The following is a 56,875-nucleotide window of genomic DNA, read 5'->3' as shown; positions in this document are numbered from 1 at the left end:
GCGCTCATCACATCTTCGAAGTACGACTTCGGCACCGAGGGATACCAGACCCGGTCGGCCATATGCATGAAGTCGTGAAAGCCAGTGAAGAACTGGTTGTAATGGCTAATGCTATGGACTTGCGTTTGCGCATGACGCAGTTCGTCCATTGCCTGCATCTGAGCACGCTGTTTCTCGACGAGATTGGCGTCTGGCGCCTTCGATCATTGCTTGAATAAGCAGCGAAAGAACAGGAGGCCGAGGTTGACCGCGTGGCAAGGAAAGGTCAATCCCCCGCCGCCTCCGGCTCATGCGACGACAACCGCGCTTTCGCGTGCCGCATTTTTTCAAGCGTCTTCGGACCCGCCTTCAACGCGACGCCGATCGCCAGCGCATCCATGATGCACAGATGCACGAGCCGCGACACGCCTGGCGTATTCGGATCGATCGGACTCGGCACGCGCAGCAGCAGCGGAATATCGACCAACCACGCCAACCGCGAGCCGACATTAGTCAACGCAATCGTCGTCGCGCCACGCTCTTTGGCGATCTGAATGCTTTCATTCACTTCGACGCTGCGCCCGGAATGCGAGATCGCAAACGCCACATCACCCGGCTCCATGAGGCCCGCGTAAAGGCGTTGCAAATGCCCATCGGTAAACGCAGTAGCCGCGATATCCAGCCGCAAAAACCTTAAGGCCGCGTCTTGCGCGACCAGTCCTGACCCCGACCCCACGCCAAAGAAAAAAACCCGTCCCGCGCTCGACAACGCCGCAATCGCACTCTCAAACACCGCCGGATCCAACGCACCGCACGCATGCGTGATCCCATCGACAGCAGCCTCACCCACCTTGACCATCAACGTCTGCGCATCATCATCACGCGCAACCGCCGTTGACGCATACGGTACACCGCCGGCCACGCTCTGCGCCAATTGCATCTTGAAGTCGCGCAGACCATGCGCACCGATCGCGCGGCAAAAGCGCGTGACCGAAGGCTCGGACACGTCCGCGCGCTGCGCAAGTTCGGTGATGCTCGCGCGCATCGCAAAGTCGACGTCGCTTAGCACCATCTCGGCGACTTTGCGCTCGGCGGGCCGCAAATTGGCCAGTGCGCCGCGGATGTGGGGAATCAAGTTCGGTGCGGACACCCGGTGTTCCTTAAGGGTTAAATGAATCCGCGTCGCGTCGCAGCTTCAATCAGCTTGAATCAGCCTCAAGCGGCAACACGCGGTTCAGACCAGCCTGCGTCCACTCTCCGTATCGAACAGATGAATATGCTCGGCCGGCAGACGTAGCGTAACGCGCTGACCGGGCTCGACTTTCGAGCGCTGGCGAGTCGTCACGCACCACGTGCTGCCGCCTATTTTCCCGTACAAATGGGTCTCGGCGCCAGTCGGCTCGACCACTTCGACTTCGATGGTGGCGTCCGGCTTGTCAGCCATTGTTTCAATGTGCTCGGGACGTACGCCGAGCGTGACCTTTGCGCCGACAACGGCGGAAGCGGGTGTACCCTCCAGCACAATCTCGCCGCCGTCCGTGAGTTTCAACGCGAAGCCCTGTCCATCCGTACGATTCGTCAATACGCCTTCCGCGAAATTCATCGACGGCGAACCGAGAAAGCTCGCGACGAACAGATTCGCCGGACGGTCGTACAAGTCGAGCGGACGGCCGACCTGTTCGATCCGCCCCGCGTTCATCACGACAATGCGGTCGGCCATCGTCATCGCTTCGATCTGATCGTGCGTGACGTAGATCACCGTATTCTTCAGACGCTGATGCAGCGCCTTGATTTCCGTGCGCATCTGCACGCGCAGTTTGGCGTCGAGATTGGACAGCGGTTCGTCGAACAGGAACAGCGACGGCTCGCGCACCACCGCGCGGCCCATCGCCACCCGTTGGCGTTGACCACCCGACAGCGCACGCGGCAAGCGGTCCAGATACCCACCGAGGTTCAACATCTTCGCGGCGGCTTCGATCCGCGGCTTGAAACTCGCGGACGATTCCTTGCGAATCCGCGGCCCAAACGCGATGTTCTCGTAGACCGACAGATGCGGATAGAGCGCGTAGCTCTGAAACACCATCGAGATATTGCGCTGCTGCGGCGCGAGCGTATTCGCGCGTGTGCCGCCGATCATCAGATCGCCGCCGCTGATTTCTTCGAGCCCCGCCACCATGCGCATCAGCGTGCTCTTGCCGCAACCCGACGGGCCGACCAGCACGACGAACTCGCCGTCATCGATATCGAGGTCGATGCCGTGCACCACTTGCGTGTCGCCATAGCGTTTGAAGATGCCGCTCAGTTGCACTGCTGCCATGCTGTCCTCATCGTCGTGCTGTCATGCGGTCGTGTTGCCTTAGTTTCATCGAGCAAAGGACACACCGCGCTATCGGGTCGAAGCCGTTCAAACCGAATCAAATCAGTTCAAAGCGATTCCAGCGTCAGTTCTTCCGCCATCAACCGGTTGCCGGCCATCAGCCCACCGTCGACCGGCAACGCGACGCCGGTAATCACGCGCGCCATCGGCGACGCGAGGAACAGCACCGCATCGGCGATGTCGTCGGGCGTCGCGAAGTCGCGCAACGGGTACCACTTTTTCAGATCCTCGAAGACCTGCGGATTCTTGTCGACGCGCGCCTGCCACGCTTGCGTCTTCACCGTCCCCGGACAGACGATGTTTGCGCGAATACCATAGCGGCCAAGTTCGATCGCCAGCGCTTTCGTGTAGCTGATGAGCCCCGCCTTCGCCGCGCTATACGCCGGGTGCCCGAGCGCCGCCATGCCGTTCACCGAACCGATCAGCACCAGCACGCCCTTCTGCCGTTCGATCATCGACGCGCGCACCGCTTCCACCGTGTGATACGTGCCGTTCAGATTCAGATGGATATCGCGCTGCCAGCTGGCCGCGTCGGTCGTGGCGAGCGTCAAACCTTTCGCGGCACCCGCGTTGGCGACCAGCACGTCCACCGGACCGCGCGTTTTCACCGCTTCGGCCACCGCTTGCTGCACTGCGGCAGCGTCACCTAGGTCGACCGCGATCGGCGCGACATGCGCGTCGCCGAGTTGCGCAACAAGTCCGTGAAGCGCGACCGCGTCGATATCGAGCGCCAGCACGATATCGCCCTGCTCCACGAAGCGCTTGCACAACACACTGCCGATACCGCCGCAAGCGCCCGTCACTAACACCACACGATTCATGTCTGCCCTCGCTCCTCAACCCCGTTGCAGCACCGGTCTAGCGTGTAAATTTCCAACAAAACCAGCGTCGCGCAGTTGTCTAGTCATCCCGAAGATTGGGTATCCGTGACTTCGCACAATGCAGAATACCCCTGCGTTACAGCATCTTATGCACAAAACCAGCTGAGAAAAAATATGGCAGACCCTACGTGACAAGCTATTTTGCGTCATGTAGGATTTTTTCAAACAATTCAACCCAAGCGGCCGGCGACGGCAGCAGACCACCCCCCACCATCATTGGATGGGCCCGGAGTAAGTGCTGTGCATGGGACCAGAGTAACGCGCTGACGCGCTAACTCTGGTCGACAGCTAAAGCGCTAACTCCGATCGACACAGGAGAGAGAAATGTCGTTGCATGCCCGTGCTTCCCTCGCGCTCGGCAAAGTTGCCGTGGCGCTCGCGTTTGCAGGTATCGCCGTCGCGGCTCACGCCGACACGGTTCGGGTGACGGTCGCGCATTACAGCGATGCGACCGCGCCGTACTTCGAAAAAATGGCCCGGAACTTCGAGAAGGCCAATCCCGGCACGACGATCAAGATCGAAGACGTGAGTTGGGACACGCTGCAACAGAAACTGCAGACGGACATTACCGGTAACGCCAACGCCGACCTCGCGATCGTCGGCACGCGCTGGCTGCTCGACTTCGTGAAGGACGACGTCGCCGAACCGCTCGACGGTTACATGGACGCCAGCTTCAAGAGCCGCTTCATCGGCCCGTTCCTGGCGCCGGGAGAAATCAACGGCAAGGTGTACGGCCTACCGATCGCGGCTTCCGCGCGGGCGCTCTACTACAACAAGGATCTGCTCGCGAAGGTCGGTTATCCCGACGGTCCGAAGACGTGGAATGACGTGATCGACGCATCGAAGAAACTGAAGGCGCAGGGCATTGCCGGCTTCGGTCTGCAAGGCAAGGAAATCGAAACCGACGTCTACTATTACTACGCGCTGTGGACCAATGGCGGCGACGTGGTCGGCAAGGACGGCAAGGCGGCCTTCAATTCGCCGGCCGGCATCAAGGCGGCCACGCTGTACAAGACGATGATCGACCAGGGCCTGACGCAACCTGGCGTGACCGGCTATAGCCGTGAAGACGTACAGAACCTCTTCAAGCAAGGCCGCGTTGCGATGGTGATTTCGGCGCCGTTCCTGTCCAAGCAGATCAAGAAGGAAGCGCCGAATCTGAAGTACGGCATCGATCCGATCCCGATGGGCACGACGCACGCCACCTATGCAGTGACCGACTCGATCGTGATGTTCAAGAACTCGAAGGTGAAGAAGTCGGCCTGGAAGTTCCTCGACTATCTGTTCACGAAGGAACCGCGCGTCGAGTTCACGTCGACCGAAGGCTTCCTGCCGACCACCAAGGCTGAGGCGACCGATCCGGCATTCAACGATCCGGACACCAAAGCTTTCGTCGCGCTGCTGCCGACGGCTCACTTCGCCCCGACTGTGACCGGTTGGGAAGACACCGCGAAGGCCGTGACCGATGCAATGCAATCGATCTACCTGGGCAAGGCAAAGCCTGCTGATGCGTTGAATGCCGCAGCGGATCAAGCGAACAAGTCACTCGGTAAGTGAGTGCATAGTTTCGTGGTGATTTGCTGAATTCGAAACGCGCGCCGCCGTTGCGAAGGCGCTGCGCGTTTCGGTCGTAATGCACTGATGCACGTAATGCAGTATCCGGCCCATCCCGTCGCGCCCGCTTTCTTTTAACGTGGACGCGTCTTACGATCGAGCACGCATGAGCCGTTCCGCTTCTTCGCGCCGCGAGGCGCCCTGGTTGCTGATTGCGCCGAGTCTGGTGTTGGCGCTTTTTATCATCAGCTATCCGATTTTCAACATCGTGTGGCAATCGCTGCACGAGGTCTCGCGCTTCGGCGCGATCCGCGATTTCACCGGCCTGCAGAATTTCATTACGGTTTTCACCGACCCAAACTTTATTGCCGCAGCCAGACGCACGGTTATCTGGACCGTGTGCGTGGTGGGCGGCACGGTGCTGATTTCCGTGCCGGTTGCGCTGATACTGAATCAGGATTTCTATGGCCGCGGCGTGGCGCGCACGATTGTGATGCTGCCGTGGTCCGTCTCGCTGACGATGACCGCCGTGGTGTGGCGCTGGGCCTTCAACGATGACTACGGTATGGTCAACGTCACGTTGGAGCGGCTTGGGTTGATCCACGGTCAGATACATTGGCTTGCGACGCCGGAGCTCGCGTTTCCCGTGGAGATTGCCGTTGGCATTCTGGTGTCGATTCCATTTACGGTGACGATTCTGCTGGGCGGCTTGTCGTCGGTGCCGGGCGATATTTACGAAGCGGCGCGGATGGATGGCGCCAGCGCGTGGCAACAGTTTCGCAAGCTGACGATGCCGCTCTTGCGGCCGTTCATCAACATGACGATTCTGTTGAACGTGATCTACGTGTTCAATTCTTTCCCGATCATCTGGGTGATGACGCAAGGCGGCCCGGACAACGGGACGCATATTCTCGTCACGTATCTCTATGAGCTTGGTTTCAGGCTGGGACGTCCCGGCCAGGCCGCGGCAGTGTCGCTGATCATGCTCGTCATGCTGTTCGTTTTCTCGATCGCCTATCTGCGCCTGCAGCCCGCGAAAGAAGGAGAGGCGTCATGAGTCTCAGCGTCAAGATGAAGCGCTCGCTGTGGTGCTGGTTGGCACTTTCACCGCTGATTGTGGCAGTGCTGTTTCCGTTTGCTGTGATGTTGTTTACTGCGTTGAAGCCCGCGACTGAGATTTTTGTTTATCCGGCAAGGTGGTTGCCGGTGCATTGGCAATGGAGCAATTTTTCGGACATGTGGGTCGCGGCTAATTTTGGCGTGGCGCTGAGGAATAGCTGCGTGATCAGCTTCCTTTCCACCGCGTTGGCATTGGCGGTGAGCTTACCGGCGGCTTATGCATTGGCGAGGTTCCCGTTTCGCGGTAAAGGGTTCTATTCGCAGTTTCTGCTGGTGACGCAGATGTTGTCGCCGATTTTGCTGGTGGTGGGGTTGTTCCGGCTGGCAGCGATGATTCCTTATGGGGACGGGAATCTGGTTGACTCCAAGATTGGGGTCATCGTTTCTTATGCGGCTTTTAATATCGCGTTTGCGGTTTGGATGTTGTCTTCTTACTTTCAGACTGTGCCAAGGGATCTTGAAGAAGCTGCCTGGCTTGAGGGGTGTGGGAGGACCAGGGCTGTTTTTAAGGTGTTCCTGCCGTTGGCCGTGCCCGCCATTGTTGTGACGGCGATCTTTACTTTTATCAATGCGTGGAATGAATTTGCGGTTGTTTATACGTTGATTCGGTCGCCGGAGAATAAGACTTTGACCGTGCAGGTTACGGATATGGTGGCTGGCAAGTACGTCGTCGAGTGGCATCTGGTGATGGCCGCTACCCTCTGCGCGACGCTGCCGGTTTCAATTGTGTTTGCGTGGTTGCAGCGCTTCCTGGTGAAGGGGTTGGCGTTGGGGGCAGTGAAGTAGGTGTTGTGCGGCTCGTGAGTGCCGACGATACGATGGTGAATCGAGACGGATTAAAACAAGGCGCGGTACTACGTGAATTCGTATAGTTGAGCGATTATCCCGGCATACGGCCGATTTCAACCGGCATTATATCGAGAGCATCGAAATGCGACATGGTACGATTCTCAGCCTTTATCCCTGCGTCTCCGGAATCCATGCGCAACCTCGCCTATCTGCTTCTCTCGATCACGCTCGCCTCGCCGCTTTCAGCCCTGGCGCTCGGTATCGACAATCCAGACTACGATCAATGCATCCTGCAATCGCTAAGGAATAGCCAAAGCAGCATGGCGGCAGACGCGATTAGACGCTCGTGCGACGCGCTTTACAGAAACGGCGCGCTGCTCTTGCCTCGCGAAAAGTCGTATCACGTGTGTGTCCTGCAAAATACGCAGAGCGTGAGAGACGAATTTGCGGTTCAACAGATCCTGCGAGCATGCCAGCGCCAGAATCAGATGTGAGCCAGTTCGGATTGCTGATACTGCACATCGCGTCGTAGCGCGTTCTCAAGCCGAAAATCGGGGAAGCGACACGCTCATCTCGAGAAGGCGCAGGCATTAAAGGGCGGAAAACCTGCGCCCAAGCTCAAGCTTGGCTCCCCTCATGAAAGCGCCATAGGGAGCAAGCGTGAACCCATCCGGGACTCGACTAGCGGAAGCCGTAGACCAGGACCTTTTTCCCCTCAAAGCTCACTTGCACACCTAACTGGCAATTCGATGAACACGTCGTGCCGTCGGCGGTCGGCCCGGCGGACGGTACGGTCTCCGTGGCGATAAGCGCCTTGACGACCGTCCCGTCGTCAGCGACCACCATTTCCAGTGCAAGCACGACGCCGGCCGGCACTGGGCCGGCGGTGTACGTGATTTGCATGCTACCGGTGCAATCGGCGTTCACCGTGTAGGTGCCGCTCTGATTCGGATTGAATGCAGTCTGCCCACCTTTCGGAACCCCGTTCATATTCCCGAAGTCGGTCCGTGCAAAATGACCTGCGCCATCGAACGTCACAATGGCGACGTCATTCAGGATGGACGGGCTGGCGAACGAGTGCAACTGACCAGTTGCATCCAGCAATCCAAGAACCTCCCCTTGGGCGCTAAACCCATACGGTCCCTTTAGCGTTGCGTTCGAGCAAAGGCCGCCGTGGCCGTCGGCCTGCGCGGCGCCACTGAGCGAGAGAAGTGCAACGGCGGTTGCCGACAAAATGCTTAAATGCCTGATCTTCATGGTCATCTCCTTGTCACCGAATCAGGCGCTTAACATCACAGCGCGCAGGGGCCTATTGCCTGGCTGGATTAGGCGCCCAATTCAAACAAACACGATTAAAAATGGCCGCATTGATACCTGGCTGCCGCCGTTTGCGGAGCAAGCGATGAGAGAACGAGAGGCCGTCGGTGCGGCCGGCTGTTCCGGAGGGTGAGGCGAGAAAGCCTTGACGTAGGCCAAAGTAATGAAAGGCGAAACGCTTCACCAAGCAATCATTTTTCGCCCGGTGTCGGCAGACACGTGCAGAAGGGGTGCACGAAAGCCCGCGCAATGGTGACTTCGTGAGTCGGCCATGCTTTAAAGTCGCACAGCAAAAATAGTGTAATCCACGAGTTTCGCCGGTGCCAGATGAATATCGGACAAAAGGCAGGCGCATTCAGAATCGCGCGATGGGAATAATGCACTGTCGCTGGGCAGCGAATGACTGCGAAGGCCTCACAGGTCGGCCATGTCAGTCATTCGCCTGCTCCATAGCTGGGACATTCGAAAGTCGGCGCTTATGCAGGTCGCTCGCTCCCCACAAGGTTGCTCATCAGCACACGCTGAAATTGCCAATTGCGACTCAGGCACGAGGGCGACCAATTCGCTCCTTCACCTTCTCTCGCACGAACTCGATGAAGGCGCACGTGAGACGCGACGGAGGCTGCCTGTCGGATGTCAGGACACCGTATTCAAACGGAATCGCAGGCATAAAATCGTGGACGGACACCCGTTCGGTCAAATAGTCGGTGGACACCGGATCAATGATCGACACACCGGCGCCACGTGCCACAAACGATGCGATGGCTGCTGACAACTGACACTCCGCGCTCATCACACGCTCAATTTGCCGCGCGGCGAAGATATCGTCGACGATGCGGCGCGTATCGAACTCCCGCGGAAACGAAATGAACTTCTCGCCGGCCAGGTCCTCGGGGTCGATGACCCGCTTGCCGGAAAGCCGGTGTCCCTTGGGCAAAATGCATTTCATATCGGCACTGAAGAGCGTTTCAACCCGCACGCCCGGCTGCCATGTCGTGTAAGTCACGAACCCGATATCGCATTGCTCGCTCGCCACAAGTTCTCCGACCGGTCTCGTACCGTGAACGAGCAGCGACACGCTCACCCCTTCGTGCACCCGTGTGAAATCGGTAATCCACTCCGGTAGCAGGTTCAACGCCAATGCGGGTGCCGCCGCGACGTTCAGCGATCCCCTTGTGAGCGAGCGAATCTGTTGCGCCGCATGGGCAATGCGCTCGACGCCGACAAATGAGCGCTCCACTTCCTGGTAGAGCAATAACGCGTCCGAAGTGGGGAAAAGTCTGCCTTTCTCGCGTGTAAACAGGCTGAAGCCGATTTCGGTCTCCAGATCGAGAATCAGGCGTGTCACGGCTGGCTGCGTGATGTGCAGCATTTCGGCTGCCCGCGTAATCGACTGCCGCAGGATCACCGCCCGGAACGCCTCTAGCTGCCGGCTCTTCATTTCCCGCCCCATAACATTTAGGCATCTATCACTGTGAATTTCTGATTTGACGGTGCCAATTTGACGCACAAAACTGTGTACAACCCCGGGTCAATCCGGAAACACAGCAGCATAACATTCCAATATCGATGGAGACTCCAATGCGCAAACGTATCGTCCCTATCATGCTCGCCGGCGTTTTTGCTGTCGCGCAGGCCCACGCTGAAACGACGCTCTACGTCGGCGCCTTCGGCGGATCTTTCGAACAGCTTCTGCGGGAAAAGATCATTCCGCCGTTCGAGAAGGCAAACAACGTCAAGGTGGTCGTTGTTCCGGGCGACTCCACGACGACCATGGCGCGGCTTCAGGCGCAAAAAGGCAAGCAAAGCCTCGATGTCGTGTTTCTCGACGACGGTCCGATGTATCAGGCGATCCAGCTCGGTTTTTGCGACACCCTTACCGATGCGCCGGTCTACAAGAACCTGTACGACGCAGCCCGCTTCAAGAGCAACAAGGCCGTGACAATCGGGATGAACGCCACCGGCCTCGTCTACAACGAGCGCCTGTTTGCAGCGAAGGGGTGGGCGCCGCCGACCTCCTGGCGCGACCTCGCCGACCCACGCTACAAGGGCAAGGTTGAGTTCCCCACTATCAGTAACGGCTACGGCCTGCAGACGCTGATCGTGCTGGCCCATCTGAACGGCGGCAGCGAGCAAAACATCCAGCCCGGATTCGACACGGTGAAAGCATCGATCGCACCAAACGTGCTGTCGTTCGATCCGTCGCCGGGGAAGATCTCCGAGCTGTTCCAGAGCGACAGCATCGCGATTGCCGCATGGGGCGATGGTCGCACGCAGGCGTTGCATAACCAGGGCGTGCCGGTCAAGTTCGTCGCGCCAAAGGAAGGGGCGGTCGCACTGGGTCTGAGCATGTGCCCGGTCAAACACGACGCGCCGAACGATCTCGCCCAGAAGTTCGTGCAGTTCTCATTGTCGCCAGAAATCCAGGCGATGTATGCAGACGAAGAAGGCGTCGCGCCGGCCAACAAACAAACTCAGTTGCCGCCAGCGGTGGCCTCGCGTGTAGCGAGTCCCACTGCGGTCGCGAACATGCTCAAGGTTGACTGGGATGTGGTCAACGACAAGCGCGCGACGTGGACCCAGCAATGGAATCGTGAAGTAGAACGCTGACTGGCTGTAGGCACCCGTGCGCGGCGGGCGACGCCGCCGGGTGCCTTACTGTCGTCGCCAGAGGAATCGGAAGGTCTCCCAAAGTCATGACTTATTTACGGATCGAACGCTTGAACAAGCAGTACGGCGAGACTGTCGTGGTCGACAGCCTCAGCATCGACGTCGCGCGCGGGGAATTTGTCTCGCTGCTGGGGCCGTCGGGCTGCGGCAAAACGACGACCCTGCAGATGATTGCTGGCTTCGTCGAGCCTACGTCGGGCGATATCAGCCTGGAAGGCCGATCGCTGGTCGGCACGCCGCCTGCAAAGCGCGGCCTCGGCATTGTGTTCCAGAGTTATGCGTTGTTTGCGCATATGACGGTTGCAGAGAATGTTGAGTTCGGGCTGCAGATGCGGCGCGTCGACGGCGCGGCCCGTAAGCGCCGGTGTACGACCGCGCTCGACCTGGTTCAACTCGGCCGCCACGCATCGAAGTACCCGCGCGAACTGTCGGGAGGGCAGCGTCAGCGAGTCGCGCTCGCGCGTGCACTGGTCATCGAGCCGCCCTTGCTGTTGCTTGACGAGCCGCTGTCCAACCTTGATGCGAAACTGCGTCACGACATGCAGGCCGAGTTACGCGCAATCCAGCAGAAGGTCGGCACTACTACGATCATGGTCACGCATGATCAGGCCGAAGCGTTGGCAATCAGCGACCGCGTCGCGCTGCTCAACCAGGGCGCGGTGGTCCGGTTTGATACCCCGACCGGCGTCTATGACAACCCCGGCAGTTTCTTCGCGGCGGATTTCATCGGCCGCGCCAATGTGTTGAACGGGCAGGTCGCGCACGACGGTGTGAAGCGGGTGCTGCGAGTGGGCACGGCGAATCTGCCACTTGAGGAGCCGCACGCATGCGGCGCATATGCGTTCTCGCTACGTCCCGAGCGCATCGAACTGGTCGCAAGCGGAGCAGGACACGTGGACGGGCTCGTCAGGGCGCGCGCGTTTCACGGCAACTGCTGGTCGGTGAGCGTGAGCACCGATATCGGCGAACTGCAGGTGCAGCTTGCGAACTGTGGCGGCCATGTGGCGAAGGTCGGAGACGCGGTCGGCCTCGACTGGCCCGGCACCGCGTTGCGTCCGCTCGCACCGCACACTGCGGGTGCCCCACGATGAGCGCCGCCCGCCCCATGATCCGGCAGTTGCCACCGCATGCAACGCGCCGCAAGCGGCCGAACGGTCCGCTCCTCGTCGCGCCCGTCACGCTGCTCTTCGCGTTGCTGCTCGTCGTTCCGATGGCGCTCGTCGGCGTGCTAAGCCTGCGAGGCTTCGACGCAGCCGCAGGCGGCGTGCTCGACGGCTACTCCTGGCATAACTACGCGCAGATCGTCGCCGATCGCTACTATCACGAGATTTTTCTGCGCACGTTCGGGCTCGCGATCAGCGTGACCCTTGGAACGGTCGTGCTGGGTGTGCCCGATGCCTACATCATCTTCCGCATGTCGGCGCGCTGGCGGGCGTTCTTCCTGATTCTGACGCTCGGGCCGCTGTTCATCTCGGCCGTTGTACGCACACTCGGCTGGTCGATCCTACTGGACGGTCAGGGCGTCGTCGCGCAATTGCTCGTACGCCTGCATCTGGTCGACGCACCACCGCAGATGCTGTTCTCGTTTCCGGCCGTGGTCGTCGTGCTGGTGCATGCACTGGTGCCGCTGATGGTGTTGTCCGTCTGGACCTCGTTGCAAAGCGTCGATCCACAGATCGCCAACGCGGCCATCTCGCTCGGAGCCGGCCCGCTCACAGTCTGGCGCCGCATCGTCTTGCCGCAGGCCACACCGGGCATTCTGTCCGGCAGCCTGATCGTGTTCGCATTGAGCGCGAGCGCATTCGCGACACCTGCGCTGATCGGGGGCCGGCGCATCAAGGTGGTCGCAACGGCGGCCTACGACGAATTCCTGCACAGCATGAACTGGCCAATGGGCGCCGCAATTGCGGTTTGCCTGCTCGTGCTGAATATCGGCGCCATTTCGCTCTATGGCCGCTTTGTGGAGCGACGTCTCAAACGCCGTTTTGGGGAGGCTGCATCATGAATCGAAACGGTCCTGTAGCGCTCGGTTTCCACGCCGCGTTCACCGTGTTTATGATCGCGCCGCTTGCGATCGTCTGTCTCGTCGCCTTCACGCCGAGCAATCTGCTCAGCGTGCCGACCATTCATTTTTCGATGCGCTGGTTCAAAGCGATCGTTGACGATCCGGATTTCACTCAGGCATTTGCAAACAGTCTGTGGCTCGCGACGCTCTCCGCCACGCTCGCGGCGATGCTAGCTGTACCGGCCGCGCTGGGTCTCATACGCTACCGCTTTGCCGGTCGCGACGCGATCAATTCGCTGCTGCTTTCGCCGCTGATGATTCCGCCCGTTGTGCTGGGCGTCGCGCTGTTGCAACTGTTCACGCGCATTGGCGTGTCCGGATCGTTTGTCTCGCTCGTGTTGGCGCACGTGATGCTGGTGTTCCCGTATTGCCTGCGGCTCATCATGGCGTCGCTGGTCGCGACGACGCGCGATGCCGAGCACGCCGCCATCTCGCTCGGCGCAAACGCCTGGACCACCTTTCGGCGCATCACGCTGCCCGCCTTGGTGCCGGGTATTGCCGCCGGCTGGGTGCTTGGTTTCGCAAGCAGCTTCGACGAGCTGACCGCAACGATCTTCATCGCGGCGCCGACCACGATCACGCTGCCGGTGCGCATCTACATGAGCATGACTGAAACCGTCGATCCGATGGTGGCGGCGGTCGCAACCGTGATCATGGCGGTCACGCTTGGCCTGATGTTCGTACTCGACAGGCTCGTAGGGCTCGACAAGGTTCTGATGGGGAAGCATTGATGAAACAGGAATACGACTTTGCGATCGTTGGCGGCGGGCTGGTTGGGATGGCGATCGCTTACGGGCTCGCCAAGCGCGGCCAGAAGACGATCGTGCTCGATGGAGAGGATTCCAGCGTACGAGCCGCACGCGGAAACTTCGGCCTGGTCTGGGTCTCGGGGAAAGGCAGGAAACAGGTCGATTACGGGCGCTGGTCGCTCGAATCGGCGCTGCTGTGGCCAGCGTTCGCGGCAGAGCTTGAAGAAGCGTCGTCGCTCGGTATCGGCTACTCGCGCCCGGGTGGCATCAGCATCGCGATGACCGATGACGCGCTTGCTGGCAGCGTGGATGCGCTGCGCCACTTACATGCCCAGGATGCACGCCTCACGTACGACATCCTCGACCGCCAGCAACTGAGTGAACGCATTCCGGAGGTCGGCCAGAACGTGGCCGGTGCGGTCTATTCGGAAAACGACGGTCATGTGAGCCCGCTCTATACGCTGCGAGCGCTGTTCCTCGCCTTTGAGCGAGCAGGCGGCGCCTACGTGCCGGAGGCTCCGGTGCAGTCGATTGAACGCGCGAACGGTGGCTTTCGTATCGACACCGGCAAGCGCACGCTCGAAGCTGGGCGCGTCGTGCTGTGCGCGGGTCTGGGCAACCGCGAACTCGCGCCGATGGTTGGACTCACCGCGCCGGTCGTTCCGCTGCGCGGTCAGATCCTCGTGACGGAACGCGTGCGTCCGTTCCTCAAGTATCCGACGATGTCCGTGAGACAGACCGCGGAGGGGTCGGTATTGCTCGGTGAATCCGCGGAGGACGTGGGCATGGACGACGGCGTGACACCTGAGATCGTCGCGCACATCGCCCGCAAAGCTGTATCGCAGTTCCCTCTGCTGAAAAACGTGCGGGTCGTGCGCGCGTGGGGAGCCCTCCGCGTGATGACATCGGACAGCATGCCTGTCTACGAAGAATCCGTGACGCATCCCGGTGCGTTTGTCGCAACCTGCCACAGCGGCGTGACGCTCGCTGCCGCGCATTGCGAATTGCTTGTCGCCTGGTTGCTCGGCGGCCAACGTCCCTCTCTTCTCGACTACTTCTATGCAAAACGCTTCTCTGTTTAGTCAGATCGATGGCGCCTCGCCCCGCACGGTGCGGGTTGTCGTCGACGGTCGCCATGTAGACGTGCCGGAATACGCCACCGTGGCGGCGGCACTCCTGTATGCCGGAGTCACCGTCTTCCGTCACACACCTGTGGGCGCTGCGCCGCGCGCGCCGTATTGCATGATGGGCGTGTGCTTCGATTGCCTGGTCGAAATCGATGGCTTGCCGAACCAGCAGGCCTGTATGGTGCGCGTGCGCGACGGGATGGAAGTTAAAGCCATGGCTGGCGCGAGGGCACTCGTATGACCATCGAAACGGTGGACCTTGTGATCGTCGGCGCCGGCCCAGCTGGCATGGCGTGCGCGCTTGACGCGACGCGTGCTGGCCTCGACGTGCTGGTGCTCGACGAAAACCCGCTGCCGGGCGGGCAAATCTATCGCAACGCCGGGTGCTCACCGCTGCCCGACGCGGCGCTGCTCGGTGACGACTACACCTATGGCGCGGACCTCGTCACGCGCTTCGCTCGAGCCCCCCTCCGCTACTGGCCCGACACGCTCGTGTGGCAGATCACGCGCGCGCTGGAGATCAGCTTCACACGTCGCAGCGGCGCTGCGGCGAGCGGACAGATCCGGGCCAAAGCCGTGGTGATTGCCAACGGCGCCTACGAACGGCCTTGCCCGGTTCCAGGCTGGACGCTGCCTGGGGTCATGGGGGTTGGCGCCGCGCAGACGCTTTTCAAGTCGTCAGCCATGCTGCCCGATGGGCCAGTCGTGCTGGCGGGAAGCGGACCGTTAATGTATCTGTTTGCATGGCAGCTCATTCAGGCAGGCAGGCCGCCGGCGGCGATCCTCGAGACGACGCCTTCGCGCAACTACTGGCGCGCGCTCGCAGAACTGCCTGGCGCGTTGCGCACACCGGCGTATCTGCTCAAGGGCAGGCGTCTGCTGAATGCGATCCGGCAAAGTGGCATTCCACACATTCGCCATGTGACACGACTCTCGGTGGAGGGCGACGGCCGTGCGGAGTCAGTTCAATACACCGCTAAAGGCCGCGTGTCGACGCTCGCCGCGAGCATCGTCCTGCTGCATCAAGGGGTCGTGCCCAATGTGCAACTCACTCGCTCGATCGGCTGCGAGCATCGCTGGGACGAAGCCCAACTTTGCTGGCATCCGTGCACCGACGCATGGGGTGAGACCAGGGTGCCGAACCTCTTCATTGCCGGTGACGGGGGCGGTATCCACGGCGCAATCGCAGCCCAGACGGCGGGTGCGCTGACCGCTCTGACCCTGTCTCATCGGCTTGGCGCGCTGAGCCGTGATACGCGTGATGAGCAGGCCGCACCGTTGCGCCGGCAACTCGAGCGGCACCGCGCCGTGCGCCCTTTCCTCGACACGCTATACCGTCCCGCGGACGTATTTCGCCGCCCTGCCGACGACACCATCGTTTGCCGCTGCGAGGAAGTCAGCGCCGGCGAGATCAGGGCGATGGCACGTCTTGGCTGCACCGGGCCCAACCAGAGCAAGTCGTTCTCCCGTTGCGGCATGGGACCATGCCAGGGACGTCTATGCGGCCTGACGGTCGCCGAACTGCTCTCCGAGGCACATGCGAAGCCCATGGCCCAGGTCGGCTACTACCGTATCCGGCCGCCCATCAAACCGGTGAGCCTCGGCGATCTTGCCGAGTCTCACATCCCTGACCTCAACGCAGCACAACCGACAGAATTCGCACCCAAATGAATGCTTCCCCTATCGTAAGAACCGCCGGTAATGCACGCATGAGCAAGATGGTGCGTGCAGGCAACCTTCTCTTTCTCGCGGGACAAACGTCGTCTGGCGCACCGCATGCGCGCACGATCGAGGAGCAGGCCATCGAAGCGCTCGGGCGCATTGATGCTCTACTTGAGCAGGCGGGCAGCAGCAAGCAACACCTGTTGTCGGTAACGATCTACTTGAAGGATATGGCGCTTTTTGATCGTATGAACGCCGTCTGGCAAAACTGGGTCGATCCGCAGCACTTGCCCGCGCGCTGCACGGTTCAGGCGACGCTCGGATTGCCGGAGTTGCTGGTTGAGTTCAGCGTGACGGCTGCGGCTTGACGAATACCGTGCGCCCCTGCTTGCTTTCAATGGCGAGGTTGAACAGTGCGAGTTTGGGCGCGCGACAGCGTGTTGGACAGGCGACATCACGCTGGCCGCTGCTGGATCTTCGTTTACCCTATCGAAAACACGCATGCGATTAAATCTTTTGCGATTGACACTCGTCAACCCCTCCTTCATTATGCGACGCATGCGATTGCATCGCATACGATTTAATCCCGACTAACACCCGTGTTTACGAAGGAATCCATCATGAGCAAGATCGATCAAGTCCTCCACTCAGGCAACAGCCACGTCACAATCAATCGCGACCCCAATGTCCCGCGCGGCGAGTTCGGCGTCCTCGACCTCAAGCTGTCAGCGCCCGGCGCGGAAAACCTCGATTTCATCGCCACCGAACCGCATCCGAGAGCCGAGCAGTTGTTTGCGGGCGCGTGGTCGGCCTGTTACATCAGCGCGTTCGGGATTGCGGCCTCGCTGAAGAAGGTCACGCTGCCGTCCGACTACTCCGTGGACATCCAGGTAAACATTGGGCAGACCGGTGCCGCGTGGTTCCTCGGCGCCCAGTTCACCATCCGCGCGCCGAGTCTGGCGCCGGAAGTTGTCGAGTCAATCGCGCACCTGGCCCATCAGATCTGCCCGTACTCGAAGGCTGTGCACGGCAACATCGAGGTCGGGATGAACATCGTCACGGTGTGATCCGCCAAGGCACGTGCATCTCGCTGAGGCACGTGCCTCTCACTGAACATCTTTTTGGGGAATTCCCATCATGAGGACCAAGCTCATTGCGATATAATCGCATGCGATATATTACACTTCGTATGCCTTGTGAAACATCAGGCTCTAGTCAAAGAGGATACAGATGAAAACCACGAACCAGGCGTCCGCTGCGGCCGCGCCGCTGTCAGACTATCTGTGCTTTGCGATCTACTCCGCGAACCTGGCGTTCGGCAAGGCATACAAGCCAATGCTCGAGGAGCTTGGGCTCACTTACACGCAATACATCACGATCGTTGCGCTTTGGGAGGAAGACAACCAGACCGTCAGCGGTCTGGGCGAAAAGCTGTTCCTCGAATCCAACACGCTCACGCCGATGCTGAAGAAGCTCGAGGTGATGGGTTATCTGGAGAGGCAGCGCGATCCCGAAGACGAGCGTCAGGTGCGGGTCAGGCTCACGAAAAACGGTCGACGGCTGCGCGAAAAAGCCCTAACTATGAGTCTCTCCGGGGCGACTGGCCTCGCGCCAGACGAGTTTGCCAAAGTGCAGAAGGCGATCGTGGCGCTGCGGAACAATCTTATCAAGTCAGTCCAAAACGGCGAATGAGCGCTTAACGGTCGTATTGCCGCTATCCTTTCCGGGGCCAAACGAAACCCATCAGGAACAGCGGCACAGCCGCAACGAAAGTCCGAATGTACGGTTGCAATCTACCTACAGGCAGTGCAGTGAGGGATTTGGTTTTCGTGACGAAGTCTCCTTAAAATTGGCCTCTCCTGCTCATGAGGCCCCATATACATCGCATACGATATACTCGCATGCAATTCATCATTCGAAAGGAAAGATTATGAAGATCGAAGGTGCTGTTGTTTTCGTGACGGGCGCGAACCGCGGGCTTGGCCTCGAGTTCGCGAAGCAGGCGCTCGCCAGAGGGGCGCGGAAGGTTTATGCGGGCGCGCGCGATCCGGCTAGCGTGACGCTGCCGGGCGTCGTGCCCGTGAAGCTGGACGTGACCGATCCGGCGGCGGTGGCCGCGGCTGCCGACGCAGCGCGTGACGTCACGCTGCTGATCAACAACGCGGGCATCGCGCGGCTCGGCAGCCTGACGGACGACGGCGCGCTCGAGGCGTTGCGCGATCACTTGGAAACCAACGTGCTCGGAATGCTGGCGACGTCGCGGGCGTTCGCGGGGAGCCTCGCCAGCAACGGCGGCGGGGCGATCCTGAACGTGCTGTCCGTCGCGAGCTGGGTGAACCGGCCGATCCTGTCGGGCTACGGCGTGTCGAAGTCGGCCGCGTGGGCGCTGACCAACGGCCTGCGCCATTCGCTGCGCGAGCAGCGCACGCAGGTCGTCGGCCTGCATGCCGGCTTTATCGATACGGACCTGACGCGCGAACTGGAAGTGCCGAAGGCGACGCCGGCCGACGTCGTGCGCCAGGCATACGACGCGATCGAGGCGGGCGCGGAGGAAGTGTCCACCGACGAGTTCACGCGGCAGGTGAAGGCCGGGCTGTCGGCGGGCGTCTATCTGAATGAGCCGACGCCGCACTGACGGCGCAGGAGCGCTCGCCGTAATGCTAGATATGCCGGATCGATGGGGGCCATGGCGCCCCTTTGTGCGCGATCGTATAGAGCGCTAGTTTGCGTGCCGAATTATTCGGACGCACCGCGCTACGCTTATTCGATGGTATTCGGTTTGCCACGACGCGCATCGCGGGAGGTGCGCGAGTTCGATTACACGAATCTCTATGAGTGGCGGCTTCGCGCGACCCGCTTTGCGCGCCTCATCAACGGAAAACGCACCGAGGACCCGTAATTCTTAGGGCTTAAATCATGGATGCGCGCGTCCCGGAAAAGGTGCGACTATGAATTTTCTCTATCACCTAAGACAATTTTGTGGATATTAGCCGGGTACACCCAATCGAGAGCTTGGCGCTCGATGAGATCCATAAATGCGGGGGGACCACTGCAGTAGATCTGAGTGCTCGCATGTGCTGGGCTCATCGCGTGGGAAGTTGTCTGCTCCAATCGGTCAGCATTCAAGCCAAAATGGTGATGGACCCGACCTTCTCTTCCAAGCGCGTCAAGTTCTTCCCGAAAGACTGCCCGTTCAGGTGATCGAGCGAAGTTGTGCAGCTCGAATTTTTGACCTGCCAACGCAAGCCGATTCGCGATTCCCGCGATCGATGCAGCGCCAACGCCTCCAGCAAAAAGTATCGATCGTGTGCGACCGTCCAAAATAACCGTAGGACTCCGTGGCGTTGCGATAAACGCCTCGTCTCCCTGACTCAACGAAATGTCAGCTGCTTCTGTGTCCGAGTCGCCATCATCCTGTCTCACAGCGATCACATATGCACCCGGCCGAGACACAAAACAGCACAGGGGATATGTTCTCTCCTTGTTGGTGACGTTGTCGAGAACAAGTGTGACGCAAGCTCCATCGTCAAACGACGGAAGCTCCGATCGGGACCTGGTTTGAAGTTCAACGGCATGGTAACTCTCGGCAAGCTGCCATTTCCGCGTAATGATGACTGAGAGGAGGTTATCGTGCATGTCTTCTCCAATAGGACCGTCGTCGTCCGAAATCGGGCGTTCGTCGATGTACGCATTGCATGAGATGGCCGGTCCAGAAGGCGATTGGAAGGACCGCTGAATGTCAGGCTCAGGTTAGGGCGGAAGAGATCCACCAGCAAGGCGTTCAACGCGAATACCACGTATATAACTTTGCTGATAGAGGGTGGCCGTCGGCTCGGTGCCGCAAGTGGTCCCGCTGGTCGACCTGGCGAAAACTCTTCGGGTCGCTCAGCGCTGCTTTCGATCTCGCATGAACCGTTCCCGCAAGGCCGATATTTGCGGCCAATATAAATTCAGCGGATACTCCACAAGGGCCTTTTTCCCTTCTTCGAGGGCGAATATGCGATTGGCTGACTTCATCCTGCGTGACATGGAAGCGATTCTGGTGCAATGGGAGGCGTTCGCCAGCACCCTGTTGCCGGCAGCCGCAAACATGCAATCGCTCGCTCTGCGAGACCATGCGCAACAGATTCTGCAAGCCGTAGCGAAGGATCTGTCGACGGCCCAGACCAGGGAAGCGCAAGCCGAAAAATCAATGGGACGAGCCCCCGTACTGATCGGGGCTCCAGAGACAGCTGCTCAGACGCACGCCCTTCTGCGGGCGCGAGGCGGATTCGACATTGACCAGTTGGCTGCTGAGTACCGCGCCTTGCGCGCCAGCGTCCTGCGCCTCTGGATGGACGAATGTCAGCCCGAAGCCCCACATCCGGATGATGTCATCCGGTTCAACGAGGCCATCGACCAGGCACTTGCCGAATCGGTCGGTCATTTCAGCGCGCAAGTAGACCAGGCTCGTAACCTTTTACTTGGCATGCTCGGGCACGATATGCGCAGCCCACTCCAGACCATCCAGATGACAGCCCGATATCTGGCGGCGCTGAACGCTGGGGAGCAGGTATCCGGTGCCGCGTCCCGTTTGATCAGAAGCGGCGCTCGCATGCAGGCCCTTCTGAACGATATGCTTGATTTCAACCGAACCAGGCTGGGTTTGGGTATCAATATCGCGCCGACCGATGCCGACCTGGAGACACTGCTTGCCGATGAACTCGATCAGTTGCGGGCCGCGCATCCGGACCGTCGGGTCGATCTGGACGTGGAAGGTGACTGCCGGGGTGTTTGGGACGGCCGCCGTCTGCAGCAGTTGCTTGGCAATCTGGTTTTGAATGCGATCAAGTACGGAGCGTCAGATGCGCCGGTGCGAGTGGTGGTGACCGGCGAGGAGCGGGACGTTCGTTTCGAAGTCAGGAACCACGGGGCCGCTATCGAGCGAATGACGTTGGAACGGATCTTTGACCCACTTCAGCGTGGCCTGAATCATAAAGACTCCTATGATGCTGACGGCAACCTGGGGCTCGGACTGTATATCGCGCGCGAGATTGCCAAGGCCCATGGGGGCGAGATCGAGGCGCGGTCCGATGAGACAGAAACGGTGTTTGCTGTGCGACTGCCGCGTCGTCCGTAGTGCTCATGATCTGCGACGCGCGGGTTGGTCCATGGCGTGTGATTGATGCGGGCATTTGCGGTCTTTCGTGAGACCAGGCCACCTCTCATGTCAACCGTTGAGCGTCCGTTATTCGGCGGTCTGCTGGGCGTTTCGAGCCCCACTCTGGTTTCCGCCGTCCCGATCGCCGTGCGGTTACGTGTTACGCTCACGATGAGCCGGGCCCTCTCAAGGGAGGACAACCGGGCGTCCGCCCGCCGTGCGGATGGCACGCGCCGCGACTACCGGCCAGTCGCTGCAGCAGATCAAGGAGAGCACGCAATGGACGGTCAGCTTTTTGATGATCTCGTGCAAAGCCTGCGCGAAGCCCGGTAGGACATTTCGCCCTCAACAGTGACGGGAGCTCGCATGATTAAGCACCTCGACGAAGCGCGCGCGGCCTTCTTTGATGTCGACGGCGTGCTGCTGGATTCACTGCCTCAGCATCTCGCGTTCTGCCGCGACAAGGCCCGCGAGTATGGCCTTGCCAACGTCAAGGTGCCCGGCGCCCCCGAATTCAGGAAGCTCATCAATGCGGGCGTGCGCGTGAGCCCCATGTACGAGTTCTTCGTGGCGGTGGGCTTTCCGCCGCAGTGCGCCGAGCAGGGCGTGGCCGACTACGACCGGGACTTCATGAAGGGATATCAGCCGCAACCATTTGTCGGCGCGGGCGATCTCCTCAAGTCGCTTTACGACGTGGGCCTCGCGCTTGGCCTCGTCACTTCCAACGTGCGGGCAAACGTCGAGCCGGCGCTGGGCGAGCTGATGCAGTATTTCGCGCCGCAGTGCACCTTCTACTACGACTCCTACCCGAGGAATGCGAGAGTCAAGAGCGACCTTCTTAAGGCGGGCGCACAGGCGCTTGACGTTGCGGCCTCAGATTGCATCTACGTGGGCGACCAGGCGACCGACCGGCAGGCGGCCGAAGCGGCCGGTTTCGTCTTTGTGCCCGTGACCTACGGCTGGGGCTTCGCCGAGTCCGGCCCACTGAAAAACGCCGCTGACAGCCCTGCGGCTCTGCAGGAGTTGCTGATACCGCGCCGCCATTTCGCGTAGGCTCTGATTTCATCACCGGCGAGGCCCACGATGAGCACACCCGGCCCAGACGTCCCGCAAGGCGACCCACCTGCAATCGATGAGTTCGAGCTGACCAAGCTCCGGTTCGACTACGCGTGGAAGTGGTTCGATTTCCACGCGGAGCAGCGAACGAAGATGTTCAATTTCATGATCATCGGTCTTGGCGCGCTGGCTACCGCACTCGCGACGACGCTACAGCATGAAAATCTCTTGCCGACGCGAGTCATCTGCGGGTTGGGGATTGCGATCGCACTTATTTTTCTGTGTATGGATCTGCGCAGCCGCAGTCTGTACGACTTCGCAGGCGACATCCTGCTGGATCTGGAGGAAAACTCAATCTTTGCCGACAGACAGGACTTCGATCCGCGCCACAGAAACGAGCCCGTCCCGTTCGGCATCTACAAGCGCGCGATCCTGAAAGCAGCTCTCAAGCTTCGCTACCTGATGCCCACGGTCGCCATCCTGTTCGCCGGCTTCTTTCTTGTCATGTTGATTTTCGCCGGCTCTTTGGGCAAAGGCGGGGACGACCTATCCGGACAGCCTCAGATCTGCATCGCAGAAAGCCGCTGCCCGGCCGAAGCGGGCGGCCCCGTCCCGGTCCCGAGCAAGGGCACGCTGATCCTCTCCGAGCGCTTCCCGGCATTCGAAAAGGGATCGTACCGGATGGACTGCGGCAAGGACGAGGTGCAGGCGAAGCTCGCGCGCATCCACGATGCCATCACGAGAGCCGAGCAGAACCGGATGAAGACCGTCGTATTCCTCATCGGCAGCACGGACCGCACGCCGCTTACGAAAAAGTTCGCGAGTCAGTTTGAATCGAACAGTGCGCTCGCGGGCGCCCGCGTCGCCGCAGTGGAAACCTGCCTGCGCGCGACGCTTGCCGCCGGCAACTCGTCCTCCGCGGCCACCCCGGAGATCGAGCGGTTCGTCTCGGGCCCGCTCTATATCGCGAAAGCCGACAAGCGCAGCTCCGATGCGGAAAACCTGATGGCCGCAGACCGGAATGTGAGTGTGCTGGTGTTGGGTTTTCCGGTCAACGAAATGACCAAAAGTCCGCAGTAAGCCCGTGCCCGAAGAAAGCCTTTTTGCAAGGACGTTTAGCGACTTGGCTGTCTGTATTTTGTTCCATTGCTTAGCAGCCAGACTCGTCGGACAAGTCGCCAACGGGTGGGATCGTGAGGCGGATCGCGCGATCCTCGGCATTCCGGCGAACCTGCGAAGAATCCCGAACGACGCAATCGCGAACCAAACCGGGCGGACAGGATCTTGATAACTATAAGGCAGCTGATTTTCCCGCCCGTTCCGACATCACCGCAGTGACCTTCAATAGAGTCTCGGATTCCACAGATCGGAGCGACAGGCCCGTCGGTTGCCTCAGGCTAGGGGGCCTGACTGCGAAAATGGTGCAGCGTTTGCGCGTGCCCAGCGGCGTTGGTCAATGCAAGGGTCGCACAAGATTGTGCGACCCTTGCTATCAGCCGTGGTAGAAGCCGTCGCCCACGGAGTTTTGCAGCACGCCGTCGACATACACGCCGACGGGGTCGCCGTCGGCGGAGGTGAGTATCGAACCAGCGGACACGCCGGGGAGTTTCATTCGGCCGCCTTGAATCGCGGCCATCTCTTCGTGATCGAGTTCCACGGATTTGTTGAAATCATGGATGTTCAACGTGTTCATGATGTGTCTCCTTGAACAGGACGGTTGCAGGGGTATCAAGCGGCCGGTCGCTTGCGGTACCCCTTGCAGGTCTCATGCCATCCGGACCTGGTCCGCACGAAGGCCGTCGCAGCGCGATGCGCGACGACGCGAGTTGGGCTGCGGCCGTCATGTGGGCACGCGGTGTCGGCAAGCAACTGACAGGTGGTCGCCCCGCGTTGTCTTGAGCCGCCGGCTAGCGAATGACCGTTCACGCGAGATCAACGGCACGCACGAACTTCAGCAGTTGGTCGCTGACCTCGGCGGCGGCCTCATGTTGTACCCAATGCCCCACGTCATCGAGTTCGAGTCCTCCTGCAAGGCCCGGTAAGCCGGCGCGCAGATCGTCCAGGCTAAGCGGATACAGTTCTCTCAGACCGTCCGCCTTGCCCCAGATAAAAAACGACGGCTGAACAATCTTTGCGCCCTTCCACGGAGCGGACAAGACGAAATACGGCTCCGCCGCGCGGTAGTAATTCAACCCTCCGTGGAAACCGGTACGCTGAAATTCCGCGATGTTGTGCGCGACGTAGTCCGGTGGCGCCCACGAAGGCAACGGTCCGGGAGCAGCGCGATGAAGGCTTCGAGCCGGATCCATTGGACTCCACTGCTGGCCGACTGGCGCAGTACCCGATGCCCAATACAGAATGCCGGGAATGGTCACCGCGGCGTTGGCCCAGATTTCGTCGGCGTCGGCCCGAATTTGCTCGAACATATAAAACTTGTCTTGATGCCCCGCCTTTCGCATCCTGTCGAAAACACTGACGTCTCCGCGCGGCACGAAAGGGACGCTGAGGCAGAATACCGCCGCGAATCTGTCAGGGCGCATTAGCGCCGCGTTCCACGCATGCGTCGCCCCCCAGTCATGACCGACGAGGACGGCGCGGGGAATCTCTAGCGCATCGAGCAGACCAATCAGGTCGCCTGTCGTGTGCAACGGTGTGTACAGGTTTGCGTCGGTCGGAGCCGAGCTTCGCCCATAACCACGCATATCCGGGGCAATCGCTCGATATCCCGCCGACGCAATGACCTTCATCTGCCGGCGCCACGTATAGGACGTGTCTGGAAAACCGTGGCAGAACAGCACTGCTGGCCCCTCCCCTTGCTCCGTCACGTGCAAAGTAATGCCGTTGGTCTCGATGTCGTATTGTTTGATGCTATCGCTGTTCGAGGCGCTCATTTCATTCAACTCCTTTAGTCGACGTGCGGGCCCCTACGCGGGCCAAGATGCGTCCGTAATGGCTACGACAGCCCCTTCGCCTCGAGCCAGGAGCGGACCACCTGGACGAGTTCAGCCTTGTGTTCGAGCGGAAGCCAGTGGCCTGCGCCCAGCGTCGCCACAGAAAGATCCGTGCAGGCGTTTCGCATGGGCTCGCCGAGAGCGCTGCGGGTGATGTCGCAGATGCCATCGAATTCGCCGTTCACGAACAGCACGGGCTGGCTCAGGCGGCCGCTGTCGGGCGCGGTTCGAGCGTAGGCGATGTTGGCGTCATCGTTCAGATACCAGGCGTTACCCGGACGAAAACCGGTCACACGGAACGCATCAACCAGCGCGTCGAAGTCAGCAGACGGCCAGAGCGCCGTGTCCGGAGCCACCGCCGGCGCGCGATGTGCCGAACCGAACCAGCCTCCATTGCGTGAGACCAGCGCAGAGCGATAAACGTGGTCCACGGACTTCGGGTCTCCAGACCGATAGACCGCCGCCAGTGTCGCCGCTATGTCGGCATTGAAGTCGGTAACGGTCTGCTCGAAATGCGTCAGATAGAAGCGGTAGTAGGCCCATTGCCCGTCCGGATACTGGTCGACGGGATAGAGCTTCCGATCGACCAAGGGCAGCAGACTGCGCAACCCGAAGCTCTCGGGCATATACGGAACGGAGACGAACACCACCGCGCGGCTGCGCTTCGCGTGATGCGCAGCGAGCGCCCCGGCCACCGGGCTTCCCAGGTCATGGCCGACCCACATTGCCGGACTCGCGCCCAGATGGTCATGAAGCTCGACCATGTCGTCAACCATCTCTTTGAGCGCATAGGCATCGGGCGCGCCTGGTGTCGACGAGCCGCCATATCCGCGCATGTCCGGCGCAATGCAGCGCCACCCCGCCGACGCGAAAGCCTCGATCTGCGCGCGCCACATCAGACCGATCCCCGGCCAGCCGTGAAGGAAGATCATCAATGGCCCCTCGGCGGGACCGGCCTCCCAATAGCGCGTGGAGTGACGGGGTGAGGTGAAGGTGTGGGCGATCATGGCTGCAACATTCTCCGATGGTCGGTCTTTCGGGGGAGCACGCGGTCTTCGAATTCCATTTGCAGCGTGCTTTCGCAAGCGCAGCCTAACGCGTTTGACGGCTGCGTCGAGAGCGGCATTTCTGCAAAAGACTAGTACGAAATTTTCATCACTCGTCGCTCAGGATTATGACTATACTCCAGTTCAGATCCGGTGACTGAAGTGTTCATCACCGTCCCAATTAATGAATTGAGCGGAGCTTTCAAATGGCTTATCGTAAATTTTTTGTCGCAGGCGCAACTGGCGACACGGGCGGAGCAGCGACGACAGCTCTTTTGGCTGCAGGCGAACAGGTCCGAACCCTGGTGCGACGCGAGGACGCCCGTTCAGAGCGGTTGCGCGCGCAGGGCGTCGAAGTGCTGGTTGGCGATCTCTCGGATATCGACGACGTCGCACGCGCTCTTCAAGGCATCGCGTCGGCCTATTTCGTTTATCCGATCGAGGCTGGAGGGATAGCAGCCAGCGCTTCGTTCGCACAGGCTGCGCGTGAGACTGGAATCGAATCCATCGTGAACATGTCGCAGATTTCGGCACGCCGTGAAGCAAAAAGCCATGCCGCACGAGACCATTGGATCTCGGAGCAGGTGTTCGACTGGGCTGGCACGCCGGTCACGCATCTCCGCCCTACGTTCTTCGCTCAATGGCTCACTTACCCGGGTCAAGTCGCGAGCATCAAAAACGACGGTGTCTTGCGCCTTCCCTTTGGCAATGGACGCCACGCGCCGATCGCAGCGGAGGACCAGGGGCGAGTCATTTCCGCCATCCTTCGCGATCCCGCACCACACGCGGGCAAGGTATATCCGCTGTACGGGCCGGTCGAGATGAATCACCATGAGATTGCGGCAGAGATGAGCCAGGCGTTGGGTAGGACGGTGACGTATCAACCGGTCGATCTCGACCTGTTCAAACAACGGCTGGACACCGACGCAAAATTTGGCGACACCTTCACACAGCATCTGCTGTCGGTTGCCGTCGATTACCAGAACGGCATTTTCGCCGGCACCAATTCCTTCATCGAGGAATTGACCGGCACTCCGCCAATGACGGTCCAGGCATTTATCAGGAAGCACGCGGCGCTGTTCGCCTGACCGCGATCCCACAGTGGCTTTTCGCATTGCCAGAACCCTGCAACCGACGGCAATCGTGAGGTCGCCGGCTGACGCAAGGTAATCGGCGCGTCGCAAGGACCGGGCAAGCGGCGCTGCCGATGGACACACAGGACAACGCATCTTTGAGGTTGAAAAAATGGGGCACTCACAAGCTGACAAACAGGCCACGCACCAGCGGATTGTGCAGGTCGCCGCACGTCGTTTCCGCGAGCGCGGCATTGACGGGATTAGTGTCGGCGACATCATGAAAGAAGCCGGCTTAACCGTCGGCGGCTTTTACAAGCATTTCGAGTCACGCGATGCGCTTGTGACGGAGGCGTTCATCCTGGCGTTGCAGGATATCGAGCATATTCAGGAAGCGCTCAAGACAGCGCCTCAGCGTGCGATAAGCACCTATGTGTCAGAGAGTCATCGGAACAACGTCGGCAGAGGTTGCCCAATTTCAGCGTTGGTCAACGATGTGGCGCGCGCTCCCGATGCAACCCGCGAGGTATTCACCGAACGTGTCAGTGAAATCATCAATTTGCTCGCGCAGTCTTTTTCGGAGACGGAAGACGCCCAGGATAAAGCGGTGATGATCTTCAGCACCTGCGTGGGTTCAATCGCACTCGCTCGCGCAGTGAAGGACCCGAGTCTGTCGAACAAGATAATCGAAGGAGCGCTGAAAGAGGTGCTCAAAATGGTCGAATGATGCAGCGCGCAAATCTTAGGCCTCATCGCGCGTTTCCCTCATCCCAACCCGGTCGTTGAAGAACTCGAGCTCACTGTGGCCCGGCTCGCAATAGTCGCAACCGCCTTCGCGCAACCCGCTACGGAGAGCGTGTCGGTTTGAGCATGGTGGCAACAAACTCCTCAACAGTTCGCCGCAGCCGACATCATGAGCGTCTTTTCACTGACCACGATGCGCCTGTTTCATCCCGTTGATCTCGAGCCTTATCCGAACATACTGGCGTATCTTCAGCGCATCGGCGGACGGCCCGGGTATCAGCGGGCGATGGCTAAAGGCGATCCCGACTTGACGCCGATGCTGACATGACTGCAATCTGGGTGCCATCTGGTTTCGTTCGCCATCGTATCTCTCCAGTCGGGGCACCACGTCCTTATGTCGAGAATGACCGCAAATGCGATGAGCCGTCGGCGCCTGCTGACGCTTATCGGCAAGAACCTCGGCGCGGCCGCCATGATGCAAGGCATGGGCACGCTTGGGTTCGCCGCTACCTCGACCTACGCCGGACCGATCAAGCTCGATGGCGCGCCCAAAGGAACGCGAATTCTCGTGCTCGGCGCGGGCATGGCTGGCCTGGTCGCGGCCTTTGAGTTGAGGAACGCGGGCTATCACGTGCAGGTGCTGGAGTACAACGACCGCGCAGGTGGCCGGGCCTGGACTGTCAGGGGCGGTGATCGTTATACAGAACTCGGCGGTGCCACCCAGTACTGCGATTTCGCTGACGGGCTTTATCTGAACCCAGGGCCGTGGCGCATTCCGTATCACCACCAGGGCGTACTCGACTATGCAAAACGCCTGAAGGTGTCGCTCGAGCCGTTCATCCAGGTCAATTACAACGCCTACCTGCATTCGACGGACGCTTTCGATGGCAAGCCGCAACGATTCCGGGCGGTGCAGACCGACTATCAAGGCTATATCGCCGAGCTGCTTTCCAAAGCAATCCGCAAGGACGCGCTCGATGATGCGTTGTCAGTCGAAGATGCGCATCTGCTACTCGAATCCCTGCGCCAATGGGGTGCGCTCGGTCGGGATGGTCGCTATCAGTCGGGCCGGCGAAGCAGTGAACGTCGTGGATTCGCAACCGCGCATGGCGGTGGGCTGAGCCCCGAGGCCGTGCCGTCGAATCTGCTCCCGCGCGACCCCTTGCTTGCATCGCGTTTGTGGCAATGGCTCTCGTCTGGAAACGAGCAGGACTTCCAGAGCAGCATTTTCCAGCCCGTCGGCGGCATGGACAGGATTGCCCATGCGCTTTATTCGCAGGTCGCGAGCGCTGTAGTGTTCAACGCCAGAGTCACGGCCATCTTGCAGGACGAGCAAGGCGTCACCGTGCGCTATACCGATACGACCACCCGGACCGAACGGAACGCGCACGCGGATTGGCTGGTGTGCACCATCCCGCTCTCGATTCTGAGTCAGATCGACATTGCGGTCGGGCCGGCCATGCGCGCCGCGATCGATGCAGTGCCCTACGAGACATCGGTGAAAGTCGGGTTGCAATTCGGCCGGCGATTCTGGGAAGAAGACGAGCAGATCTATGGCGGCATCACGCATACCGACCTGCCGATCTCGACGATCGGCTATCCGGCATCAGGTTACGGATCGACCGGTCCTGCGGTGCTGCTCGGCGCCTACATGTGGGGGCCCGCCAGCTATGAGATGGGTGCGCTGCCCCCTGCCGAACGGATCGCGGCGGCATTGAGCCAGGGCAGCCAGATTCATCCGCAATACGCGAGCGAGTACCAGAACGGCTTCGCGATGAGCTGGAGCCGTTCACCGTTCACGAATGGCTGCTTCGCCGCATGGACGGACGCGTTGAGAAAAGCGCATTACGAGAATCTCTGTCAGATCGACGGACGGATCGTCCTTGGCGGAGAGCATGCTTCCCATATCCCGGCATGGCAGGAAGGCGCCGTGCTGTCGTCACTGGATGCGATCACTCGCTTGCATCGGAGAATCGTCAATGGATAGGCCGACGCGTATCCTCAGCGTGATGCTGATGGCCTGGCTGTCGGGAGTCGCGACGGTGTCAGCTCAGCCCGTGGCACAGGACGCACCACGCACTTTCACGATTTCGCCGGGCTACCGCTTCACCGAACAAAGCGGTGAAGCGCTCTACAACGCGACCTGCGCGGGATGCCATATGCCGGATGGAAAAGGCGCACAGGGCGCGGGTCAATACCCGGCGCTCGCGGACAACCCGAAAGTCGAAGCAGCACCCTACGTCATCGTCAACGTGCTGCGCGGCCGAAAGGGGATGCCATCGTTTGGCGACGAGATGAATGACGATCAGGTCGCTGCTGTCGTCAGCTACACGAGAACCCATTTCGGCAATCGATTTGCCGGAGATGTCACGCCGAGCCAGGTTAGAAGTTTGCGCTGAGTTCACGCGGCATGGCTATCGATGTGCGGCCTCTTTCCCGCACCCTCCTCTATCGCTTCACGAGACTGGTGGCGCGATGTACCAGGTTCTGTTTCGGCGCGGCGACGGCGAGCTTCAGTTTCAACGTTGATATTCTGACGCTGCTTTCGTGACGCCAGTATGCCGCTGTCAAACGGTTGCTTCGCCCCGCACATTGCTGTCAATGGCGCTGTCCGACCCCGTTTCAGCCTGTGTCAATGTCGACCGTAATTTCCCCGGAAGTGCCGAAGTAAAACCCGGTGAAGCGGTGATCAGCCGGCGTTATGATCGGGTGAGCTCCTTCTGGGGCGACCGGTCCTCGACGGATGCGAATGAACACGGCGGGTGCGCCGTCCGCGATTTTTTCGAGGCTACGTGTCCGTCAGCATGCGGCACGCGCGTCATTGTGATGGCGGCCCGATGTAATTCACCCGCCTCAACCCCAGGACGGAGGCTCATATGCAATACCTGTTGATGATCTATTCGGAAGAAAACGGCTGGAACCAAATGACCGACAGCGAGCGGCAGCAAGGCGTCGCCGCGTATCAGGCCTACACCGAATCGTTGAAAAAGGCGGAGGTTCTGGTGGGCGCCAACCGGCTGCAGCACACGAGCACGGCTACTACGGTGCGGCTCGTCGACGGCAAGCCGCAGGTACTTGACGGACCGTTTTCCGATTCGAAGGAGCAGCTCGCCGGCTACTACCTGATCGACGTGCCCAACCTGGACGCGGCGATCGCGTGGGCGGCGCGTTGTCCCGGCGCGGCGCACGGCCTCATGGAAGTGCGCCCGGTCTGGACTGCCCCGTACGACGCGCCATCTGCTGCATGAGTCCTTCCGGCGGCGGCAGCGACACTGACGGCGCCGCGCATTCGATTGCCGAAGCGGTCGCCCGCCGCAGCTACGGCAAGCTCGTCGCGCTTCTGGCGATGCGCACGCGCGACGTCGCGGCAGCGGAGGACGCGCTGGCCGACGCGTTTGCGGCCGCGCTGGCCGACTGGCCGGGGCGTGGCTGCCCCGCAAATCCCGAAGCGTGGCTGATGACGGTCGCGCGCCGCCGGGCGATCGACGGCGCGCGTCATCGCCACGTTGGCGACGAAGTGGCAAACCAGCTCACGATCCTCGCCGACGAGATTGACGAGCGTGAAGCCGGCGCGTTGCCCGACCGGCGGCTTGCGCTGCTGTTCGCGTGCACGCATCCTGCGCTCGAGGCCGCGATTCGCACGCCGCTGATGCTGCAGGTGGTGTTGGGGCTCGAAGCGAAAACGATTGCATCCGCGTTCCTGATGTCGCCCGCCGCGATGAGCAAGCGCTTGGTGAGGGCGAAGACCAAGATCCGCGAAGCGCGCATTCCGTTCAGCGTGCCCGAGCGCGAGGAGTTGCCCGGCCGGCTCGCTGCGGTGCTGGAAGCGGTCTATGCGGTGTATGCGGAAGGGTGGACCGACCCGGTCGGCGGCGATACCGAGAGGCGCGATCTCACGGGTGAGGCGCTGTTTCTTGCGCAACTGCTCGTCGAACTGCTGCCCGAGGAGCCGGAGACGCTGGGTCTGCTCGCGCTGATGCTGTATGCGCAGGCGCGTTGCGATGCGCGACGCGATGCGGCCGGCAACTATGTGCCGCTGTCGGCTCAGGATCCGGCGACATGGAACGCGCCGATGATCGACGCAGCCGACACACTGCTGCGGCGCGCGAACGCTTTCAGCGCAATCGGACGCTTTCAGCTCGAGGCCGCGCTACAGTCGGCGCACGTGCACCGCTGCCGCACGCATCGCCCGAACTGGGATGAGATCGTGCAACTCTATGATGCGCTGTTCGCGATTGCAGCGTCGCCGGTGGTCGCGGTGAACCGCGCGCTCGCGCTGGCGGAACGGGATGGCCCGCAGGCGGCGCTCGACGCGCTCGAGCCGTATGCGGACGATCCGCGGCTGGCCGACTACCAGCCGTACTGGGCCGCGCGCGCCGATCTGCTCGCGCGTGCCGGTGCGACGGCCGAGGCGCTCGGCGCGTACGATCTCGCGATCGGACTCGAACGCGATCCGGCCGTGCGCCGGTTCCTGCAGCGCAAGCGCCTCGATCTGTCGTCGGCCAGAAGTTAGATTGGCGCTTTGCGTTTGCCACGCGAGATTGCGAGCCGCGCGCTAACACGGCTCGGACCCGGCGCTGCGCGGTCCGGACCGCTCCGTTCTCACCGGAATTGGGTTGAGTCCGTGTGATTCCACCGTCCGTTTGTAGAAAGCTCATCGAACTGGTGCTGTCTGCCATGGACCGCCGTTCGCATGTTGATGCCGGCATGCCTGCTCACTACAGCACTGCTGTCGTTCAATAGCGGCAATCGCGAACGGCCGCTGTGACGTCGACGAATACTACTTTCGGGCTTTTTCGGTTAGCCTTACGTCGCGCTTGCGCTGAATGTCGGCACATTTGTCTCCCAACCTGCTGTCAGGAGAACTTCGCATGGATGAGATCAGCGGTATCGTTCGCGGATTTATCGAGGAAGTTTTGAACCAGGGGCGTATCGACGCCACCGGTATGTTCTTCTGGGAGGACATGGTAGAACAGGTCCCGTTCCCCGGGCAGGGCCCCGGACTCGAAGGCCTCAAGGACGTTCTGCGGGGCATGCGCGCGGCGTTTCCGGACATGCACTGGCGTATTGAGGAGCAACTTTCTGACTCAGACCGAGTGCTGACCCGTTTCGAATGGACGGGCACGCACAGTGGAGAGTTTCTCGGCGTGCCCGCTACCGGGCGTCCAGTACGCGTCTGGGGTATGGTCATCGACCGCGTTCAGGAAGGCAGGATCAAGGAGAGCCGCATCATCATGGACACGCTCGGGTTGATGGTGCAACTTGGTGTGGCCGGGACGCCGGGCCATTAAAGCGGTCGACGTGCTTGACCCTACTTCGCACTGGTTTACGCCCACGAGCGTATTGTGCCGCGCCACAATGCGACACTGTCCGACAGGATGATGACGCATTGACGCGGTCCGTCCGTTCTCCTTGCGCAGACGCCGATCGAATGTTCGCGTGAATGCGTGTCCATCGTTCGTAGTTCGCCTAGAGTCGCTCGATTCGGTTGACCCACGCAATCACACTGCATCTCTTGCAGTGATCGGCTGCGCCCGACCTTAAGCGACCCTTCGACTCGATGCGAGCGCTATGGCAGCTTCCAAACTGGAACTGCCAGGGGGTTAGTTCAGGCGATGACCTTCTGCTCCCCGGCAGCCTGCTCGCGCATGCGACGGGCTTCGTCGCGCAGGAACTGCTGGTAATCGTCCAGATCGCCGTCGAAGGGCTCGACGCCACCCTTGGTAACGAGCCAGAACTCGTCGCATACCGCGCGCAGCAGCGAGCGGTCGTGACTGACCAGCAGCACTGTGCCTTCGAATTCGTTGAGTGCCATGCCTAGCGCTTCGCGTGTGGCCAGGTCGAGGTGGTTGGTCGGCTCGTCGAGCAGCAGCAGGTTGGGTCGCTGCCACACGATCATGCACAACACGAGCCGCGCCTTTTCGCCGCCGCTCATCGTGCCGACCGCCTGATGGACCATGTCGCCACTGAAGTTGAAGGTGCCGAGGAAGGTGCGAAGCGATTGTTCGGTGCCACTCTGGCCGGGGGCACGCAGGTGCGCCGGCGTGTCCTTGGCAAGGCGGAACATGTGTTCCAGCGGCGTGTCGAGAGGACGCAGCACGTCGAGTTCCTGCTGCGCGAAGTAGCCGATGTTCAGGCCTTTGCCTTCGCTGATTTCGCCGGCAATCGGCGCCAGCTCGTGCGCCACCGTCTTCACCAGCGTGGACTTGCCCTGGCCGTTGGCACCGAGAATGCCGATGCGCTGCCCGGCCAGCACGGATCGGTTGATGCCCCGCACGATGACCGTCGGCGGCGTGTCCGGCGCTGCGTCGGTCGGCGCGGGGTAGCCGAAGCTCGCGTCCAGCATCGACAACAACGGGTTCGGGACGTTGAGCGGCTCCTTGAACTCAAAGGTGAACTCCGCGTCGGCAAGCACCGGTGCGATCTTCTCCATGCGTTCGAGCGCCTTGACCCGGCTCTGCGCCTGCTTCGCCTTCGAGGCCTTGGCCTTGAAACGGTCGATGAATTTCTGCAGGTGGGCGATCTTGTCCGCTTGCCTCGCCATCGCAGCCTGCTGCAACAGCAGTTGCTCGGCGCGCATCTCTTCGAACTTGCTGTAGTTGCCGCCATAACGCACCAGCTTGGCGTTGTCGACGTGCACGGTCACCTGCGTCACCGCGTCGAGGAATTCGCGGTCGTGGCTGATCACGACCATGGTTCCCTCGTAGCGCTTGAGCCACGCTTCCAGCCAGACCAGCGCGTCGAGGTCGAGGTGATTGGTCGGTTCGTCGAGCAACAGCAGGTCGGACGGACACATGAGCGCGCGCGCCAGTTGCAGTCGCATGCGCCAACCGCCGGAGAAACTGTTGACCGGCTGGTCAAGCTGCGCGGCACTGAAGCCCAGGCCCTGGATCAGCGCCTGGGCACGTGCGGGGGCATCGTGTGCACCGGCGTCGTGCAGGGCCATGTAGGCGTGCGCCATGCGCATGCCGTCGTCGCTGGCCTCAGCGGCGGTTACTTCAGCCTGCGCGGCCAGCAGTACGGTGTCACCGTCGATGACGAAGTCGGTCGCACTCTGCTCGGTCTCCGGCATATCCTGCGCGACCTGGCCCATCTTCCAGGCAGCGGGAATCGAGAATTCGCCGCCGTCTTCGTGCAGCGTGCCGTTGAGAAGGGCGAAAAAAGATGACTTGCCGGCGCCATTGCGGCCGACAAGGCCAATCTTTTCGCCGGGGGTGAAGGTGACGGACGCGCGGTCGAGTACGACATTGACGCCGCGGCGCAGTGTGACATTACGGACGGAAATCATAAGGAGCTACTTCGGAGAGGATAGGCATGATAGCCGACCGGACGTAACGGGCTGTTTCTTTTCTGGCCGCACAAGTGAAAAGCCGCTTGCGTTTTGCGGCGCGCACTGGCCACAAAGCGAGGCGGGGACTGGCGCACCGCGCGTTCCGGCTGCGGGGCCAGCGAACAGACGGTGAGTGACGGTTCCTGGCCTGTAGCACGCATAGAGGTCGACGATGCACTCGAGATCTCAGAGCAGACCGAGATCCAGCGCGCCGTAACCGGTCGCACACCAAAGCGGTTCTGTAGGCTCGTGCGGCCGCTATCTCGCCTGATGTCGTGCGAGTACTGCCGGCCAGGTTCAGCCATCCGATGCCGGCGTGTGAGCGTCTGTTGTACTGCCCAAAGCAGCCGGAAGGCAGTCGGCGCCGATCGGCATATCTTCCGAACACACATCAAGCAACCACGCGTGGACAACATCGACCATTGGGGACCGCGACGTCCGACTGGATCGCCAGAGAGATAGGGGCGGAAGTTCGACCGATGGGATCTGATCCAGCACGACAAGCTGCCCGTTCGCGATCTCGCGTCGCGCCCACACGCGTGAAAGCATCGCTATACCCATGTTCAATGATGCAGTATCGAGAAGAATACGAGGATCGTCGCACGTGATGGCCCGCAACGGCTGCACGCCGTTGCGTCGAAGCTCGGGCAACCACGGTGCCCAGTCAGGGTCATTTTCAAGCGTCAGCAATGGCGCCGCCTGAAGCACATCAGGAAATGCAAGCGTGGATAGAGTGCTTGCCGCTTCGACGCCGCAGATTGCTACTGACCAGTCGCGCATCAACGGAGTTGCGTGTACGTCGGGCGATCTCACGCCCTTGCTTGCGACGATCAGATCCACATCGACCCGATCGATCTCGCTTGTCTCATGCTGGGTGACGATCCAGACTTCTAGCGTCGGGTAGTTTGCTCGCAGCTTTGGTAGCGCGGGCGCCAGTACGCCGTGAGCGAAGGAGGGTGGGCTGTATACGATCACCGAATCAGGATTTGCGTACGGCTCGATCCGGTTCCGCACGTCCGACAGCAAGCTCAACATCTGCTCTACGGTCTTGCCGAACAGTTCCCCCGCATCAGTCAACACCACCCCACGGCCCACGCGTCGGAACAACTGCTGCCCGGCCCAGTTCTCGAGCTGCTGAATCTGATGGCTGACCGCTGACTGGGTGATGCAAAGCTCCTGTGCCGCGCGGGAGAAACTCGAGAGTCGCGCGGCCGACTCGAACGCGAGGAGCGTCTGCAATGGAGGTGGTCTGAGCATAGATATCAAAAAACGAGATACTTCCACAAAAACGATTCGTTATTTTTTTGCAGAGCGGGCTCATACCATCGGTTCAGGCATCGACGCTGTTCGCGGCGACTACCACGCGGCGATTTGCGGCGGGTACCCATTGAGCCACTTTCAATCTGTAAGGAAAATAACCATGAATCTCCGTCTGATTCGGAGCGTAATTACGACAGCAGGTATCTGTGCTGCAGGGGTGGCCGCGTTTGTCAGCACATCAGCGTTCGCCGGTGATTCAGAACTTAACGTGTACAACTGGTCGGACTATATTGCGAAGTCGACGATTCCGAACTTCGAGAAGCAGACCGGCATCAAGGTCCGATACGATAGTTATGATAGTGACGACACCCTGCAAGCCAAACTGCTTGCAGGAAGCGCCGGCTACGACATCGTAGTTCCTACGTCCAATTATATGGGCAAGCAGATCCAGGCCGGCATCTACCAGAAGCTGGACAAGGCCAGGATGCCGAATCTTGCCAATCTCGACCACGTCCTGATGAACAAGATCGCGGATGCGGATCCCGGCAACATGTACGGCGTTCCTTGGGCCTACGGGAGCGACGGCGTTGCGTACAACGTGCAGGCGATCAAAAAGGCACTAGGCGACGCCGCACCCGTCGACAGTTGGGCCCTGGTACTCGATCCAGCCAATGTTTCGAAGCTGAAGGGTTGCGGCGTATCGTTCCTTGATCAGGCGAACGACGTGTTCGGCGCGACCCTGCAATACATGGGCAAGGACGTCAACAGCACAAACCCGGGCGACTACGCCGCTGCCTACGAAGTGCTGAAAAAAGTGCGGCCGTACATCACCCAGTTCAATTCCAGCAGCTACATCAATGACCTCGCGAATGGCGACATTTGCGTTGCTCTTGCCTGGTCCGGCGACGGCGGCATGGCGCGCCGGCGTGCTGCTGAGGCCAAACGCTCGTTCGAGGTCCGGTTCTCGAATGTCAAGGAGGGCGGCATTCTGTGGTTCGACGTTATGGGCGTACCCAAGGACGCGCCACACCCGGAAGCGGCGATGCAGTGGATCAATTACATCGAAGATCCGAAGGTGAATGCGGAGATTACGAACGAGGTTTTCTATCCGACAGCCAATCGTGCGGCCCGCCAGTACGTCACGCCAGCCATGATTCAGGACGCAACGGTGTATCCGTCTGACGAAGTCCTGAACCGGATGACGCTCGCCAAACCCCTGCCGGCTGACATTGTCCGCCTTGAAAACCGCCTCTGGTCGAAGTTGAAGGCCGGCACCTAAGCGCCTTACACGCTCGATCAACGATCCCGGCAACCCCAGGTTCCGCGCGATTCTAAACCGCGCGGCAGCCCGGCAAGTCACGAATACTTCCTACCTGATACGACTACTATGAATGACGTCATCTACGGCGACGGGGCGATCCGCCGCCCGTCTCTTCACGGCACTTCGGTTGAAAACACTTTTGCAGGGGTGCTGTCCTTCATGCGCCGACGCTACACGCGCGAACTCGAAGGCGTTGACGTCGCAATTTCCGGCATACCGCTGGATCTCGCGACGTCGTTCCGGCCTGGCGCGCGTTTCGGTCCGGCCGCAGTGCGAGCGGCGAGTGTGCAACTGTCGGAGATCAATCCCTATCCGTGGGGCGTCGACCTGTTCGACACCCTTGCCTGTATCGATTACGGCGACTGCTGGTTTGACGCACACAATCCAGCGACCATCAAGGAATCAATCGTTCAGCACGCCCGGACGATCCTTGGGGCAGGTGCGAAAATGCTGACCTTTGGCGGCGACCACTACGTCACCTACCCACTATTGATCGCGCACGCGGAAAAGTTCGGCAAGCCGCTCTCGCTCATCCACTTCGATGCGCACACCGACACCTGGGAAGACGATACGCCCGACAGCCTCAATCATGGGACGATGTTTTTCAAGGCAGTCAAGGAAGGCCTGATCGATCCGGCGACATCCGTTCAGATCGGCATTCGAACCAGCAATGAAGACACGCTTGGAATCAATATCATCGACGCGCCGTGGGTTCATGAGCACGGTCCGCGCGCCGTGATCGAGCGAATCAAATCGATCGTCTCCGATCGACCTGTCTACTTGACTTTCGATGTTGATTGCCTGGACCCGGCGACCGCACCGGGAACCGGAACGCCCGTCCCCGGTGGTCTGTCATCAGCTCAGGCACTGGCCATTTTGCGAGGACTGAAGCCGATCAATCTGGTCGGAGCCGACGTCGTCGAAGTGGCGCCGGCCTATGACCAGAGCGAGATTACTGCGCTGGCGGCAGCGCATCTGGCGTCCGACATACTTTTCTTGTGGGTATGACGTTGTAGCTACGGTGCCGGTGGTCACGATTTGCTGTCGGACAAAACGTCCAATGGAAATCATTGTGAGCGACCATCGGCAACCACGAACGAGATGTCAATTGATTCTTGCGAAATAGATTTGCTCAACGTGATAGCTGGACGGCCGAAATAGGCTGAACTGCGGCCGTTCGTGAGCATCGAGGTGAAGGGCTGTTGAGGGTCGACTTCGGCCGGTGCAACCCCGCACTTTCAGATTACCCCCAATGACAACGCCCGGGAATCCCGGGCGTTTGACCTTCAGCAGCTGCTGCATTTTTTCACTATCTATGTCAGCAGTTTTTCACTTACCTCGCACAGTTGTCGGATGACACCATTAGTGAAAAACGGGTCATTGAATTTAAACCGATTTTTCCGGAAGGGTCAAAACTGGCAGCCGCTCACATCTGTCGCCGAGCCCATCGTTCGTCAAGATGGGTTCGCAGGCCGCTTCCGCTCAACTCGCCACAAGGGCCCCGAGGCGGCCTTCGACCGGTTGCACCCGGAGGAGCCCGGACGCCTAGAAAGTCGGTGGTCCGCAACGAGGTTGCTCCGCGGCCGGCTGTCCTTTTGGAGGACAACCCGGTGGGCGATGCGGGTCGAGATAAATATTGACGGGGGACCAGAACTGGTCGGTATCGGTGTTCTGGTGAAACGTGGTTAGGATACCAAATGAATTACCCCCGCCGTCCCAATTCCTTGTGCAAGAGATCTTAAGCGGGTTGCTTTTATCCGTCAACCAGACATAAGCGCTGCCTTGCGGTTGACCAGAGATGAACGTTGCATATCCGTCCGGGACTGCAAATATTGTCAGTCTGGCTTTTATCGTTCCGCCTTCGTACTTCTGATTTTCCACCGCTGTAAAGTTACCGCGGTACGAAGGAGCCGGGTCTTCCCTGTAAACAACGGTCCAACTGCCGCCCCCGCCGTTTATCGACGTGTCGGTTACGGCCATTCCGCATAAAGTGAATCCGCTGGGCGGTTTAATGACGTCTTCCAGCGTTACCCCTGACAACTGGCCCGGGTCGTTAAGAATGATGCCAATTGCCTCGCTCACCGCATTCACATGACCAGAATCGACATGAACATCCGCCTGCCAGATTCTCGCAGAAATAAGTAGTGTTCCGTCAGGCAGGGTCGCTTGTGCCTGCGTGTAGACAGGAAGCGCGAACACAGCGGCGACAATGCCGCCAGACGACCATTGCGCCACAGTTTTCATTCCGCGCCCCTTTTAATGATCAAGCTGCGTATTGACCGCTATCTGCCGCAGTGGCGACTGCTGCAGTGCCGCTACTTTTTCTGGCCGCCATTCGCGCCATCGGCCAAGGCGGCGGACACCACAATCGTGGGTGCTGAGGCTGCAGTCTCGACGGTCACCGTGACGTGACGGTCGCCAAGCTTCGGCGAGAAAGGCCGAACCGGCACAGACACCGTATGCGCCGGTACCGACAGGTCGATGTCCCCTTGCAACTGTGGCACGAAAGGAGTAAGCGCGATGGCTAGCGGCGCAGCACCAGCGACGGCGGGACAGTTACGGATCAGTTGGGGCGTCTTAAGCAGAAGCGCTGTCGGTGCGGGGGTCATTTGCGCTTTCAAGGGTGTCTTGTCGACTGTGAAATCGATATGCAGGCCATCCTGATCGTTGACGACTGCCGCTTGGGTCGAAATATTGAGGACCGGTTGATGCAAGGTGGCCGTTAGCGTCGGCGCCTTTGTGCTCCATGGGTTGGGACACAGTATCAGTCCGGCATTTCGTGGGTCATAGTTCAACGTCACTTCGGCGTAGGCGGTGCCGGTGACGTCCACCGCCATCTGGATCTGGTCCAGCGAGGGGGATACCAGCATGCTGTTCAGGCAAATCTTCGCATCTGATGTATGGACGTTGGCGACACCACTTAGAATGGCGAACGGCCCCGTTTTATTCAGATTGGCCAACGCGGTCTGATCCTGCCGGCACGCCAGTGCTTTGCTAGCTGCCAGACCCATGCAGGCGCTCACCTTGGCAGCCTGCTGTGTCAGACATACGCCTTGGTTTGTTAGTGCTTGCGCGTCATAGATTTGCTGCTGAGCGTGCTGCTGCGCCTGGCACGGGAGGTTCGGTCCGTACTTCAGGCAACCCCCGGGCACCGGAGCAATGCAGACATTGCCGCAACCAGGAGCATGCTTAGCGGTAAAAGGGCAACTACCGGCCGGACAGTTCGGCACGATGTTGCAGTTAAGACCCGCGCCGCTTGGTGTCTGGAGCTTCACCGAGAAGTTCTGCTGGGGTATGGCGCCTGTGGCGGAAATGCAGGCGCCCGCCTGGGCGAACACCGCGTTAGTGGCAACCGCGATGACGTCTTTCCTGATTGCAACCCAGGTATGCGACTGGGCGTCACGCACCTCGAGCATCTGGCCCACAATGTCTGAAACCCGCTTCTGGATGCCATCTTGACTGTTGTCGACGGCAACAGCTTGCGGAGGACTGGTGATCGCGACCGGGGACACCTGCGCGATAACTGTGAGCTGCTTTGAAGTCACGAGCGATGCAATGCCGTCGAGACGCAATGGGGCCGTTATCGGGTTGGCCGATACCGAGACCTTGAGGTTGGGGTCGTTGACCTTCAACGGCCCGGAGATGTTCAGCGGCTTGTTCGATAGCGCAGGCACGGTCACGGTCGTTAAGGCTGCCCGCGTGAGTTCTCCCGCAATATTCTCCTTGAACTGGTTCAGCACTGACGCGACGGCCTTTCCGGCAAGCGTGACATCGTACTTGTCCGCCAGTTCGATTTTCGATACGACGACCGTGGAGAGCAGAGGAAGAAGTTTCAGCTCGAGCGTGGGTTGTTCCGGGTCAGCGGTGACGCCGCCTGTGATGCCCACATAAGCTACGACCTCGCCGACGACGTGAGGCTTGAGTTTGTCGAGCGTGCTGGCGAGCTCCGTGTCTTTCCCAGCATCGGCCTTACCAAATGTCCGGTCGAACTTGGCATCTGCTTTCACGAGCTGCTGGTCGCCTTCTAGGCTTAGCTCGGTGACGCCCAACTTGCCCACTCTGTCCAGCAATACCGCGCCTGCATCGGCAAACGTGACGGCCACCGCAATGTTCGGCACGGGTAATTTGGTTAGCGCATTGACGTTGGTATCCACGGCAGTCTGCCGCTGCTGTGATACATCCAGAGGCGGGAAGGCCGCGTTGACCGTCTTCGTCAACGAGGGCCCGCACCCTTGAAGGGCCAGCAACATTACGATGACAGCAGGACGACAGAACATAGCCACTCTCCGCCAATTATCTGTTCCTCAAGCCAGCCTTGGATCGCATGGTACGAGCTTTCGAAAAGCATAGTTGCTCGCTGGCGCTTTTGGAAAAATTCTGCGCGTTAGTCGACCCATGTCTGTCGACAAACCGCTAGGGAAGGCCTGCTAGGCGGACCTTTCGTCACTCCGAGCAGAAAGCCCTAACTGGCTAATCGTCGCAATACGACGACTCGACCTATTCAGGACACTGTCCCTTCAACGAATCGTCGAGGAAACATCATGAACATCATCACTTGGATGGGTGGCACAAAGCGGCCGGCGTGTGCCACGGAACATGAAATAACAGCGGCGCACTGCCGCAGAAAGTGAAAAAAAACCAACGTGTTTGCATCGACGCGCTTGGAGTCGACAGCCGGTCGCACCTCTGCGACCACGTGAAGCCACTCAGTCACAGGCAAGGACCGGCCAATGGACTAAACCGCTCGCGCGGTATGCACTCCGGTCGAACGCGGTGGTTCTTCATATGAAACCCGCCCGGTTTCCTATGTTGAGCAATGAGGCACTCCGCCTCGTTGCTCAACAGGAGCCCAGCCATGACTACCCCCAGCCAGGGCATCAGTCCGCTACGCCAGCGCACGATGGACGACATGCGCATGCGCCGCCTCGCGCCAGCCACGCAAGCCAACTATCTTCGTGTGGTTCGAGAGTTCACCGTCTTTCTCGGTCGCTCGCCTGACACCGCCACCGTCGAGGACTTGCGGCGCTATCAGCTACATCTGGTTGACCGCGGTGTGTCGCCGATTTCCCTGAACGCGGCGATCACCGGATTGAAGTTCTTCTTTGCCACCACGCTCGGTCAAGGGGAGTTGATGGCGAAGATGCGTCCGATTTATCTTCCGCGGACCTTGCCCGTCATACTCAGCCGCGACGAAGTGGGTCGGCTGATCGCGGCGGCCAGTAACCTCAAGCATCAGACTGCGCTCGCAGTAGCCTATGGCACAGGACTACGTGCCAGCAAGGTGGTGGCCCTGAAGGTCGGAGACATCGACAGCCAGCGCATGACGCTGCGCGTTGAACAGGGTAAAGGTCAGAAGGACCGCTACGCGATGCTGTCCCCGGTGCTGCTTGAGCGCCTGCGGGTCTGGTGGCGAGTGGCCCGGGCCCAGGGCAAGATGCTCGACGGCGGCTGGCTGTTTCCCGGGCTCAACCCGATTGAATCGCTCAGCACCCGTCAACTCAATCGGGTGGTCCATGCGGCCGCCGAGGCCGCTGGAATCGACAAGCGTGTATCCATGCACACCTTGCGCCATAGCTTTGCCACCCATCTACTGGAACAGAAGGTCGATATCCGCGTGATTCAGGTCATGCTTGGGCACAAGAAACTCGAGACCACAGCGCTTTATGCCCAGGTCGCCACCGATATTCTGCGTGAGGTGGTCAGCCCTCTCGATGGTCTGGATCCTGCGTAGATAGCCGTCGTGGCGCATTGCGCGCTCGAGGTAGCCGACGTCTTTCGCTCTCTTGGTCCAGCGTGGCGCCAATCCGCCCACCTGAACCTCGGGCAACTGAAGGTGATGTCAGCAATCGAACAGTGCCGCAGCGCGGCGCTGGGAGGGCACGTGCTGCGTTGCCAGGGATGCGCCAGGATCGAGATCGCCTACAACTCGTGCCGCAACAGACATTGTCCGAGGTGTCAGGCTACCGCTGCGCGCCGGTGGCTCGAAGCGCGTGAGGCCGATCTGCTGCCCGTCGAGTACTACCACGTAGTCTTTACGCTGCCGGCTGCGATCAGTGCGATTGCGTACTACAACAAGGCCGTCATCTACGGGCTGCTGTTCGATATCGCGGCCGAGACATTGCGCACGATCGCCGCCGATCCGAAGCATCTCGGGGCACAGATCGGTGCCACTCTCGTGTTGCATACCTGGGGCTCCGCGCTCACGCATCATCCCCACGTGCATGGCATCGTTCCCGGTGGTGGGCTGGCGCCGGACCGAAGCAGGTGGGTAGCGTGCAAGCCAGGCTTCTTCCTTCCGGTGCGCGTGCTCTCGCGCCTGTTCCGGCGACGCTTCCTCGAGGAGCTGGAAGCGATCTATCGCCGCGGCCAGTTGCACTTCTTCGGCGAATACGCCGAGCTCAACGATATGGCAGCCTTTGCCGGGTGGCTTGCGCCAATGCGTACATGTGAGTGGGTGGTATACGCCAAACGCCCGTTTGCAGGGCCCAAAGCAGTGCTCGCCTATCTGTCACGCTATACCCACCGGGTGGCGATCTCCAACCAACGCCTGGTCGCGCTCGACGAACATGGCGTCACCTTCCGCTGGAAGGACTACCGCGTAGACGGACGCACACGCAACAAGACCATGACGCTCCAGGCAGATGAGTTCGTGCGCCGGTTCCTGCTGCACGTGCTGCCTGGCGGCTTCCACCGCATCCGCCACTACGGTCTGCTCGCGAACCCATCGCGGCGCGAGAATCTCGCGACGATACGCGAGTTGCTGGACGTCGTGCCTAACAGTGTCGGCCTCAGTGCCAACGTCGTATCCACCGTGGAAATACCGCCAACCTTCGTTTGCCGGCACTGCGGTTCGCCAATGATCATCATCGACATACTCCAACGCAGCAGACCTATCCGGGCGCCGCCTGTCGAGTGGGTCCACGCATGAACACCATCGTGTCAGGATGCACAATTCGACTGTCGGCTCTTCGGCAACGAGAGCCAATAGCAGACGCCTGTGCCTATCGTTCCAAACAGGCAGTCTGGCGCTGGCCGAGTCGGCGCGATGACAACCCACCGCTGTGCCGTCGCCGCGATCATGCCTGTCTAGCCTCAGATTTACCCACGTTCATAGCCACCATGCCCTCAACGGGATTGAACAAATCACCATAGCGGTGAAACGTTCAGACCATGTCGGAGCACTCCGCGGTTTCCTCCCTTGGGGCTTGTAGGACGCCTGCCCGCTGGCGTCTGGGCGAGTTGACGTGTCGAAGGATGAGGGCAGGCGTCCTACAACCCTAAACACTTGCGGTCCTTCCATTGGCCGCCCAAGCGAACGCTCAGACGTCGGATCTCCGCTGAACTACGGACGGTTACAGATTGGACACTTTGTGGCGCGCGACATCACCTTTGACCCCCGAGCCCCTCCAAGCCAGCCAGTTGTGCTTCAGGCACACTGCATGCTGCCCTTGTCTGTCCATGCGAAAGCAGCCATGCAAAACATTCCATTTTCTGAACCGCCTGTACTTTTCAGAAAACGACACATTCCGCTGAACGGAAATTCTGCACGCGTCCTTGTAGTTGACGATAGCCGGGCGAACGCCGAGGCATTGGCGGCATCCCTGGCGACTGATGGACTGGAGACGCGGTTTGCTTTGTGCGGAGTTGATGCACTTAAGATGCTGGATTCCTGGCAGCCACACGTGTTCGTTCTCGACATCAGCATGCCGGAACATAATGGTTTCGCAGTAGCACGTGTGCTGCGGGGTATGCCGGTCTGCCGCAATGCGGGCATCATAGCGTTTACGGCGTTGGGGAAAGCTGAGTTTGCCGCGACCGGTCCAGTCGTTGACTTTGACGGCTATTGCCAGAAAGGAGGTTCCCACACGCCGCTTTTGAAGATGATCAATGGGATGCTTTTATAGCCGCCTCGTCGAAGCTGAGCCCGCAGGATCAAGCGGTCGCATTCGGAATGCGTAATCAACAGTACGGTAAGCAAACCAGCTCGCACCGGGTGAATCTGCACAGCGGGAGCGATAGCAAAAGCGTCACGGAAATGTACGGCTCGGGTAACCGTCAGGCAGGCAGTGTCGAACTAACGGGGGCTCATCCGCGCGAGTGGACTGCCTGCGAATGGGTCGTTCGTCCAGTCTGCGCCTGTCTGCGAGGGCGGCCTGATAACTGACCCCGACGATCGCTCGAAGTGCCCGATGGATTGCCCGGCACTAATGGCCTGCTTCAGCCATTGAGGCATAGCCCCTTCGCCGCTCCAGCTATCGCCATTCGCGCTGCGGTAGCGGTCAGATTCCGGTACGGCCGCGAGTGCTGTGGCAAGATCGTCCGGGCTGATGCCGAAGTCCTCCATGCGGTGCCGGAGATAGGCAATCATGCTGTCTCGCTTGCGTTCGTCCATGAACCTCTTTCCTTTTCAATCGTGTCCGATGCTTGTCTTGACGACAAGCGGCGAAGCTCGCCGGGTAAGTCCGCGCTTCGCAATTTTTTGCGGTGCCAACTAGTCGTCGGGACCCAGGATGACGTCGATTGACGCCTGACCGGCGATCTCCGCGACGAAGTAAGCCCAACGGCGCGAAAACGGTCCGCCGCGAACCTTGATACGCAGGCCCAGCGCCGCTACTCCCGGGGTGGGCGTCGGTCCCTGTATGCGAAACCACGTGTCAAACATGTCTTCGGAAGTCGGCACCAGGTCAACATCAATCTCAAACCCGCGATAGTTCACCGTTCTCTGCATACTGCTCCTTCACATTCCACAATACCGCTCAGTCTGCTGCTTCACAGGCTCTGCACCGCACCCACGTACCTCTTCGTCGCGTCTTTCAGTTGCTGTGCCGCGGCCTGCACAGGCGTTGGCAACTCGCTCAGCGCAAGTTGGGTGACAACACCATCCAGCCGCCGGCGAAGCTCTATCACGAGATCCATGACACTGGCGTCGCCGACACGGCGACGATTGCTCTGCCTGGAACCTACCAGCGAGCAATCGACAAGACGGTCAATCTTGCGAAAGTAGGCTTGGGCTGCCAGACGGTGCCTTGCATGGAGCGATGCGATGTTCGACTTTGAAAGGCAATCTCTCACGACATCGACATTCATGCCGAAATGAATCTGCAAAGCGTCCGAGGCATCCGCCCGGTGAAAACATGCCACCTGGTCGAACAGCGTCTCGCCATCTCCATCGATCAGATCAATCCAGACCTCACCGTCTTCGAGAGCGTGTCCCGAGGGATGGATCACCCGTTCGTCCTCATTGGCGGCAGCGAGCATCCGGTGGCCGTCGACATCATCAACCGGCATTTCGAAAATCTCGACCAGTTCCCCGCTTACCGCGACCTGCATGACCAATAACGCCATATCTGCTCCTAGTGATGCGATTGACGGGAATAGCGTTGTGTCGATCAGGCGACCGGATCCCGTGATCCGATTGAGTGAGGTTCTGGCGGCCGCAAGCCTGAGCAGCCTTGAGGCGCTTCATTGCGACGTTGTGTGAGCACTGTGATTGTCGCAGATGTGACAGGCATGACGTGCTGTCACGCATCATGCGGTGGGCGTCCTGCACGCCCCTCTCCGCCGGCACCTTGGCGAGGCGCCAAGCGGTGTCGCCGCAATGAAATCAGCTCATGCGGGCGGAGGTCCTATTGCGGCGTATCGTTGCGATCTGACGGGGTCTGCACCCATGGCTCGTCGATCCTCGACGCCGTCCATCTTGCCGCCACTACGCAAGTGATATTGCCGACTATCCGCGACTGTCGACCCAGTCGCGCGCCCAGGTCGTAGCGTGTCCCAGGGCCTGCGTTTCATTATCGAAATAGTCGAGCGCGTGGAACTTGTAGGAAACCGGATCAGCATCAAGGGCATCACCCCTGACGAGCAGAAGGTTGGCGGCAAACCAGCCGTCCGGCAACCGATGTGCAGAAGGGGAGACTGAATAACCGTTGTAGTGGTGAAGATGTTTATTATTTTGCATAAGCAATAACCGAGCGACACCGGTACGACTTCTATATCGTACAGGCGAAATAAATTGAAAATGAAGCGAGACGGATCGTGTCGAAAAGACAAATGACGCGCACGGTGAAACGCGGCGATCAGATCGGGAGCGCGCGGCTCCGCGAGGATACTAGTCAGGCAGACATGCAAAGGGCCGGTAGACCGGCCCTTGAAATACGTTACTGCGGCGAGATATTTGCGGCCTGCATACCCTTCGGGCCGCGCTTTGTCTCGTAGCTCACCTTCTGGTTTTCCGCGAGCGTCTTGAAACCGTCGCCGCGAACTTCCGAGAAGTGAGCGAAGAGATCGTCGCCGCCAGCGTCAGGAGTGATGAAGCCAAAGCCTTTGCTATCGTTGAACCACTTAACAGTACCGGTATCCATGAGAATTCCTTGAGATAAAAATAACAGCTCCGTTGCGGAGCGATAAAAACTTCAAGGAAGAGGAGAGGATAACGAGTACCGCGCAGAAAGAGGCGGAAAATGGTGATCAGCAATCGGGCTTCTTGAATATTTCGAGGGCCACAATACCTTGGCAAGCCGGGACTGTCAACGCATATCGTAAAGCGGGCGCGCTATCGAGCAACGCGTCGATGAGTTGATCATTACCGGAAATTCTATTTCGGTGCGAGCAATGCCCTGCGGGCGTCCGGCCGTTGGCGCAAGTCCATCGGCCGGGACCTGACAAGTTAGCGGCCGTCCATAGTGAAATGCAATGAATGACCGTAACGGGACCCGGTTCGGTCGCTCGTTGGTGTCCATCGATCAGTGCGCCCGACCGTGGCAGGAAGCGCCGGTCCAGGCACACGTGGCGGAGCTGATTCAATCGCGTTTCCACCCTAAATCCGAGTGAACACCGAGAGCGAGCGAAGTATGCCGTGCCCCATAATGGAGCGATGACAGCCGCCGGAGCATCCGGGCATGAACCTCCATCGTCTCGATCTCGTCTCACTCTCGCTTTTCGCGCTCATTGTTCGAAGCGGCAGCATCAGCAAGGGCGCCGAACTCGCGCATCTCGCGATCGGCGCCGCGAGCAAGCGAATAGCGGATCTCGAATCCACAATCGGCGCCGAGCTATTCGAACGCCACTCCCGAGGCATTACGCTCACTGCGGCGGGAGAGGCGCTCAAGCTTCACGCGCAGCGTATTCTGACCGACGTCGACCTGATGACAGCCGATATGTCGGACTACGCGGCCGGCGTCGTGGGCGTCGTTCGACTGTGGGCCAATACATCGGCGGTTACGCAGTTCCTGCCGTCGGACATCGCGGCGTTCAATTTCACCAATCCGGATATCCGCATTGAGCTGGAAGAGCAGGATAGCGAACAAGTCGCCCTGGCGGTGGTGGACGGCGCTGCCGATTTCGGCATCATGGCCGACCAGATGCCGACGTTCGGTCTTCAGACCATGCCCTATCGCCAGGACCATCTGGTCCTTGTCGTGCCCGGCGGCCATCCGCTGACACGGCGCGAGTCGGTCTCGTTCGTCGACGCGCTGGAGTTCGACTTCGTCAGCCTGTCGCGCAACACCTCGCTCGCCAAACGCCTTCAGGCCGCCACCGCTTTTTCGGGCGGACAACTGAAACTGCGCATTCAGGTCCGCAGCTTCGATGCGATGTGCCTGATGGTTGCAGCCGGGCTCGGCATCGCCGTGCTGCCCGACGCAGCGGTACGCCCGCACCTGAAGTCGATGGACTTGCACAAGATCGATCTGGCGGAAGACTGGGCTCACCGTGAACTGCTCATCTGCGCTCGCGACCTGAACGCGCTGAGGAAACCCGCGCGGCTGCTCGTCGACCATCTGACCCACGCGGCGCCGGAGGCAACCCAAGCCCCGGCCCCGGCCCCGGCCCGCTGACGCTCGGCGCGCTTTCGCGTTCCACGAAAGCTGGGTTCCACACTCTTGCATTCCGCCCGGGGAATCGCGCGAGGAGAATGAGTCTCCATAGACATCAGCCTTGCCAGCCATGACTGGCAGGCCAAGCAAGCATTCTTTCATATGAATGGATGGAGACAGCCTCATGCAGCCCGCGAGTACGCCCCGTACGTTGTTCGACAAGCTGTGGCAAAGCCACGTCGTGTCGGAAACACCTGATGGCCCGACGCTCCTGTATGTCGACCGTCAGCTCGTCTATGAGGTCACCAGCCCGCAAGCGTTCGAGTCGATGCGCCTGTCCGGCCGCACCCCGTGGCGGCCCGACACAGTGCTCGCGGTGGCCGATCACAATGTGCCCACGCTGGCGGCTGAGCGTACGAGCATCGATGCGATCGCGGACCCGCTTTCACGGATCCAGGTCGCGCAACTCGACAAGAACTGCAACGAATTTGGCATCCGGTCTTACGGCATTCGTGACGCGAGACAGGGCATCATCCACGTCGTGGGCCCTGAACAGGGGGCGACGTTGCCAGGCATGACGGTCGTGGCTGGCGATTCGCACACGAGTACGCACGGTGCATTCGCGGCGCTCGCGTTCGGCGTCGGCACCTCGGAAGTGGAACACGTGCTCGCAACGCAGTGCCTGCTGGTCGAGCGGATGAAGTCGATGCGCGTCAACGTCGAGGGCGCACTGCCGCGTGGCGTGACAGCCAAGGACCTCGTGCTCGCGATCATCGGCCAGATCGGCACCGCCGGCGGCACCGGCTATGCGATGGAGTTCGCGGGCAATACGATCCGGGCACTGTCGATGGAAGGCCGCATGACGCTCTGCAACATGGCGATCGAAGCGGGCGCGAGAGTCGGGCTGATCGGCGTCGACGACGTCACGATCGATTACGTGAAGGGACGTCCCTTCGCACCGGGCGAAGCGCACTGGGACGCCGCGGTGGCCTACTGGCGCACGCTCGTCAGCGACGAGGAGGCGCGCTTCGACAAAACGGTCGACATCGATGCCACCCGTTTGCGGCCGATGGTCACCTGGGGCACGTCGCCCGAAATGGTGGTCTCGATCGACGCCGCCGTACCGAACCCCTCGGATGAACCCGACCTCGTGCGCCGCGCCGGCATGACACGCGCGCTGACGTACATGGGCCTCGAGCCCGGCACACCGCTCGAGCGCATCGCGCTCGACAAGATCTTCATCGGCTCGTGCACGAACGCACGCATTGAAGACCTGCGGGTAGCCGCAGCCGTCGTGAAAGGCAGGCACGTTGCGCCGACCATCCAGCTCGCGCTGGTGGTGCCGGGCTCGGGACTCGTCAAGGCGCAGGCCGAAGCCGAAGGTCTCGACACCATCTTCAAGGCGGCGGGCTTCGAATGGCGCGAGCCGGGCTGCTCGATGTGTCTCGGCATGAACGACGACCGGCTACGCCCGGGCGAACGCTGCGCGTCGACCTCCAACCGGAACTTCGAAGGCCGCCAGGGCCCCGGCGGCCGCAGCCACCTCGTCAGTCCCGCGACGGCCGCAGCCGCTGCCATCGCAGGTCACTTCGTCGACATTTCCCGTGGAGACCTCTGATGCAACCCTTCACCCGACTGGAGGCGCTCGTGGCGCCGCTCGACCGCGCGAACGTCGACACCGACGCGATCATCCCCAAGCAGTTCATGAAATCGGTGAAGCGCACCGGCTTCGGCGCCAACCTCTTCGATGAATGGCGCTATCTGGACCACGGCGAGCCCGGGCAGGACATCTCGAGCCGCCAGCCCAATCCGGACTTCCCACTCAACCAGCTACGCTTCGCGGGCGCCCAGATTCTGCTTACACGCGACAACTTCGGCTGCAGGTCGAGCCGCGAGCATGCGGTGTGGGCCTTGTCGGACTTCGGTATTCGCGCGCTGATCGCGCCGAGCTTCGCGGACATCTTCTATGGCAACTGCTTCAAGAATGGCCTGCTGCCGATCAGGCTCGACGAACGCATTGTCCAGGATCTGTTCGACCTCGTCGCCCGCCCGTCCGGTTTGCGACTCGATATTGATCTGGAGGCGCAAAACATCCGGCCCGCCGGCGGCGACGCGATCCCATTCGGGATCGAACCGGAACGCAAGCGCCGCCTGCTCGAAGGGTTGGACGACGTCGCGCTGACGCTCGGCCACGCCGACCGTATCCGCGAGTACGAGCGCGTTCGCCGCGCTCGGGAGCCCTGGCTCTTCAGTTAAGTAAGGCAACACGTCTTTGGACACCGACCGCACGCTCAGGAGTTTTCATGATGAACGGCCAACCTTCCTTTCCGAGTTCACCCGCCGCGCTTAAAGGCGTGCGCGTGATCGAAATGGGTCAACTGATTGCCGGCCCGTTCGCCGGCAAGACGCTCGGCGAATTCGGCGCCGAGGTCATCAAGATCGAGCCGCCGGGCGCTGGCGATCCACTGCGCAACTGGCGCCTGATGAAGGATGGCACGTCCGTCTGGTGGCAAGTGCAGTCGCGCAACAAGCGCTCAATAGCACTCGATCTGCGCAGTACCGAAGGCCAGAACATCGCGCGCCAGCTGATCGCCGAGGCGGACGTCCTGATCGAGAACTTCCGGCCGGGCACGCTCGAAGGCTGGGGAATGGGCTACGAGCAACTGGCCGAGCTGAATCCCCGGCTCATCATGCTGCGTATCTCGGGGTACGGCCAAACCGGACCCTACCGTGATTTGCCGGGATTCGGCTCGATCGGCGAGGCGGTCGGCGGCTTGCGTCATCTGACCGGGGAGCCTGGCCGCGTGCCCGTGCGCTGCGGCATCTCGATCGGCGATACGCTCGCCGCACTGCATGGCGTGATCGGCGTGCTGACCGCGCTCTATCACCGCGACGCAAACGGCGGCAAAGGTCAGGTCATCGACGTGGCGCTTCACGAAGCGGTCTTCAACGTGATGGAGAGCCTGATTCCCGAGTACAGCGCATTCGGGGCGGTCCGCGAAGCCGCCGGCAGCGCCCTGCCCGGCATCGCACCGTCCAATGCGTATCGATGTGCCGACGGCTATGTGCTCATCGCAGGCAACGGCGACAGCATCTTCAAGCGCCTGATGACGGCGATCGGCCGCACCGATCTGGCGGACGCCCCCACGCTCGCGAACAACGCCGGGCGGGTCGCGCGCGTTGACGAACTGGACCAGGCCATCGAAGCGTGGACCGCGCCACGTTCGACCGAAGACGTGCTGGTCACGCTGACCGAGGCGCGGGTACCCGTGGGCAAGATCTATACAGCCCGCGATATCGCCGAGGATGCGCACTACCGCGCACGCGACATGATCTTGCGGCAGACCACGCGCGACGGCTATGACGTCGACGTGCCGGGCATCGTGCCCAAACTGATGGGCACGCCGGGTTCCGTGCGCTCGTCGGCGCCGAAGCTCGGTGATGACACCGATGACATCTTGCGTGAGATCGGGCTCTCCGACAGCCGGATTGCCGAGTTGCGTGACAAAGGAGCAATCGCATGAACATCTGGAACGGAGAACATCGGCGCATTTACATGCAAGAAGTCGGCACGCGCGACGGTTTCCAGTCGGAAGGCACGTTCGTCGAAACGCGCGACAAGATTGCGCTGGTCGACGCGCTCTCTGAAACGGGCATGGCGAAAATCGAGGTGACGGCTTTCGTGTCGCCGCGAGCGATTCCCGCGTTACGCGACGCCGAGATCGTCATGCGTGAAATCGCGCGCAAGCCGGGCGTCGCCTATACGGCACTCGTGCCGAACATGCGGGGCGCCGAACGCGCGATCGAGGCGCGCGCCGACGAGCTGAATCTCGTGATGTCCGCGACCGAGAGCCACAACCTGTCCAATCTGAGGATGACGCGCGAGCAGTCGTTCAATGGACTCAAGCAGGTTGCCGCTATTGCACGCGATGCCGGACTCACGGTCAACATCTCGCTATCGTGTGCATTCGGCTGCCCGATGGAGGGCGACGTACCGACAGATACTGTGATCGAGTGGACGCGACGCTTCATCGAGGAGGCCGGCGCGCGCGGCGTCACGTTATGCGACACGACCGGCATGGCCTATCCGCAGCAGGTCGCCGCGCTGACGGCACGATGCGTCGAGCGCTGGCCTCAAACCGAGTTCACGCTGCACTTCCATAACACACGCGGCATGGGCCTGGCCAATGTGCTCGCCGCGATCGATGCGGGCGCTGACCGCTTTGACGCGTCGCTGGGTGGCATCGGTGGTTGTCCTTATGCGCCGGGCGCCAGCGGCAACGTATGCAGCGAGGAGATCGTGCACGCGCTCGAGCTGATGGGCTATGACACAGGCGTCGATCTGCGCGCGCTGATCGCCGCATCGAAGCGCTTGCCTGCGCTGATCGGCCACGATACGCCAAGCCAGATTGTGAAGGCGGGGCGACGGCTCGACCTGCATCCGCTGCCGGCCGACTTTGCCGCGATCCGCGAGCGAGCCATGCAGCGTGACGCTTCCGCGCAATCGCAGGCCTGACATTCTTTACTTTGCTGATTTAACCGGGCCTTGCTCGCAGACGATCTAAGAAAGCGTCCAGGCAACGGCCCTCAGGAGACACCATCATGCAAGACACCCACATCGCGCAGCCGCCGAAAACACACTGGTACGACGGGCTGACGAGCGCGCACTGGCGCGTGCTGCGAGGCGCCTTCCTCGGCTGGATCTTCGACGGTTTCGAGGCGCTCGCGCTCGTCGTCGTCCTCGCACCGATGCTCAAATCGGTGCTGACGCCGACCCAGGCTCTCTCGACGCCCGTCTATGCGGGCGGCGTGATCGGTATCACCTTGCTCGGCTGGGGCGCGGGCGGTATGGTCGGCGGCATTCTCGCCGACTACGTCGGGCGCAAACGCATGATGCTGTGGTCAGTATTCCTCTACGCGCTGTTCTCCGGGCTGACCGCTTTTTCCAACACCTTTACCGTGCTGTGCCTGTTGCGATTTCTCACCGGGCTTGCAATGGGTAGCGAATGGAGCACAGGCGTCGCGCTGGTGTCGGAGACCTGGCCGGAACATGCCCGCGCCAAGGGCGCCGGCTTCCTGCAGTCCGGTTTTGGCTGGGGCACGCTGCTCGCCGCCGTGGTGTGGTACGGGCTTGCTTCCGTGCAACCGTTGGGTGGAGAAACGTGGCGTCTGATGTTCATCGCCGGTGCCCTGCCCGCGTTCTTCGTGCTCTATCTTCGCCGCGGGCTGAGCGAATCGGAAAAGTGGAAACAGGCCGTGAAGGAACAGCGCTGGAACGCTACCTCCGACGGCGCCGTCCGGCACGTCGCGCGATCTGGCAAGCAGAACAGCCGCCCATTTACGCTCAAGCAGTTGTTCACGGAGCGCGAAGCGTTTCGCCGCACGCTGCTGACGACGGTGCTGTCGATTGTCGCGACGACCGGCTGGTGGGCGATCTCGAGCTGGCTGCCAACCTATACGGTTGCGCTCGCGAAAGCGACGGGCGTGGCCGATGCGGTCGCGTGGGGCTCGCGGATTTCGATCCTCTATACGGTCGGAGCGATCGTCGCCTATCTCGCATCAGGTTTCATCGTCGACTCGATCGGCCGACGCACCTTCCTGTGCGCGACCTTCGTCGGCTCGCTGATCACGACGATCGTCACCTATCACTACACCGCGACGCTGAGCGGCATGGTCATCATTGCGCCGATCAACGGGTTTTTCACGCTGGGATGCGGGTACGCGTGGATGGCGATCTATCCGTGCGAGCTGTTCACGTCGACGGTGCGCTCGACGGCGATCAGCTTCGTTTTCAACGCTGCACGCCTGATCGCATGGGTTTTCCCGATCATCTCCGGTTCGATGATCAAGGCATTCGGCGGCGTTTCACATGCCGCGCTGATCATGAGCTCGTGCTACCTGCTGGGCATCGTCATTCCGTGGTTTCTTCCCGAAACGCGCGGCAAGGGAATGCCGGAATGACTGGCCGGTGTTCGTTTGACATGCAGATCGAGGAGGGTGTGATGCAAATCTGGGCGACTGACGGATACCGACCCGGTTAGACTGGCACACTGTTCTGTCGAGCGTGCAGGCCACCAAGTCATGCCGCCGGCGGAACGTCCATTGACGGCGTCGATCAGTGTCCGACGCTGGCCACTTGAATGAGGGCAGGCATCGAATAACCCTTAACGAGAGCACGCATTCACGGACACTGAGACACGACATTCGCGGCCATCGGCGTGCGAACGGCAGGAAAGCGACATGCAGCCGCGTCACCGACGTCGTCACCTCAATGGCGGCTTCGGCCGATGAACCGTCTGTCACTTCGCTTCTGTGAACGGCCGGTCGTCGGCCATTGCTGACGTTCAGGCGACGACGAGCGTACGGCAGCAACAGGTCGCACTCCTGTCATTCGTGCGCCGGTGGTTTCCGATGTCAGGTCTCAATGTCAGCGAACGCGTGCTCCCGACCCGGAAGAGACCACGGCGATTCCCCAAAACAGCCATTCGCAGGGATTATGCTGGAGGAACCCGAGCATGCCTTTTAAGTACGGCGGCGTAGCTTGCGCTGCTGTAGCGACACCATCCGTTCGATAATTTCTTCCGGCAGTTTGCGTTCCCGCGCGATCGCTACGCTGTCGCGACCTACCGAATCTGGAATCGACGGGTCTGCCCCGGCGTCGATCAACAAGGCCAACGTAGCGAGCCGCTGGAGCCTCGCCGCATAGAAAATGGGTGTCTCGCCATGCGCCCTGAGATTCAGTTCCGGTTTGGACTGCAACAGTGCACGACATACATCGTCGTCGTCGCGCCAGACTGCCGCCCAAAGCGAATAGCTGGCGTTGGCGCCACGCTGCAAAAGAAACTCGACCAA

56 protein-coding genes and 1 pseudogene (1 of these 57 cut by a window edge) are annotated in these 56,875 nt (G+C 60.6%); 38 read left to right on the top strand and 19 right to left on the bottom strand.

Annotated elements, in window-relative coordinates; translation table 11 throughout:
* The 4 genes and pseudogenes from HHL24_RS01600 to HHL24_RS01585 all read right to left on the bottom strand — a co-directional run.
* A pseudogene (locus HHL24_RS01600) lies at positions 1–164 on the bottom strand (phenol 2-monooxygenase); its annotated part reaches 145 nt to the left of the window's first position; the annotation flags it as partial.
* A gap of 101 nt (positions 165–265) precedes the next feature.
* Positions 266–1,129: a MurR/RpiR family transcriptional regulator gene (locus HHL24_RS01595; RefSeq protein ID WP_169483643.1), complete on the bottom strand. Its 864-nt coding sequence runs from the start codon at positions 1,127–1,129 to the stop codon at positions 266–268.
* An 84-nt stretch (positions 1,130–1,213) separates the two neighbouring features.
* Positions 1,214–2,296: an ABC transporter ATP-binding protein gene (locus tag HHL24_RS01590; protein ID WP_169483642.1), complete on the bottom strand. Its 1,083-nt coding sequence runs from the start codon at positions 2,294–2,296 to the stop codon at positions 1,214–1,216.
* Between the two features lie 107 nt (positions 2,297–2,403).
* Positions 2,404–3,177: an SDR family oxidoreductase gene (locus HHL24_RS01585; RefSeq protein WP_169483641.1), complete on the bottom strand. Its 774-nt coding sequence runs from the start codon at positions 3,175–3,177 to the stop codon at positions 2,404–2,406.
* A gap of 384 nt (positions 3,178–3,561) precedes the next feature.
* On the opposite strand from HHL24_RS01585, the gene HHL24_RS01580 reads away from it, so the two are divergent.
* The 4 genes from HHL24_RS01580 (at position 3,562) to HHL24_RS01565 (ending at position 7,193) form a co-directional block, all read left to right on the top strand.
* The gene (locus HHL24_RS01580; RefSeq protein ID WP_169483640.1) at positions 3,562–4,794 is read left to right on the top strand and encodes an ABC transporter substrate-binding protein; all 1,233 of its coding nucleotides are present in this window, start codon (positions 3,562–3,564) and stop codon (positions 4,792–4,794) included.
* A gap of 163 nt (positions 4,795–4,957) precedes the next feature.
* The gene (locus HHL24_RS01575) at positions 4,958–5,848 is read left to right on the top strand and encodes a carbohydrate ABC transporter permease (protein ID WP_169483639.1); all 891 of its coding nucleotides are present in this window, start codon (positions 4,958–4,960) and stop codon (positions 5,846–5,848) included.
* A complete protein-coding gene (locus HHL24_RS01570) occupies positions 5,845–6,696 on the top strand; it encodes a carbohydrate ABC transporter permease (protein WP_169483638.1) in 852 nt (283 codons plus the stop codon). The genes HHL24_RS01575 and HHL24_RS01570 overlap by 4 nt, the downstream gene beginning before the upstream one ends.
* 194 nt (positions 6,697–6,890) lie before the next feature.
* Positions 6,891–7,193 carry a VF_A0006 family four-cysteine protein gene (locus tag HHL24_RS01565; RefSeq protein ID WP_169483825.1) on the top strand — a complete coding sequence of 101 codons (303 nt, stop codon included), beginning with the start codon at positions 6,891–6,893 and terminating at the stop codon, positions 7,191–7,193.
* A gap of 187 nt (positions 7,194–7,380) precedes the next feature.
* Here HHL24_RS01565 and HHL24_RS01560 read toward each other — a convergent pair whose 3' ends face one another.
* Both HHL24_RS01560 and HHL24_RS01555 read right to left on the bottom strand, forming a co-directional pair.
* Complete coding sequence (locus HHL24_RS01560) at positions 7,381–7,956, bottom strand: hypothetical protein (RefSeq protein ID WP_169483637.1); 576 nt, start codon at positions 7,954–7,956, stop codon at positions 7,381–7,383.
* 601 nt (positions 7,957–8,557) lie between these two features.
* The gene (locus HHL24_RS01555; protein ID WP_329606573.1) at positions 8,558–9,526 is read right to left on the bottom strand and encodes a LysR substrate-binding domain-containing protein; all 969 of its coding nucleotides are present in this window, start codon (positions 9,524–9,526) and stop codon (positions 8,558–8,560) included.
* Positions 9,527–9,597: 71 nt separating this feature from the next.
* Between HHL24_RS01555 and HHL24_RS01550 the strand changes: the two genes are divergently transcribed.
* The 15 genes from HHL24_RS01550 to HHL24_RS01480 all read left to right on the top strand — a co-directional run bounded on the left by HHL24_RS01550 (position 9,598) and on the right by HHL24_RS01480 (position 23,565).
* Positions 9,598–10,626, top strand: a complete 1,029-nt coding sequence (locus HHL24_RS01550; RefSeq protein ID WP_169483636.1) for an ABC transporter substrate-binding protein — start codon at positions 9,598–9,600, stop codon at positions 10,624–10,626.
* An 86-nt stretch (positions 10,627–10,712) separates the two neighbouring features.
* Complete coding sequence (locus HHL24_RS01545; RefSeq protein ID WP_169483635.1) at positions 10,713–11,777, top strand: ABC transporter ATP-binding protein; 1,065 nt, start codon at positions 10,713–10,715, stop codon at positions 11,775–11,777.
* A complete protein-coding gene (locus HHL24_RS01540) occupies positions 11,774–12,691 on the top strand; it encodes an ABC transporter permease (protein ID WP_230417300.1) in 918 nt (305 codons plus the stop codon). The genes HHL24_RS01545 and HHL24_RS01540 overlap by 4 nt, the downstream gene beginning before the upstream one ends.
* Positions 12,688–13,482 carry an ABC transporter permease gene (locus HHL24_RS01535; protein WP_169483634.1) on the top strand — a complete coding sequence of 265 codons (795 nt, stop codon included), beginning with the start codon at positions 12,688–12,690 and terminating at the stop codon, positions 13,480–13,482. The genes HHL24_RS01540 and HHL24_RS01535 overlap by 4 nt, the downstream gene beginning before the upstream one ends.
* On the top strand, positions 13,479–14,582 hold the full coding sequence (locus HHL24_RS01530) for an NAD(P)/FAD-dependent oxidoreductase (RefSeq protein WP_169483633.1): 1,104 nt from the start codon (positions 13,479–13,481) through the stop codon (positions 14,580–14,582). Before HHL24_RS01535 ends, HHL24_RS01530 begins: the two co-directional genes overlap by 4 nt.
* Complete coding sequence (locus tag HHL24_RS01525) at positions 14,560–14,868, top strand: (2Fe-2S)-binding protein (protein ID WP_169483632.1); 309 nt, start codon at positions 14,560–14,562, stop codon at positions 14,866–14,868. Before HHL24_RS01530 ends, HHL24_RS01525 begins: the two co-directional genes overlap by 23 nt.
* A complete protein-coding gene (locus tag HHL24_RS01520) occupies positions 14,865–16,298 on the top strand; it encodes an FAD-dependent oxidoreductase (RefSeq protein ID WP_169483631.1) in 1,434 nt (477 codons plus the stop codon). The genes HHL24_RS01525 and HHL24_RS01520 overlap by 4 nt, the downstream gene beginning before the upstream one ends.
* Positions 16,299–16,336: 38 nt before the next feature.
* Positions 16,337–16,657 carry a RidA family protein gene (locus HHL24_RS01515; RefSeq protein ID WP_230417299.1) on the top strand — a complete coding sequence of 107 codons (321 nt, stop codon included), beginning with the start codon at positions 16,337–16,339 and terminating at the stop codon, positions 16,655–16,657.
* Between the two features lie 252 nt (positions 16,658–16,909).
* The gene (locus HHL24_RS01510; protein WP_169483629.1) at positions 16,910–17,356 is read left to right on the top strand and encodes an OsmC family protein; all 447 of its coding nucleotides are present in this window, start codon (positions 16,910–16,912) and stop codon (positions 17,354–17,356) included.
* A gap of 163 nt (positions 17,357–17,519) precedes the next feature.
* On the top strand, positions 17,520–17,981 hold the full coding sequence (locus HHL24_RS01505) for a MarR family winged helix-turn-helix transcriptional regulator (protein ID WP_169483628.1): 462 nt from the start codon (positions 17,520–17,522) through the stop codon (positions 17,979–17,981).
* 238 nt (positions 17,982–18,219) lie between these two features.
* Positions 18,220–18,924, top strand: a complete 705-nt coding sequence (locus tag HHL24_RS01500) for an SDR family oxidoreductase (RefSeq protein WP_169483627.1) — start codon at positions 18,220–18,222, stop codon at positions 18,922–18,924.
* Positions 18,925–20,286: 1,362 nt separating this feature from the next.
* Positions 20,287–21,408, top strand: coding sequence for a sensor histidine kinase (locus tag HHL24_RS01495; RefSeq protein WP_169483822.1), 1,122 nt, complete (start codon positions 20,287–20,289; stop codon positions 21,406–21,408).
* 87 nt (positions 21,409–21,495) lie between these two features.
* Complete coding sequence (locus HHL24_RS01490; protein WP_169483626.1) at positions 21,496–21,762, top strand: hypothetical protein; 267 nt, start codon at positions 21,496–21,498, stop codon at positions 21,760–21,762.
* Positions 21,763–21,795: 33 nt separating this feature from the next.
* Positions 21,796–22,482: an HAD family hydrolase gene (locus tag HHL24_RS01485; RefSeq protein ID WP_169483625.1), complete on the top strand. Its 687-nt coding sequence runs from the start codon at positions 21,796–21,798 to the stop codon at positions 22,480–22,482.
* A gap of 30 nt (positions 22,483–22,512) precedes the next feature.
* Positions 22,513–23,565, top strand: coding sequence for a RipA family octameric membrane protein (locus tag HHL24_RS01480; protein ID WP_456238528.1), 1,053 nt, complete (start codon positions 22,513–22,515; stop codon positions 23,563–23,565).
* 412 nt (positions 23,566–23,977) lie between these two features.
* On the opposite strand, the gene HHL24_RS01475 is transcribed toward HHL24_RS01480, so the two are convergent.
* From HHL24_RS01475 to HHL24_RS01465, 3 genes are all read right to left on the bottom strand, one after another.
* On the bottom strand, positions 23,978–24,178 hold the full coding sequence (locus tag HHL24_RS01475; RefSeq protein ID WP_169483623.1) for a hypothetical protein: 201 nt from the start codon (positions 24,176–24,178) through the stop codon (positions 23,978–23,980).
* A 229-nt stretch (positions 24,179–24,407) separates the two neighbouring features.
* Positions 24,408–25,376, bottom strand: coding sequence for an alpha/beta fold hydrolase (locus tag HHL24_RS01470; protein ID WP_169483622.1), 969 nt, complete (start codon positions 25,374–25,376; stop codon positions 24,408–24,410).
* 62 nt (positions 25,377–25,438) lie between these two features.
* Entirely contained in the window at positions 25,439–26,443 is a 1,005-nt protein-coding gene (locus HHL24_RS01465) for an alpha/beta fold hydrolase (protein ID WP_169483621.1), read from the bottom strand.
* Positions 26,444–26,688: 245 nt separating this feature from the next.
* On the opposite strand from HHL24_RS01465, the gene HHL24_RS01460 reads away from it, so the two are divergent.
* The 8 genes from HHL24_RS01460 to HHL24_RS01425 all read left to right on the top strand — a co-directional run bounded on the left by HHL24_RS01460 (position 26,689) and on the right by HHL24_RS01425 (position 33,590).
* On the top strand, positions 26,689–27,570 hold the full coding sequence (locus tag HHL24_RS01460) for an NmrA family NAD(P)-binding protein (RefSeq protein WP_169483620.1): 882 nt from the start codon (positions 26,689–26,691) through the stop codon (positions 27,568–27,570).
* Positions 27,571–27,727: 157 nt separating this feature from the next.
* Positions 27,728–28,282, top strand: coding sequence for a TetR/AcrR family transcriptional regulator (locus tag HHL24_RS01455; RefSeq protein WP_169483619.1), 555 nt, complete (start codon positions 27,728–27,730; stop codon positions 28,280–28,282).
* Between the two features lie 186 nt (positions 28,283–28,468).
* On the top strand, positions 28,469–28,627 hold the full coding sequence (locus HHL24_RS01450) for a hypothetical protein (RefSeq protein ID WP_230417298.1): 159 nt from the start codon (positions 28,469–28,471) through the stop codon (positions 28,625–28,627).
* Between the two features lie 90 nt (positions 28,628–28,717).
* A complete protein-coding gene (locus HHL24_RS01445) occupies positions 28,718–30,286 on the top strand; it encodes an FAD-dependent oxidoreductase (protein WP_230417297.1) in 1,569 nt (522 codons plus the stop codon).
* Complete coding sequence (locus tag HHL24_RS01440) at positions 30,279–30,698, top strand: c-type cytochrome (RefSeq protein ID WP_169483617.1); 420 nt, start codon at positions 30,279–30,281, stop codon at positions 30,696–30,698. The genes HHL24_RS01445 and HHL24_RS01440 overlap by 8 nt, the downstream gene beginning before the upstream one ends.
* 477 nt (positions 30,699–31,175) lie before the next feature.
* Positions 31,176–31,547, top strand: coding sequence for a YciI family protein (locus HHL24_RS01435; RefSeq protein ID WP_169483616.1), 372 nt, complete (start codon positions 31,176–31,178; stop codon positions 31,545–31,547).
* Positions 31,544–32,812, top strand: coding sequence for an RNA polymerase sigma factor (locus HHL24_RS01430; protein WP_169483615.1), 1,269 nt, complete (start codon positions 31,544–31,546; stop codon positions 32,810–32,812). The genes HHL24_RS01435 and HHL24_RS01430 overlap by 4 nt, the downstream gene beginning before the upstream one ends.
* A gap of 358 nt (positions 32,813–33,170) precedes the next feature.
* A complete protein-coding gene (locus HHL24_RS01425) occupies positions 33,171–33,590 on the top strand; it encodes an ester cyclase (RefSeq protein WP_169483614.1) in 420 nt (139 codons plus the stop codon).
* 317 nt (positions 33,591–33,907) lie between these two features.
* On the opposite strand, the gene HHL24_RS01420 is transcribed toward HHL24_RS01425, so the two are convergent.
* Entirely contained in the window at positions 33,908–35,587 is a 1,680-nt protein-coding gene (locus tag HHL24_RS01420; RefSeq protein ID WP_169483613.1) for an ABC-F family ATP-binding cassette domain-containing protein, read from the bottom strand.
* Between the two features lie 339 nt (positions 35,588–35,926).
* Positions 35,927–36,913, bottom strand: coding sequence for a LysR family transcriptional regulator (locus HHL24_RS01415; RefSeq protein WP_169483612.1), 987 nt, complete (start codon positions 36,911–36,913; stop codon positions 35,927–35,929).
* Between the two features lie 136 nt (positions 36,914–37,049).
* On the opposite strand from HHL24_RS01415, the gene HHL24_RS01410 reads away from it, so the two are divergent.
* Together HHL24_RS01410 and speB are read left to right on the top strand one after the other, a co-directional pair.
* On the top strand, positions 37,050–38,168 hold the full coding sequence (locus HHL24_RS01410) for a polyamine ABC transporter substrate-binding protein (protein WP_169483611.1): 1,119 nt from the start codon (positions 37,050–37,052) through the stop codon (positions 38,166–38,168).
* Positions 38,169–38,276: 108 nt separating this feature from the next.
* Complete coding sequence (speB, locus tag HHL24_RS01405) at positions 38,277–39,218, top strand: agmatinase (protein ID WP_169483610.1); 942 nt, start codon at positions 38,277–38,279, stop codon at positions 39,216–39,218.
* A gap of 537 nt (positions 39,219–39,755) precedes the next feature.
* Here the strand turns inward: speB and HHL24_RS01400 are convergent.
* Together HHL24_RS01400 and HHL24_RS01395 are read right to left on the bottom strand one after the other, a co-directional pair.
* Complete coding sequence (locus HHL24_RS01400; RefSeq protein WP_169483609.1) at positions 39,756–40,454, bottom strand: hypothetical protein; 699 nt, start codon at positions 40,452–40,454, stop codon at positions 39,756–39,758.
* 71 nt (positions 40,455–40,525) lie between these two features.
* Positions 40,526–42,364, bottom strand: coding sequence for a hypothetical protein (locus HHL24_RS01395; RefSeq protein ID WP_206002669.1), 1,839 nt, complete (start codon positions 42,362–42,364; stop codon positions 40,526–40,528).
* Positions 42,365–43,065: 701 nt separating this feature from the next.
* Here HHL24_RS01395 and HHL24_RS01390 point away from each other — a divergent pair.
* From HHL24_RS01390 to HHL24_RS01380, 3 genes are all read left to right on the top strand, one after another.
* The gene (locus HHL24_RS01390; RefSeq protein WP_169483607.1) at positions 43,066–43,941 is read left to right on the top strand and encodes a tyrosine-type recombinase/integrase; all 876 of its coding nucleotides are present in this window, start codon (positions 43,066–43,068) and stop codon (positions 43,939–43,941) included.
* 9 nt (positions 43,942–43,950) lie between these two features.
* The gene (locus HHL24_RS01385) at positions 43,951–45,138 is read left to right on the top strand and encodes an IS91 family transposase (protein WP_169483606.1); all 1,188 of its coding nucleotides are present in this window, start codon (positions 43,951–43,953) and stop codon (positions 45,136–45,138) included.
* A gap of 511 nt (positions 45,139–45,649) precedes the next feature.
* Positions 45,650–46,114 (top strand): response regulator, encoded by a 465-nt coding sequence (locus tag HHL24_RS01380; RefSeq protein WP_230417296.1) that lies wholly within the window; start codon positions 45,650–45,652, stop codon positions 46,112–46,114.
* Between the two features lie 170 nt (positions 46,115–46,284).
* On the opposite strand, the gene HHL24_RS01375 is transcribed toward HHL24_RS01380, so the two are convergent.
* From HHL24_RS01375 to HHL24_RS01355, 5 genes are all read right to left on the bottom strand, one after another.
* Complete coding sequence (locus HHL24_RS01375) at positions 46,285–46,602, bottom strand: H-NS histone family protein (protein ID WP_169483605.1); 318 nt, start codon at positions 46,600–46,602, stop codon at positions 46,285–46,287.
* A gap of 99 nt (positions 46,603–46,701) precedes the next feature.
* On the bottom strand, positions 46,702–46,938 hold the full coding sequence (locus HHL24_RS01370) for a hypothetical protein (protein ID WP_169483604.1): 237 nt from the start codon (positions 46,936–46,938) through the stop codon (positions 46,702–46,704).
* A 41-nt stretch (positions 46,939–46,979) separates the two neighbouring features.
* On the bottom strand, positions 46,980–47,555 hold the full coding sequence (locus tag HHL24_RS01365) for a hypothetical protein (protein WP_169483603.1): 576 nt from the start codon (positions 47,553–47,555) through the stop codon (positions 46,980–46,982).
* A 382-nt stretch (positions 47,556–47,937) separates the two neighbouring features.
* Positions 47,938–48,168 (bottom strand): hypothetical protein, encoded by a 231-nt coding sequence (locus HHL24_RS01360; RefSeq protein ID WP_169483602.1) that lies wholly within the window; start codon positions 48,166–48,168, stop codon positions 47,938–47,940.
* A 199-nt stretch (positions 48,169–48,367) separates the two neighbouring features.
* Positions 48,368–48,571, bottom strand: a complete 204-nt coding sequence (locus tag HHL24_RS01355) for a cold-shock protein (protein ID WP_025527573.1) — start codon at positions 48,569–48,571, stop codon at positions 48,368–48,370.
* 537 nt (positions 48,572–49,108) lie between these two features.
* Between HHL24_RS01355 and HHL24_RS01350 the strand changes: the two genes are divergently transcribed.
* The 6 genes from HHL24_RS01350 to HHL24_RS01325 all read left to right on the top strand — a co-directional run bounded on the left by HHL24_RS01350 (position 49,109) and on the right by HHL24_RS01325 (position 55,984).
* Positions 49,109–50,044, top strand: coding sequence for a LysR substrate-binding domain-containing protein (locus HHL24_RS01350; protein ID WP_169483601.1), 936 nt, complete (start codon positions 49,109–49,111; stop codon positions 50,042–50,044).
* Positions 50,045–50,207: 163 nt separating this feature from the next.
* Positions 50,208–51,641, top strand: coding sequence for a 3-isopropylmalate dehydratase large subunit (gene leuC, locus HHL24_RS01345; protein WP_169483600.1), 1,434 nt, complete (start codon positions 50,208–50,210; stop codon positions 51,639–51,641).
* Entirely contained in the window at positions 51,641–52,279 is a 639-nt protein-coding gene (gene leuD, locus HHL24_RS01340) for a 3-isopropylmalate dehydratase small subunit (protein WP_169483599.1), read from the top strand. Before leuC ends, leuD begins: the two co-directional genes overlap by 1 nt.
* Before the next feature lie 50 nt (positions 52,280–52,329).
* Positions 52,330–53,547, top strand: a complete 1,218-nt coding sequence (locus tag HHL24_RS01335; protein ID WP_169483820.1) for a CaiB/BaiF CoA transferase family protein — start codon at positions 52,330–52,332, stop codon at positions 53,545–53,547.
* Positions 53,544–54,539 (top strand): hydroxymethylglutaryl-CoA lyase, encoded by a 996-nt coding sequence (locus HHL24_RS01330; protein WP_169483598.1) that lies wholly within the window; start codon positions 53,544–53,546, stop codon positions 54,537–54,539. The genes HHL24_RS01335 and HHL24_RS01330 overlap by 4 nt, the downstream gene beginning before the upstream one ends.
* A gap of 86 nt (positions 54,540–54,625) precedes the next feature.
* Positions 54,626–55,984 (top strand): MFS transporter, encoded by a 1,359-nt coding sequence (locus HHL24_RS01325; RefSeq protein WP_169483597.1) that lies wholly within the window; start codon positions 54,626–54,628, stop codon positions 55,982–55,984.
* 561 nt (positions 55,985–56,545) lie between these two features.
* Here HHL24_RS01325 and HHL24_RS01320 read toward each other — a convergent pair.
* Positions 56,546–56,875, bottom strand: a 330-nt coding sequence (locus tag HHL24_RS01320; RefSeq protein ID WP_169483596.1) for an ankyrin repeat domain-containing protein, incomplete at its 5' end; no start/stop codon positions are given.

Source organism: Paraburkholderia polaris (assembly GCF_012927345.1).
In the GTDB taxonomy this organism is placed as follows: Bacteria; Pseudomonadota; Gammaproteobacteria; order Burkholderiales; family Burkholderiaceae; genus Paraburkholderia; species Paraburkholderia polaris.
The sequence above is the reverse complement of the archived record's forward strand: the minus strand, read 5'-3'. Positions and strand labels throughout refer to the sequence as shown.

Excerpts from the sequence above, each read along its gene's own strand:
- HHL24_RS01510 (WP_169483629.1), top strand. The coding sequence starts at position 16,910 with ATGAGCAAGATCGATCAAGTCCTCCACTCAGGCAACAGCCACGTCACA.
- HHL24_RS01500 (WP_169483627.1), top strand. The coding sequence starts at position 18,220 with ATGAAGATCGAAGGTGCTGTTGTTTTCGTGACGGGCGCGAACCGCGGG.
- HHL24_RS01425 (WP_169483614.1), top strand. The coding sequence starts at position 33,171 with ATGGATGAGATCAGCGGTATCGTTCGCGGATTTATCGAGGAAGTTTTG.
- HHL24_RS01505 (WP_169483628.1), top strand. The coding sequence starts at position 17,520 with ATGAAAACCACGAACCAGGCGTCCGCTGCGGCCGCGCCGCTGTCAGAC.
- HHL24_RS01375 (WP_169483605.1), bottom strand. The coding sequence starts at position 46,602 with ATGGACGAACGCAAGCGAGACAGCATGATTGCCTATCTCCGGCACCGC.
- HHL24_RS01445 (WP_230417297.1), top strand. The coding sequence starts at position 28,718 with ATGAGCCGTCGGCGCCTGCTGACGCTTATCGGCAAGAACCTCGGCGCG.
- leuD (WP_169483599.1), top strand. The coding sequence starts at position 51,641 with ATGCAACCCTTCACCCGACTGGAGGCGCTCGTGGCGCCGCTCGACCGC.
- HHL24_RS01525 (WP_169483632.1), top strand. The coding sequence starts at position 14,560 with ATGCAAAACGCTTCTCTGTTTAGTCAGATCGATGGCGCCTCGCCCCGC.
- HHL24_RS01580 (WP_169483640.1), top strand. The coding sequence starts at position 3,562 with ATGTCGTTGCATGCCCGTGCTTCCCTCGCGCTCGGCAAAGTTGCCGTG.
- HHL24_RS01590 (WP_169483642.1), bottom strand. The coding sequence starts at position 2,296 with ATGGCAGCAGTGCAACTGAGCGGCATCTTCAAACGCTATGGCGACACG.
- HHL24_RS01520 (WP_169483631.1), top strand. The coding sequence starts at position 14,865 with ATGACCATCGAAACGGTGGACCTTGTGATCGTCGGCGCCGGCCCAGCT.
- HHL24_RS01460 (WP_169483620.1), top strand. The coding sequence starts at position 26,689 with ATGGCTTATCGTAAATTTTTTGTCGCAGGCGCAACTGGCGACACGGGC.
- HHL24_RS01495 (WP_169483822.1), top strand. The coding sequence starts at position 20,287 with ATGCGATTGGCTGACTTCATCCTGCGTGACATGGAAGCGATTCTGGTG.
- HHL24_RS01465 (WP_169483621.1), bottom strand. The coding sequence starts at position 26,443 with ATGATCGCCCACACCTTCACCTCACCCCGTCACTCCACGCGCTATTGG.
- HHL24_RS01390 (WP_169483607.1), top strand. The coding sequence starts at position 43,066 with ATGACTACCCCCAGCCAGGGCATCAGTCCGCTACGCCAGCGCACGATG.
- HHL24_RS01545 (WP_169483635.1), top strand. The coding sequence starts at position 10,713 with ATGACTTATTTACGGATCGAACGCTTGAACAAGCAGTACGGCGAGACT.
- HHL24_RS01440 (WP_169483617.1), top strand. The coding sequence starts at position 30,279 with ATGGATAGGCCGACGCGTATCCTCAGCGTGATGCTGATGGCCTGGCTG.
- HHL24_RS01335 (WP_169483820.1), top strand. The coding sequence starts at position 52,330 with ATGAACGGCCAACCTTCCTTTCCGAGTTCACCCGCCGCGCTTAAAGGC.
- HHL24_RS01380 (WP_230417296.1), top strand. The coding sequence starts at position 45,650 with ATGCTGCCCTTGTCTGTCCATGCGAAAGCAGCCATGCAAAACATTCCA.
- HHL24_RS01325 (WP_169483597.1), top strand. The coding sequence starts at position 54,626 with ATGCAAGACACCCACATCGCGCAGCCGCCGAAAACACACTGGTACGAC.
- HHL24_RS01515 (WP_230417299.1), top strand. The coding sequence starts at position 16,337 with ATGAGCAAGATGGTGCGTGCAGGCAACCTTCTCTTTCTCGCGGGACAA.
- HHL24_RS01355 (WP_025527573.1), bottom strand. The coding sequence starts at position 48,571 with ATGGATACCGGTACTGTTAAGTGGTTCAACGATAGCAAAGGCTTTGGC.
- HHL24_RS01400 (WP_169483609.1), bottom strand. The coding sequence starts at position 40,454 with ATGAAAACTGTGGCGCAATGGTCGTCTGGCGGCATTGTCGCCGCTGTG.
- leuC (WP_169483600.1), top strand. The coding sequence starts at position 50,208 with ATGCAGCCCGCGAGTACGCCCCGTACGTTGTTCGACAAGCTGTGGCAA.
- HHL24_RS01365 (WP_169483603.1), bottom strand. The coding sequence starts at position 47,555 with ATGGCGTTATTGGTCATGCAGGTCGCGGTAAGCGGGGAACTGGTCGAG.
- HHL24_RS01535 (WP_169483634.1), top strand. The coding sequence starts at position 12,688 with ATGAATCGAAACGGTCCTGTAGCGCTCGGTTTCCACGCCGCGTTCACC.
- HHL24_RS01585 (WP_169483641.1), bottom strand. The coding sequence starts at position 3,177 with ATGAATCGTGTGGTGTTAGTGACGGGCGCTTGCGGCGGTATCGGCAGT.
- HHL24_RS01565 (WP_169483825.1), top strand. The coding sequence starts at position 6,891 with ATGCGCAACCTCGCCTATCTGCTTCTCTCGATCACGCTCGCCTCGCCG.
- HHL24_RS01350 (WP_169483601.1), top strand. The coding sequence starts at position 49,109 with ATGAACCTCCATCGTCTCGATCTCGTCTCACTCTCGCTTTTCGCGCTC.
- HHL24_RS01330 (WP_169483598.1), top strand. The coding sequence starts at position 53,544 with ATGAACATCTGGAACGGAGAACATCGGCGCATTTACATGCAAGAAGTC.
- HHL24_RS01420 (WP_169483613.1), bottom strand. The coding sequence starts at position 35,587 with ATGATTTCCGTCCGTAATGTCACACTGCGCCGCGGCGTCAATGTCGTA.
- HHL24_RS01480 (WP_456238528.1), top strand. The coding sequence starts at position 22,513 with ATGAGCACACCCGGCCCAGACGTCCCGCAAGGCGACCCACCTGCAATC.
- HHL24_RS01450 (WP_230417298.1), top strand. The coding sequence starts at position 28,469 with ATGAGCGTCTTTTCACTGACCACGATGCGCCTGTTTCATCCCGTTGAT.
- HHL24_RS01475 (WP_169483623.1), bottom strand. The coding sequence starts at position 24,178 with ATGAACACGTTGAACATCCATGATTTCAACAAATCCGTGGAACTCGAT.
- HHL24_RS01410 (WP_169483611.1), top strand. The coding sequence starts at position 37,050 with ATGAATCTCCGTCTGATTCGGAGCGTAATTACGACAGCAGGTATCTGT.
- HHL24_RS01570 (WP_169483638.1), top strand. The coding sequence starts at position 5,845 with ATGAGTCTCAGCGTCAAGATGAAGCGCTCGCTGTGGTGCTGGTTGGCA.
- HHL24_RS01470 (WP_169483622.1), bottom strand. The coding sequence starts at position 25,376 with ATGAGCGCCTCGAACAGCGATAGCATCAAACAATACGACATCGAGACC.
- HHL24_RS01575 (WP_169483639.1), top strand. The coding sequence starts at position 4,958 with ATGAGCCGTTCCGCTTCTTCGCGCCGCGAGGCGCCCTGGTTGCTGATT.
- HHL24_RS01485 (WP_169483625.1), top strand. The coding sequence starts at position 21,796 with ATGATTAAGCACCTCGACGAAGCGCGCGCGGCCTTCTTTGATGTCGAC.
- speB (WP_169483610.1), top strand. The coding sequence starts at position 38,277 with ATGAATGACGTCATCTACGGCGACGGGGCGATCCGCCGCCCGTCTCTT.
- HHL24_RS01430 (WP_169483615.1), top strand. The coding sequence starts at position 31,544 with ATGAGTCCTTCCGGCGGCGGCAGCGACACTGACGGCGCCGCGCATTCG.
- HHL24_RS01370 (WP_169483604.1), bottom strand. The coding sequence starts at position 46,938 with ATGCAGAGAACGGTGAACTATCGCGGGTTTGAGATTGATGTTGACCTG.
- HHL24_RS01490 (WP_169483626.1), top strand. The coding sequence starts at position 21,496 with ATGTCAACCGTTGAGCGTCCGTTATTCGGCGGTCTGCTGGGCGTTTCG.
- HHL24_RS01560 (WP_169483637.1), bottom strand. The coding sequence starts at position 7,956 with ATGAAGATCAGGCATTTAAGCATTTTGTCGGCAACCGCCGTTGCACTT.
- HHL24_RS01360 (WP_169483602.1), bottom strand. The coding sequence starts at position 48,168 with ATGCAAAATAATAAACATCTTCACCACTACAACGGTTATTCAGTCTCC.
- HHL24_RS01540 (WP_230417300.1), top strand. The coding sequence starts at position 11,774 with ATGAGCGCCGCCCGCCCCATGATCCGGCAGTTGCCACCGCATGCAACG.
- HHL24_RS01455 (WP_169483619.1), top strand. The coding sequence starts at position 27,728 with ATGGGGCACTCACAAGCTGACAAACAGGCCACGCACCAGCGGATTGTG.
- HHL24_RS01550 (WP_169483636.1), top strand. The coding sequence starts at position 9,598 with ATGCGCAAACGTATCGTCCCTATCATGCTCGCCGGCGTTTTTGCTGTC.
- HHL24_RS01435 (WP_169483616.1), top strand. The coding sequence starts at position 31,176 with ATGCAATACCTGTTGATGATCTATTCGGAAGAAAACGGCTGGAACCAA.